The sequence below is a fragment of the Microcella alkaliphila genome (assembly GCF_004216855.1).
In the GTDB taxonomy this organism is placed as follows: domain Bacteria; phylum Actinomycetota; class Actinomycetes; order Actinomycetales; family Microbacteriaceae; genus Microcella; species Microcella alkaliphila.
In genome coordinates this window covers 57,036-114,706 of sequence record NZ_SGXT01000016.1, presented here as the reverse complement: position 1 = coordinate 114,706, position 57,671 = coordinate 57,036, and the positions used below count along the sequence as shown (strand labels likewise).

General features: G+C 68.8%; 52 protein-coding genes, 1 tRNA gene and 1 pseudogene (2 of these 54 cut by a window edge). 37 read left to right on the top strand and 17 right to left on the bottom strand.

Going from position 1 to position 57,671, the window contains the following annotated elements; genetic code table 11:
- From EV140_RS09245 to EV140_RS09220, 6 genes are all read right to left on the bottom strand, one after another.
- Positions 1-527, bottom strand: the 5' portion of a protein-coding gene (locus EV140_RS09245) for an arginase family protein (RefSeq protein WP_130283240.1). 277 nt of this gene lie to the left of the window's left edge; the window shows 527 of its 804 coding nt (coding positions 1-527); it begins with the start codon at positions 525-527; the stop codon falls past the left edge of the window.
- A gap of 4 nt (positions 528-531) precedes the next feature.
- On the bottom strand, positions 532-1,665 hold the full coding sequence (locus EV140_RS09240; protein WP_130283238.1) for a DUF418 domain-containing protein: 1,134 nt from the start codon (positions 1,663-1,665) through the stop codon (positions 532-534).
- On the bottom strand, positions 1,662-2,402 hold the full coding sequence (locus EV140_RS09235) for a PspA/IM30 family protein (protein WP_096422102.1): 741 nt from the start codon (positions 2,400-2,402) through the stop codon (positions 1,662-1,664). Before EV140_RS09235 ends, EV140_RS09240 begins: the two co-directional genes overlap by 4 nt.
- A gap of 104 nt (positions 2,403-2,506) precedes the next feature.
- Entirely contained in the window at positions 2,507-3,322 is an 816-nt protein-coding gene (locus EV140_RS09230) for a hypothetical protein (protein ID WP_130283236.1), read from the bottom strand.
- A complete protein-coding gene (locus tag EV140_RS09225; protein WP_241971402.1) occupies positions 3,315-3,833 on the bottom strand; it encodes a sigma-70 family RNA polymerase sigma factor in 519 nt (172 codons plus the stop codon). Before EV140_RS09225 ends, EV140_RS09230 begins: the two co-directional genes overlap by 8 nt.
- A 133-nt stretch (positions 3,834-3,966) precedes the next feature.
- Complete coding sequence (locus EV140_RS09220) at positions 3,967-5,892, bottom strand: phosphoenolpyruvate carboxykinase (GTP) (RefSeq protein ID WP_130283234.1); 1,926 nt, start codon at positions 5,890-5,892, stop codon at positions 3,967-3,969.
- Positions 5,893-6,028: 136 nt separating this feature from the next.
- Between EV140_RS09220 and EV140_RS09215 the strand changes: the two genes are divergently transcribed.
- Positions 6,029-7,462, top strand: coding sequence for a helix-turn-helix domain-containing protein (locus EV140_RS09215; RefSeq protein ID WP_096422096.1), 1,434 nt, complete (start codon positions 6,029-6,031; stop codon positions 7,460-7,462).
- Positions 7,463-7,487: 25 nt separating this feature from the next.
- Here the strand turns inward: EV140_RS09215 and EV140_RS09210 are convergent, their stop codons facing one another.
- On the bottom strand, positions 7,488-8,675 hold the full coding sequence (locus EV140_RS09210) for a RimK family alpha-L-glutamate ligase (protein WP_130283231.1): 1,188 nt from the start codon (positions 8,673-8,675) through the stop codon (positions 7,488-7,490).
- A gap of 25 nt (positions 8,676-8,700) precedes the next feature.
- Here EV140_RS09210 and EV140_RS09205 point away from each other — a divergent pair, with 25 nt between their 5' ends.
- Positions 8,701-9,180: an ATP-dependent zinc protease family protein gene (locus EV140_RS09205; RefSeq protein ID WP_130283229.1), complete on the top strand. Its 480-nt coding sequence runs from the start codon at positions 8,701-8,703 to the stop codon at positions 9,178-9,180.
- A gap of 7 nt (positions 9,181-9,187) precedes the next feature.
- Here EV140_RS09205 and EV140_RS09200 read toward each other — a convergent pair.
- Both EV140_RS09200 and EV140_RS09195 read right to left on the bottom strand, forming a co-directional pair.
- A tRNA-Arg gene (locus EV140_RS09200) sits at positions 9,188-9,260 on the bottom strand.
- A gap of 41 nt (positions 9,261-9,301) precedes the next feature.
- Positions 9,302-9,976, bottom strand: a complete 675-nt coding sequence (locus EV140_RS09195) for a hypothetical protein (RefSeq protein WP_130283227.1) — start codon at positions 9,974-9,976, stop codon at positions 9,302-9,304.
- Between the two features lie 64 nt (positions 9,977-10,040).
- Here EV140_RS09195 and EV140_RS09190 point away from each other — a divergent pair, with 64 nt between their 5' ends.
- The 9 genes from EV140_RS09190 (at position 10,041) to prmC (ending at position 21,472) form a co-directional block, all read left to right on the top strand.
- Complete coding sequence (locus EV140_RS09190) at positions 10,041-11,705, top strand: arginine--tRNA ligase (protein ID WP_130283225.1); 1,665 nt, start codon at positions 10,041-10,043, stop codon at positions 11,703-11,705.
- Between the two features lie 4 nt (positions 11,706-11,709).
- Entirely contained in the window at positions 11,710-12,474 is a 765-nt protein-coding gene (locus EV140_RS09185; RefSeq protein WP_130283223.1) for an LmeA family phospholipid-binding protein, read from the top strand.
- Positions 12,475-12,576: 102 nt separating this feature from the next.
- Positions 12,577-14,022 (top strand): diaminopimelate decarboxylase, encoded by a 1,446-nt coding sequence (gene lysA, locus EV140_RS09180; protein WP_130283221.1) that lies wholly within the window; start codon positions 12,577-12,579, stop codon positions 14,020-14,022.
- Positions 14,019-15,338, top strand: a complete 1,320-nt coding sequence (locus EV140_RS09175; protein WP_130283219.1) for a homoserine dehydrogenase — start codon at positions 14,019-14,021, stop codon at positions 15,336-15,338. The genes lysA and EV140_RS09175 overlap by 4 nt, the downstream gene beginning before the upstream one ends.
- A 4-nt stretch (positions 15,339-15,342) precedes the next feature.
- The gene (gene thrC, locus EV140_RS09170; RefSeq protein ID WP_096422082.1) at positions 15,343-16,425 is read left to right on the top strand and encodes a threonine synthase; all 1,083 of its coding nucleotides are present in this window, start codon (positions 15,343-15,345) and stop codon (positions 16,423-16,425) included.
- Entirely contained in the window at positions 16,422-17,363 is a 942-nt protein-coding gene (thrB, locus tag EV140_RS09165) for a homoserine kinase (RefSeq protein ID WP_130283217.1), read from the top strand. Before thrC ends, thrB begins: the two co-directional genes overlap by 4 nt.
- A gap of 166 nt (positions 17,364-17,529) precedes the next feature.
- Positions 17,530-19,494, top strand: coding sequence for a transcription termination factor Rho (gene rho, locus EV140_RS09160; protein WP_241971401.1), 1,965 nt, complete (start codon positions 17,530-17,532; stop codon positions 19,492-19,494).
- A 5-nt stretch (positions 19,495-19,499) separates the two neighbouring features.
- On the top strand, positions 19,500-20,579 hold the full coding sequence (gene prfA, locus EV140_RS09155; protein ID WP_130283212.1) for a peptide chain release factor 1: 1,080 nt from the start codon (positions 19,500-19,502) through the stop codon (positions 20,577-20,579).
- 26 nt (positions 20,580-20,605) lie between these two features.
- Positions 20,606-21,472 carry a peptide chain release factor N(5)-glutamine methyltransferase gene (gene prmC / locus EV140_RS09150; RefSeq protein WP_096422077.1) on the top strand — a complete coding sequence of 289 codons (867 nt, stop codon included), beginning with the start codon at positions 20,606-20,608 and terminating at the stop codon, positions 21,470-21,472.
- A gap of 4 nt (positions 21,473-21,476) precedes the next feature.
- Here prmC and EV140_RS09145 read toward each other — a convergent pair whose 3' ends face one another.
- Positions 21,477-22,091: an HAD-IA family hydrolase gene (locus tag EV140_RS09145; protein WP_241971400.1), complete on the bottom strand. Its 615-nt coding sequence runs from the start codon at positions 22,089-22,091 to the stop codon at positions 21,477-21,479.
- 83 nt (positions 22,092-22,174) lie between these two features.
- Here EV140_RS09145 and EV140_RS09140 point away from each other — a divergent pair, with 83 nt between their 5' ends.
- The 13 genes from EV140_RS09140 (at position 22,175) to EV140_RS09080 (ending at position 32,804) form a co-directional block, all read left to right on the top strand.
- On the top strand, positions 22,175-22,852 hold the full coding sequence (locus EV140_RS09140; RefSeq protein ID WP_096422073.1) for an L-threonylcarbamoyladenylate synthase: 678 nt from the start codon (positions 22,175-22,177) through the stop codon (positions 22,850-22,852).
- Positions 22,849-24,093 (top strand): MraY family glycosyltransferase, encoded by a 1,245-nt coding sequence (locus EV140_RS09135; protein WP_096422071.1) that lies wholly within the window; start codon positions 22,849-22,851, stop codon positions 24,091-24,093. Before EV140_RS09140 ends, EV140_RS09135 begins: the two co-directional genes overlap by 4 nt.
- On the top strand, positions 24,090-24,548 hold the full coding sequence (locus EV140_RS09130) for a Cg1360 family ATP-synthase-associated protein (RefSeq protein ID WP_130283210.1): 459 nt from the start codon (positions 24,090-24,092) through the stop codon (positions 24,546-24,548). Before EV140_RS09135 ends, EV140_RS09130 begins: the two co-directional genes overlap by 4 nt.
- Positions 24,549-24,611: 63 nt before the next feature.
- The gene (atpB, locus tag EV140_RS09125; RefSeq protein WP_241971399.1) at positions 24,612-25,451 is read left to right on the top strand and encodes a F0F1 ATP synthase subunit A; all 840 of its coding nucleotides are present in this window, start codon (positions 24,612-24,614) and stop codon (positions 25,449-25,451) included.
- Between the two features lie 54 nt (positions 25,452-25,505).
- A complete protein-coding gene (atpE, locus tag EV140_RS09120; protein WP_130283206.1) occupies positions 25,506-25,736 on the top strand; it encodes an ATP synthase F0 subunit C in 231 nt (76 codons plus the stop codon).
- Positions 25,737-25,746: 10 nt separating this feature from the next.
- Positions 25,747-26,292: a F0F1 ATP synthase subunit B gene (locus tag EV140_RS09115; protein ID WP_130283204.1), complete on the top strand. Its 546-nt coding sequence runs from the start codon at positions 25,747-25,749 to the stop codon at positions 26,290-26,292.
- Positions 26,293-27,078 (top strand): ATP synthase F1 subunit delta, encoded by a 786-nt coding sequence (atpH, locus tag EV140_RS09110; RefSeq protein WP_130283202.1) that lies wholly within the window; start codon positions 26,293-26,295, stop codon positions 27,076-27,078.
- A 56-nt stretch (positions 27,079-27,134) separates the two neighbouring features.
- On the top strand, positions 27,135-28,769 hold the full coding sequence (gene atpA / locus EV140_RS09105) for a F0F1 ATP synthase subunit alpha (RefSeq protein ID WP_130283200.1): 1,635 nt from the start codon (positions 27,135-27,137) through the stop codon (positions 28,767-28,769).
- 44 nt (positions 28,770-28,813) lie between these two features.
- Entirely contained in the window at positions 28,814-29,716 is a 903-nt protein-coding gene (locus EV140_RS09100) for a F0F1 ATP synthase subunit gamma (RefSeq protein WP_130283198.1), read from the top strand.
- A gap of 59 nt (positions 29,717-29,775) precedes the next feature.
- Complete coding sequence (gene atpD / locus EV140_RS09095; protein ID WP_130283196.1) at positions 29,776-31,242, top strand: F0F1 ATP synthase subunit beta; 1,467 nt, start codon at positions 29,776-29,778, stop codon at positions 31,240-31,242.
- A gap of 2 nt (positions 31,243-31,244) precedes the next feature.
- Positions 31,245-31,505 (top strand): F0F1 ATP synthase subunit epsilon, encoded by a 261-nt coding sequence (locus EV140_RS09090; protein ID WP_096422053.1) that lies wholly within the window; start codon positions 31,245-31,247, stop codon positions 31,503-31,505.
- 19 nt (positions 31,506-31,524) lie between these two features.
- A complete protein-coding gene (locus tag EV140_RS09085) occupies positions 31,525-32,034 on the top strand; it encodes a P-loop nucleotide/nucleoside kinase family protein (protein WP_231924086.1) in 510 nt (169 codons plus the stop codon).
- Complete coding sequence (locus EV140_RS09080; RefSeq protein WP_241971398.1) at positions 32,031-32,804, top strand: YaaA family protein; 774 nt, start codon at positions 32,031-32,033, stop codon at positions 32,802-32,804. Before EV140_RS09085 ends, EV140_RS09080 begins: the two co-directional genes overlap by 4 nt.
- Positions 32,805-32,836: 32 nt before the next feature.
- Here the strand turns inward: EV140_RS09080 and EV140_RS09075 are convergent, their stop codons facing one another.
- On the bottom strand, positions 32,837-33,466 hold the full coding sequence (locus tag EV140_RS09075) for a DNA-3-methyladenine glycosylase I (protein ID WP_198674411.1): 630 nt from the start codon (positions 33,464-33,466) through the stop codon (positions 32,837-32,839).
- 96 nt (positions 33,467-33,562) lie between these two features.
- Between EV140_RS09075 and EV140_RS09070 the strand changes: the two genes are divergently transcribed.
- On the top strand, positions 33,563-34,528 hold the full coding sequence (locus EV140_RS09070) for an aldo/keto reductase (protein WP_130283194.1): 966 nt from the start codon (positions 33,563-33,565) through the stop codon (positions 34,526-34,528).
- On the opposite strand, the gene EV140_RS09065 is transcribed toward EV140_RS09070, so the two are convergent.
- The 5 genes from EV140_RS09065 to EV140_RS09045 form a co-directional block, all read right to left on the bottom strand.
- Positions 34,525-35,580 (bottom strand): hypothetical protein, encoded by a 1,056-nt coding sequence (locus tag EV140_RS09065; protein WP_130283192.1) that lies wholly within the window; start codon positions 35,578-35,580, stop codon positions 34,525-34,527. The genes EV140_RS09070 and EV140_RS09065 overlap by 4 nt on opposite strands.
- A gap of 27 nt (positions 35,581-35,607) precedes the next feature.
- Positions 35,608-36,174: a TspO/MBR family protein gene (locus EV140_RS09060; RefSeq protein ID WP_130283190.1), complete on the bottom strand. Its 567-nt coding sequence runs from the start codon at positions 36,172-36,174 to the stop codon at positions 35,608-35,610.
- 105 nt (positions 36,175-36,279) lie between these two features.
- Positions 36,280-36,831 carry a TspO/MBR family protein gene (locus EV140_RS09055; RefSeq protein ID WP_130283188.1) on the bottom strand — a complete coding sequence of 184 codons (552 nt, stop codon included), beginning with the start codon at positions 36,829-36,831 and terminating at the stop codon, positions 36,280-36,282.
- A 96-nt stretch (positions 36,832-36,927) separates the two neighbouring features.
- On the bottom strand, positions 36,928-38,310 hold the full coding sequence (locus EV140_RS09050) for an aspartate aminotransferase family protein (RefSeq protein WP_130283538.1): 1,383 nt from the start codon (positions 38,308-38,310) through the stop codon (positions 36,928-36,930).
- Between the two features lie 95 nt (positions 38,311-38,405).
- Entirely contained in the window at positions 38,406-38,873 is a 468-nt protein-coding gene (locus EV140_RS09045; RefSeq protein WP_096422039.1) for an Lrp/AsnC family transcriptional regulator, read from the bottom strand.
- 123 nt (positions 38,874-38,996) lie between these two features.
- Between EV140_RS09045 and EV140_RS09040 the strand changes: the two genes are divergently transcribed.
- The 12 genes and pseudogenes from EV140_RS09040 to EV140_RS08990 all read left to right on the top strand — a co-directional run bounded on the left by EV140_RS09040 (position 38,997) and on the right by EV140_RS08990 (position 57,250).
- Positions 38,997-40,436: a gamma-aminobutyraldehyde dehydrogenase gene (locus EV140_RS09040; protein ID WP_130283186.1), complete on the top strand. Its 1,440-nt coding sequence runs from the start codon at positions 38,997-38,999 to the stop codon at positions 40,434-40,436.
- Positions 40,437-40,456: 20 nt separating this feature from the next.
- On the top strand, positions 40,457-41,023 hold the full coding sequence (locus EV140_RS09035) for an FHA domain-containing protein (RefSeq protein ID WP_130283184.1): 567 nt from the start codon (positions 40,457-40,459) through the stop codon (positions 41,021-41,023).
- A complete protein-coding gene (locus tag EV140_RS09030) occupies positions 41,020-41,811 on the top strand; it encodes a PP2C family protein-serine/threonine phosphatase (RefSeq protein WP_130283182.1) in 792 nt (263 codons plus the stop codon). Before EV140_RS09035 ends, EV140_RS09030 begins: the two co-directional genes overlap by 4 nt.
- A 45-nt stretch (positions 41,812-41,856) precedes the next feature.
- Positions 41,857-43,266, top strand: a complete 1,410-nt coding sequence (locus EV140_RS09025) for a serine/threonine-protein kinase (RefSeq protein ID WP_130283180.1) — start codon at positions 41,857-41,859, stop codon at positions 43,264-43,266.
- A gap of 3 nt (positions 43,267-43,269) precedes the next feature.
- Entirely contained in the window at positions 43,270-45,495 is a 2,226-nt protein-coding gene (locus EV140_RS09020; protein WP_130283178.1) for an Ig-like domain-containing protein, read from the top strand.
- 4 nt (positions 45,496-45,499) lie between these two features.
- The gene (locus EV140_RS09015) at positions 45,500-49,207 is read left to right on the top strand and encodes an Ig-like domain-containing protein (RefSeq protein WP_130283177.1); all 3,708 of its coding nucleotides are present in this window, start codon (positions 45,500-45,502) and stop codon (positions 49,205-49,207) included.
- Positions 49,208-49,238: 31 nt separating this feature from the next.
- Complete coding sequence (locus EV140_RS09010) at positions 49,239-50,207, top strand: AAA family ATPase (RefSeq protein WP_130283175.1); 969 nt, start codon at positions 49,239-49,241, stop codon at positions 50,205-50,207.
- Positions 50,204-51,583 (top strand): DUF58 domain-containing protein, encoded by a 1,380-nt coding sequence (locus EV140_RS09005; protein WP_130283173.1) that lies wholly within the window; start codon positions 50,204-50,206, stop codon positions 51,581-51,583. Before EV140_RS09010 ends, EV140_RS09005 begins: the two co-directional genes overlap by 4 nt.
- 29 nt (positions 51,584-51,612) lie before the next feature.
- The gene (locus EV140_RS09000; protein ID WP_130283171.1) at positions 51,613-53,907 is read left to right on the top strand and encodes a transglutaminaseTgpA domain-containing protein; all 2,295 of its coding nucleotides are present in this window, start codon (positions 51,613-51,615) and stop codon (positions 53,905-53,907) included.
- Positions 53,904-54,053: pseudogene (locus EV140_RS13640) on the top strand (double zinc ribbon domain-containing protein); the annotation flags it as partial. The gene EV140_RS09000 and the pseudogene EV140_RS13640, both read left to right, overlap by 4 nt.
- Positions 54,054-54,269: 216 nt before the next feature.
- Positions 54,270-54,593: an FHA domain-containing protein gene (locus EV140_RS13520; protein ID WP_241971397.1), complete on the top strand. Its 324-nt coding sequence runs from the start codon at positions 54,270-54,272 to the stop codon at positions 54,591-54,593.
- A 92-nt stretch (positions 54,594-54,685) separates the two neighbouring features.
- Complete coding sequence (locus tag EV140_RS08990; protein ID WP_130283167.1) at positions 54,686-57,250, top strand: FtsK/SpoIIIE domain-containing protein; 2,565 nt, start codon at positions 54,686-54,688, stop codon at positions 57,248-57,250.
- A gap of 9 nt (positions 57,251-57,259) precedes the next feature.
- On the opposite strand, the gene ald is transcribed toward EV140_RS08990, so the two are convergent.
- On the bottom strand, positions 57,260-57,671 hold the end of the coding sequence (gene ald / locus EV140_RS08985; protein WP_130283165.1) for an alanine dehydrogenase. Its footprint extends 704 nt past the window's final position; 412 of the gene's 1,116 nt are visible here — the last part of the coding sequence; its start codon lies off the right edge, out of view; the stop codon is at positions 57,260-57,262.

The following is a 57,671-nucleotide window of genomic DNA, read 5'->3' as shown; positions in this document are numbered from 1 at the left end:
GCGCCGACCGCGTTGGCCGTCGCGGTGTCGACGCCGAGGCGCTCGGCCGCTTCCGCCTCCGCGTCGTCCAGCGCGCGCACGCCGAGCATGACGACGTCCGCGGAAGCGACGAGCCCCGAATCGATCATGTCGCGCAGCACCATGCCGTGGTAGGCGCCGCTCGGGCTCGTCTCGGCGGTGTTCAGGTCGGCGTGGGCGTCAGCCCACAGCAACACGACGCGACCGCGGCGGGCCGCCCGTTCCACCCCGGCGAATTCGACGCCGCAGTCGCCGCCGATCACGATGGCAACCTCGCCGTCTTCGAGCCCTGCGAGGGACTTCTCGGTGCGTTCACGGGTGAGCCGAATCGAACTGAATCGGTGGATGCCCGTTCCCTCCGCGTCTCCGGCTTCGAGTGGCACCTCCACGATGTCGGTCGCGCGACCCGGCAGGTCGGCCGCGATCGCCTCTGCACCCTGCTGCAGGCGCATGGCGCGCGCGGCACCCGACCCCTGCCACTGCGGAACGACCGTGAAGCGACGCATCATCCGCTCAGTCTGGCACTGACGCGCGCCGAGCGGCGGAGCCGGCCACGAGCATCCCGACCTGCGCGAGCGCGTATTCGAGCGGGCCGCGCCGTCCGAGCCGCTCGGCGATAAGCGCGAGAGCGGCGCTTCCGACGAGAAGGACGCCGAGCATCCACCAGCCGGCCGGGCTCTCGTACGCGCCGGCGGGGCCGATGCCGGCCACGCCCACAACGAGCGCGATGACGAGCACGTGCAGGGTGTAGATCGTCAACGGCATGCGCCCGATCGCCGTGAGCGGAGCGAGCGCCACCCGCGCGAGCGCGGCGACGCGGCCGCCGGTGTCGAGCAAAAGCAGGGCCGCGCCGATGATCGCGACGGCGAGTCCGCCCGAGCCGACCAGTTCTGCGGGGGTCACGGAGTGTGCCTCGGCGCTGACCCCGGGGATGAGCAGGCCGGCGCCGTAGCCGGCGAGGGCGGCGGTGAGCCCCGCGGTCACCATGACGAGTCGGGTCAGGGTCGACGACAGGTCGCTGCGCTGGGCGATGAGACCGGCGCAGAGCAGCGGAACCCACAGCAGGGCGGGGTAGTAGCCGGTGAGGAAGGCGTCAGCGAGAACCGACGCGGGGTTCTGGGCGAGGTCGAGCGCCCGGTCGACCGGGCTCGTCGCCGAGTAGAGCACGTACGGCGGCAGCGAGTCGGTCAGGCTCACGAGCAGCGGGCCGATCGCCAACAGCGCCGCGCCCACGATCGCGAGCACCGTGCGGTTCGCGAACAACAGCGGCACCATCAGCAGGAACATCAGCCCGTAGGCGTCCAGGATGATGGCGATGTTCGTCGGCAGTGTCCAGAGCCAGAGGCCAAGCAGCATGAGCAGCAGCGCGCGAACACCGAGCGACGCCCGCGCGCGTCCCCGGATCACCCCGGTTCTCTCGGGGTGCTCGGCCGCGCGGGTGGGGGCGAGCAGGCCGAGAGAGAGGCCGGCCAGCACGGCGAACAGGATCGACGGCCGACCGTCGACCACCAGTTCGGCGTCCGTCGTGCGCGGAATGACGTGCGCCGCGATCATTCCGACGATCGCGAGCCCGCGGGCCGCGTCGACGCCGACGAGCCGCAGCGGTCGAGCGCCCGGGACGCCTGCCGTCGCTCCGCCCGCCGTCACTGACCGTCGGTGAGCTGCGCGGGACCGCCGCCCGCCTTCAGCGCTGCCAGCCGCGCCTCAATCTCGGTCTGGGTGCTGACGTCCTCGAGAGCCTCGAACTGCGCATCGAGCGTCGATGCGGCGAGCTCTTGGCGGCCGAGCACTCGCGCCTCCTCGCGGCGGATTTTCTCTTCGAAACGGCCCAGCTCGCTCGTCGGGTCCATGATGTCGATCGACTGCACGGCGTCCATGACCCGCGACTGCGCTTCGGCGATTTTTGCGCGCGCCACGAGCTCGTCGCGCTTGCCGCGCAGCTGCTCGAGCTTCATCTTCATGCCCTCGAGGCCGCTCTTCAGCTGCTCGACGACGGCCGTCTGCGACTGGATCGTCGGCTGGGCGGCGCGGGCCTGATTCTCGCTCGCCAGCTGCTTGCCGAGCGCAACCTTCGCGAGATTGTCGAACTTGTCGGCGTCGGCCGCGTTACCCGCAGCGCGGAACTCGTCGGCCTTCGCGCTCGCCGCGACCGCCTTACGGCCCCAGTCCTGCGCCGTCGCGACGTCTTCGGCGTAATCCTGCTCGAGCAGTCGCAGGTTGCCGATCGTCTGCGCGATCGCCGCCTCCGCCTCCTGGATGCTCGCGGTGTAGTCCCGCACCATCTGGTCGAGCATCTTTTGCGGGTCTTCGGCCTGGTCGATCAGGGCGTTGATGTTCGCCTTCGCGAGCTGCGCGATGCGACCGAAGATGGACTGCTTCGTCATGGGGGGGCCTTTCGTGAGGGTCCTGGCGCGCGCACCGTCGTCGCGCGGGCGGCGGAAGCGATTCTTCCACCGCGCGCGCCCGCGCGTCGAGGATTCGCCCGTCTCTAGGGAAGAACCAGGGATGCTCGCGGCGAGATCACGACGACCGGATCGCTCATCGGCTCGCCGTCGTCGGTCTGCCGCACGTCGAGCGCGGCCACAACCTCGTACGCGCCCGGGCCTGGGAGCGGGGATCCACCGCGGATGCTCGCCTCCGGGTCGGTGCCACCGCAGTCGACGAGTTCGAGCGCCCCCGTGTACTCGAGCGACTCGCCGGGGTCGAGCGTCGGCACGAGCGCGGCGGCCTCCATCCCGACCGTCGACCAGATCACCTCGCCGTCGCGGGCGAGCCCAACGACGAGGTGCGTGGCGGTCAGAAGCTCGAGGCGTTCGGAGGAGACGTTGGTGAGGGTGCCGGTGACGGTCAGTTCGCCGTCTCTGGCTGAACTCCCGTCGAGCGGAGCGAGCTCGAGACGGAGCCGATCGTCGCCGGAGTGTCCCTCCGGGGGGAGGGGCTCGCCGCAGCGCGCGACGTCCCACACGGTCTCGCCGTCGGCCCCGCCGAGGTCCCGGTCCACCTCGTCTCCGCCGTCGGGGCTGGCAAACGGCTCTGCCGCGCCGTCGGAGGTGTCGTCGTCGCGGACACTCTCGCTCGCCGAGAACTCGCCTGCGCCGCCAACGAGGCCGGGCATCCCGGCGATCGCGACGCCGCCGAACCCGGCGACGAACGCGACCGCGGCCGCGCCCAGCCCCAGCTGGGCGGGCAGTCGGCGGCGACGCGCGCCGCGCGCGATCGCGGCCGCATCGAGCGGGATTCCGGGGCCGGAGGCGTCCTGCGCGTCGGCGCGCAGCATCCGTTCGATTCGTTCGTGGTCAGACATGGGGCAGCTCCCTTCGAGCGTCGTCGAGAGCAGCAGCGAGCTTCGCGAGGCCGTCGCTCAAGTAGCGCTTGACGGCTCCCGAGCTGATGCCGAGGGTGCGGGCGATGTCGTCCACCATGAGATCGCCGTAGTAGCGATGCACGACGCAGGCGCGTTCGCGAGGGCTCAGCCGGTCGAGGTGACCGCGCATGTCGAGCCGCTCGTCGCTCGCGCCGCCGGCCGCGGGAACCGCGTCGTCGGTGACGAGCAGGTGCGCTCGCTGTCGAAAACGGGTCGCCCTGCGTCCCGCATCGACGTACGCGCTCGCGATCGCTTTGCGCACGTAGCTTTCCGCCGTCTCGACGTCGAAGCCATTGCGTAGCCGGCCGAAGGTCTTCTCCAGCGCGGTCTGCACGAGGTCGGCCGCGTCGTCTCGGTTTCCGCACAGCATGACGGCATACCGCGTGAGCGCGTCGCCCCGCAGGGCAACGAGCTCGGTGAGAACGGCCTCCCAGCCCGCCGTGCGCGCCACTCGCCTCCCTCCACCGTGCGTGTCGCGTGAGTGTTGCTCTCACCGTGTCAGACGAACGGGCGATGCGAAACGTTGGGGGCGGCCCGCCGCGAACTTCGCGACGGGCCGCCCCCGTGTGCTGTGTGTGTGCCGGCTACGCGGTGCCCGCCTCCGCCTCGCGCTGGGCACGCACCCGCGAGCGCAGGTGGCTCAGTTGGTGTCGCAGCTCGGCGGGCAACTTGTCGCCGAAAGTCTGGAAGAAGTGCTCCACGTCGTCGGCCTCGGCCTCAAGCTCGTCGGTGTCCATCCGGAACAGCTCAGTGAGGTCCTCTTCGGGAAGGTCGAGCCCCGCAACGTTGAGCTCGCCCTGACGGGGGATGCCGCCGAGCGGGGTCTCGTCGATGCACGCCTCACTCTCGAGGCGGGCGACCATCCACTCGATGACGCGGCCGTTCTCGCCGAATCCGGGCCACAGGAACTTTCCTTCGGGGCTCTTGCGGAACCAGTTCACCTGGAACACGCGCGGCACCCGGGCCGAGCGGCGCAGGCGCTTACCGAAGTCGAGCCAGTGGGCGAAGTAGTCGGCCATGTTGTAACCGGCAAACGGCAGCATCGCGAACGGGTCGCGGCGCAGCTGCCCGACTGTGCCCTCGGCGGCCGCCGTCTGCTCTGACGAGATCGTGGCGCCCATGAAGACACCGTGATCCCAGTCGCGCGCCTCTACCACCAAGGGCGCGAGAGCACGTCGGCGGCCGCCGAAGATGATGGCGTCGATGACGACGCCCTCCGGGTCGTCCCAGGTGTCCGCGATGGACGGCGCCTGGTGAGCGGCCACGGTGAAACGAGAGTTCGGATGCGCGGCGGGGCGACCAGAATCGGGCGTCCACTCTTCTCCGCGCCAGTCGATGAGACGCGCCGGGGGCGTGTCCGTCAGTCCCTCCCACCAGACGTCGCCGTCCTCGCGAAGCGCCACGTTCGTGAAGATCGTGTTGCCCCAGAGGGTGTCGACGGCTGTGCGGTTGGTGGAGATTCCGGTGCCGGGGGCGACGCCGAAGAAGCCGGCCTCGGGGTTGATGGCGCGCAGGCGACCGTCCTTCCCGATGTGCAGCCAGGCGATGTCGTCGCCGATCGTCTCTACCGTCCAGCCCGGAGTGGTCGGGGTGAGCATCGCGAGGTTCGTCTTGCCGCACGCACTCGGGAACGCCGCAGCCATGTGGTATTTCTTCCCCGCGGGCGACGTCACCTTGATGAGCAGCATGTGCTCCGCGAGCCAGCCCTCGTCGCGGGCCATCACCGAGGCAATGCGCAGGGCAAAAGCCTTCTTCGCGAGGATGGCGTTGCCGCCGTAGGCCGAGCCGTACGACCAAATTTCGCGTTCTTTCGGGAAGTGCGCGATGTACTTCGTCTCGTTGCAGGGCCACGGCACGTCCTTCTGGCCGTTGTTGAGCGGGGCGCCGACGGAGTGCACGGCGGGAACCCAGGACTGGCCGCGGGCGATCTGAGCGAGCGCTGCCGAGCCCATGCGGGTCATGGTGCCCATCGAGACCACGACGTAGGGCGAGTCAGTGAGCTGCACGCCGTAGCGTGTCATCGATGACCCGATCGGCCCCATCGCGAACGGCACGACGTAGAGGGTGCGGCCGCGCATGCTGCCCGTAAACAGCGGCTCGAGCTCAGCGCGCATCTGCTCGGGTGCCATCCAGTTGTTGGTGGGGCCGGCATCCTCTTCTCGCTCGGAGCAGATGAAGGTGCGCTCCTCGACCCGTGCGACGTCGCGCTCGTCGGAGCGCGCGAGGAATGAGTAGGGACGGATGTCGGGGTTCAGCTGAGTGAGGGTGCCGGCGGCGACGAGCTGCTGCAGCAGTGCGTGCCGCTCGCGGGTGCTGCCGTCGACCCAGTAGATCTGGTCCGGGGTGGTGAGGCGCGCAATCCGCTCGACGAAGGCGACGACGTCGGCCGGCCGGTCGGCCTCCAGCACGACGGGCGCGCTCGACGGGGAGTTCGCTGCGGTCGTGATCTCTGGGCGAGCGTCGGGCGTGCGGTGCGGGGCCGTCGTGCGCGGGCGGTCGAGCAGCGTCATGGGAGCGTCTCCTTCGGTGCGTTCGTGCCGGATCGGGCGGCCTGTCGTGGCGTGTTTCCACTTTTGCCGATATCCGGGCGCCATTTGAGGCAGATCACGTGGAAAGAATCGCGTTTCTTTCGCTAGAGTGAAGTGCATGGGTGATCTTGTGACGCTGGGGCAGCGCATCCGGCATTTCCGACAGGAAGCCGGCCTCACGCTCGATCAGGTCGGTGAACAGGTGGGCACGGCCGCGAGTCAGCTGTCCCTCATCGAGAACGGGCGACGCGAGCCGCGCGTCACGCTTCTCGGCGAGATCGCGAAGGCCCTCGGTGTCACCGTTCCCGATCTGCTCGACGAGACGCCGCCGTCGCCGCGGGCCGCCCTCGAGATTGAGCTTGACCGGCTGCAGCGCTCGGCGCTGTACGCGCGGCTGGGGCTTCCGCCCGTGCGACCGGGACGCACCCTCGGCGACGACGTGCTCGAAGCTCTCGTCGGGCTGCACCGCGAGCTGGTCGACCGAGAGCGGCGCAGCATCGCCACCCCGGAGGAGGCGCGGCGCGCGAACACCGAGCTGCGTCACCGCATGCGCGAGAAGAACAACTACCTGCCCGACCTCGAAGAGCTCGCCGAAAACCTCGTGCGCTCCTCCGGGCATGTGAGCGGCGCCATCACCCACCGCGAGGTCGGCCTCATGGCGAAGCGGCTCGGCTTCGAGCTGGTGTACGCGAATGACCTGCCGCGCTCGGCGCGCAGCATCACCGACCTCGAAAACGGTCGCATCTACTTGCCCCCGGCCTCGATCCCCGGCGGGCACGGTCTGCGTTCGATGGCGCTGCAGGCGATGGCACACCGGATGCTCGGCCACGAGGTGCCCGAAACATACGCCGACTTCTTGCACCAGCGGCTCGAGATCAACTACTTCGCGGCGGCGTGCCTCATGCCGCTCACCCAGTCGGTCGCCTTCCTGCAGCAGGCCAAGAGCGACCGCAACATCGCGGTCGAAGATTTCCGCGACGCGTTCGGCGTCACCCACGAGGCGGCCGCGCTGCGCTTCACGAACCTCGCCACGAGCCACCTCGACCTACAGCTGCACTTTCTGCGGGTCGGCGATGACGGCGCCGTCTACAAGGCGTACGAGAACGACGGGCTGCGGCTGCCCGTCGACGTCACCGGCTCCACCGAAGGGCAGCCGGTCTGCCGCAAGTGGAGTGCGCGCGTCGCCTTCACCCGCACCAACCGCACGACCGAGTTCTACCAGTACACCGACACCCCCGAAGGCACGTTCTGGGAGTCGACGCAGACCGGCACCGGAACAGGCAGCGAATTCTCGATCACGGTGGGCGTGCCGTTTGCCCAGGCGAAGTGGTTCCGCGGCCGCGAGACGACGCAGCGCCAGGTGTCGACGTGCCCCGACCCCGCGTGCTGCACACTGCCCGACAACGAGTTAACGGGCCGCTGGGGCGGCAAAGTGTGGACGAGCGCCCGCCTGCACGCGCACATCCTCTCGCCGCTGCCGAGCGGAACATTCCCCGGCGTCGATGACCAGGAGGTCTACCGCTTCCTCGAGCAGCACGCCAGCGACGACTGAACGGACGCGACGCGGATGCTCGGGGCTAGTTCTCGAGGCGCGCTTGCTTCGGAAGGCGCCGCACTTTTGCTCTGCGCCGGCGCGTCGGAATCATCGAGCGCATCTCGTCCATCTTGCCGAAACACAGCAGTCGATCTTCGGCCTCGAGCACCTGGCTGCGCTTCGGGTTCGGGATCACGCTGATCCCGCGATTGATCGTGAGCACCGTGATGTCGCGCTCGAGCAGGCCCGAGTCGCCGAGGCTCTTGCCGACGATGTCGGCGCCCGCGTGCACGTGCAGCTCGGCGACGCCGTAGCCCGTCGACACGCTCAGCCGCTGGCGCACGTCGATGTCGGGGAAGGCGACCTCGCCCGAGATGTAGTCGATGATGGCGCCCGCGACATCCAACTTCGTCGCCGCTTCGATTCCCTGGAGTCCAGGCGAGGAATTGACCTCCATCACGAGAGGGCCATCGTTGCCCTCGAGCATGTCGACGCCGGCGACGCGCAGTCCCATGATCTGGGCACTGCGCACGGCGGCGCGCTCATACTCAGGGCTGAGCTCGACGGCCTCGACGCTGCCGCCGCGGTGCACGTTGGAACGGAACTCGTCGCCCGCCGCCGTACGACGCATCGCCGCGACTACGCGGTCGCCGATGACGAGCGCTCGGATGTCGCGGCCCCGACTCTCTGAGATGAAGCTTTGAATCAGCACGTTCTGGTTTGTTGAGTGCAGCGTCTCGATGATCGCCTCGGCGACCTTCACCTGGGGGGCGAGAATCACGCCGATCCCCTGGGTGCCCTCCAGCAGCTTGATGACGACCGGGGCGCCACCCACTCGCTCGATCGCGGGGCGCACGTCCGCGCGGTTGCGCACGAAAGCGGTGGCGGGCATCCCGATGTTGTGTCGAGACAGAATCTGCGTCGCCCGCAGCTTGTCGCGGGCGTTCATGATGCCGTTGGCGGTGTTCGGCGTGTAGACGTCCATCTGCTCGAACTGCCGCACGACGGCCGTGCCGAAGTACGTGATGGAGCTGCCGATGCGGGGGAGCACGGCGTCGTAGCTCGACAAAGGCTTCCCCCGAAACTGCAGGTCGGGTTCATCGCTCGAGAGATCGATCGCGAACTTCAGCGTGTTCAGAACCTTCACCTGGTGCCCGCGGTCGAGCGCGGCGGCGCGCAGACGCTGCGTCGAGTAGGCGTGCGGCGCACGGGAAAGGATGGCGAGTTTCACGGTTCCGTCCTGACATGATGGCGAGGTGGCCAGAGCGACCCATTCAAGCATCCCGGCGGGGTGGCGCGAGTGGGTTTGCTTGCCCGAGGTGCCCGTGCCGTGGATCAAGGCGAAGCTCGACACCGGCGCCCGCACCTCATCACTGCACGTGTTCCGCTGCGAGGAGTTCACCCGCGACGGCGCCGACTGGGTGCGCTTCGACGTGCATCCCTGGCAAGAGTCGCGCGACGACTCCGTGACGGTCGAGCTGCCCGTGCACGACCGGCGGCGCGTGCGCTCGTCGTCGGGGCACGCGGAGGAGCGCATCGTGGTGCTCATGACGATTCGGATGCTCGAGCGCGACATCACCGCGGAGGTCACGCTGACAAATCGCGACGCGATGGGCTTTCGGATGCTGATCGGCCGCCAGACCCTGCGCCAAGGCTTCGTGGTCGACTCGGCGCGCTCGTACCTTGGCGGCAAGGCGCCGAAGCCGGTGCGCCGCGCCAACCGCGGGAAGGGATAATTGCCAGCGCCCCCGACAGGATTCGAACCTGCGGCCCTCAGTACCGGAAACTGATGCTCTATCCCCTGAGCTACGGAGGCGTGGTTCAGCCTAGCGGGTCAGCGCGCGGCCCGGCTGCGCTCTAGGGCAGGTTGCGGCGAATCGCGTCGAGCAGGGGAGCGACGTCGGCGGGTTCGAGGAACGCGGCCGACTCTGCGGTGATCCAGTAGGGCCCGGTGAAGGCTTCGACGACGCCGAGGCCGGCCTCGGTGCGGTAGTAGCCGTCCATGCCGAGCCCGCGGGTTGTGCCCCCGGCTGAGGCAGCGGCGGACCTCACACGCTGCAGGTTCGCGCTGTCGAAGCGGGCGACCCCGATCGAGTACGTCTGCGTGCTGGTCTGGTTGAGCCACCCGCAGGCGGTTCCCGAGAGCTCGACGGCGCGCGCGGGGCCGCTGCCGGCACGCACGCGGTAGCCGGGGTCGGCGCCGACGTTGGGGTTGTAGTCGTAGACGTCTTGCGGGGTCAACAGCTGGTCGCAGGCGATCTGCAGCCGGATTCCCGCGAGCGGGCTGGAGGTCGCCGTCGGCGACGGGCTCGGCGCAGGGCCGCTCGTCGCGGTCGGGCTCGGCGAGGGGATCGCCGTCGCGTCGGGCTCGTCCGCGTCGGGTGTGGCGCTCGGCGCGACGCTCGGGCTCGCCGACGGCGGGATGCTTGCACTCGGTTCCGGCGCATCCCCCGGCTCGCTCGCCGCGCACCCCGCGATAAGCGCGACCGTGATGATGGCCGCAGCCACGTGCATCCCCCTGACCCCCGTCATGCCGCCCATTCTGGCCCCGATCGCGGCGCGGTGGGCCAAGGCGCGCCCGATAGGATCGACCACCGTGGAACCCGCTCAGCTCGCCGAATCCTTGCTCGCCGTCGTCACCTCGGCGCTCGAGCGACGCGGGGTCGACGCGGCGGGCGTTTCGCTCGACGACATTGCCCTCGAGCGGCCGCGCAATCGCGATCACGGCGACTGGGCGACGAGCGTCGCGTTGAAGCTCGCGAAGCGTGTGGGGGTGTCCCCGCGCGAGTTGGCCGCCGATCTGCAGGCGGGCCTCGCGGGTGTCGACGGAATCGCGTCGGTCGAGATCGCCGGCCCCGGCTTCTTGAACATTCGCCTCGACGCCGCCGCGGCGGGTTCGCTTGTCTCGACGATCCTCGAGCAGGGCGAGCGCTACGGGACGAGCGAGACGCTCGCCAGCCAGTCGATCAACCTCGAGTTCGTGTCGGCCAACCCCACCGGGCCGCTGCACATCGGGCACACCCGCTGGGCGGCTCTCGGCGACTCGCTCGCGCGGGTGCTGTCGGCTGCCGGCGCGACAGTCACGAGCGAGTTCTACATCAACGACGCCGGAGCCCAGCTCGACGTGTTCGGCGCTTCCGTGCTGGCAGCGGCCCTCGGCGAGCCGGCGCCCGAGAACGCGTACCCCGGGCAATACATCGCCGACCTGGGCGTGCGGGCGCTCGCAGAGCGTCCCGACCTTGCGACGCTGCCGCGCGACGCGGCGGTTCTCGTCGCGCGCGAGCTCGCCTACGGCTGGCAGCTCGGCGAAATTCAGTCGTCGCTTGCGCAGTTCAACGTGCACTTCGACGTGTGGTTCAGCGAGCGCACCCTGCACGCGGCAGGACCCGGCGGGGAGGCGAGCCCGATCGATTCCGCTGTCGAACGGCTTCGCGCCCAGGGTCACGTTTTTGACGAGGATGGCGCCGTCTGGGTGCGTACGACCGACTTCGGTGACGACAAGGACCGCGTGATTCGCCGCGCTAACGGCGTCTACACGTACTTCGCCGCCGACGCTGCCTACTACCTGTCGAAGAAGGATCGCGGGTTCGGGCTGAGCATCTATCTGCTGGGCGCGGACCACCACGGCTACGTGCATCGTCTCAAGGCGCTCGCTGGAGCCGCGGGCGACAACCCCGACACCGACATCGAGGTGCTGATCGGTCAGCTTGTGTCCATCAACGGTGCACGCCTGTCGAAGCGGGCGGGCAACATCATCGAGCTCGACGATCTGCGCGCATGGCTCGGCACGGATGCCCTGCGGTACTCCCTCGCCCGTTACCCCGCCGACTCGCCGCTGACGCTCGACCCCGAGCTCTTGCAGAAGCGCAGCAACGACAACCCGGTGTTCTACGTGCAGTACGCCCACGCTCGCACCCACCAGGTCGCGCGCAACGCCGCCCAGTCGGGCGTCGAGCGCGTCGACTTCGACGCCGCGACCCTGACCGACGAGACCGAAAGCGTGCTGATCGGGGTGCTCGCGGAGTTCCCGCGCGTCGTCGCACAGTCAGCAGAGCTGCGCGAACCCCACCGGGTTGCCCGCTACCTCGAGCAGCTCGCGGCGGCGTACCACAGGTGGTACGACACCTGCCGGGTCACGCCGCAGGGTGACGACCCGATCGAGTCCGTCCACCGGGCGCGCCTGCACCTGAGCGACGCCACCGGCCAGGTGTTGCGCACGGGTCTTGACCTGATCGGCGTGTCCGCCCCCGAGCGGATGTAGCGCGGTGTCGCGGCGCGCGAAAGCCCTCATCGGCGGCCTGGTCGCCGTCGTCGTCCTCGGTGTGCTGCTCGTTGCTGCCGAACTCGTCGCCCGCTCGATCGTCGCCGACCGCGTCGACGCAGAACTTCGGCAAGCCTTTGCGCTCGACGCCGACGACCCACTCACGGCCTCTGTCGATGGTCCGATCGTTCTCCTGCAGCTCGCTCAGGGGCGCCTCGACCGCGTGCGCGCCGAGATTCCCGGGGTGGAAGCAGGCAGCATCAGGGCCGACGTGGAGCTCATCGCGGAGGGTGTGGCGCTCGACGCCCGCCAGCCGAGCGACCGCGTCGAGGCGACCGTCCGCATCGCCGAGAGCGACGTGTCGCGCCTGCTCGGAGCGCTCGGTCAGGCGGTCGTGCGCGACATCCAGTTGGTCGACGGCGAGGTGGTGCTCGTGACCGGCTTCGACGTCTTCGGTCTCGGCTTCGAGCTGGCAGCCGGCGTCGCGCCGTCGATCGAGCGCGGCATCGTGTCGCTCGCGCCGTCCAGCCTCGCCCTGAACGGTGCCCGTGTCGAACTCGCCGAGCTGCGCGGCCAGTTCGGCGGGTTCATCGACCCCATCGTCGACCCGCTGCTCGCTCCCCGCGACATCTGCATCGCCGAGGCGCTCCCCGTCGGGCTGACCGAGCAGCGCGTCGACGTTCTCGACCGCGAACTCGTCGTGATCGTGTCGGGCGAGAATGTGGCGCTCGGCGGCGACGACCTCGTCGAACGCGGCAGCTGCCCCTGAGGTGCGCCGAGTCGGCATACGAGGCTCGGTAGACTCAGGCGACGGCCCCGGCGATCCCGGTGAGACCGCGCTCACTCCGCATCGACCCCCCTGAGGTTCTTCGTGTCTGCCCACCCGCTCGCCCCCGCCTGGCTCGAGCGCCCCGCCGACGGCAATGCGCTGGCGCCGCAGCTGTGGCCGGCGAGTGCGCGGCGCGGCGGGGAACGCGGAGAACTCGAGATCGGCGGCGTGCGCGCCAGTCGGCTGGCCGCCGACTACGGCACCCCTCTCTACGTGATCGACGAGACGGATGCTCGCGCGCGCGCCCGCCGGATCCGTCGCGCTCTCGAGACGGCCACCGCCCGCGCCGGCACCTCTGGTGTCGTCTACTACGCGGGTAAAGCGTTTCTCTCGACCGCCGTTGCCCAGTGGATGGCCGGTGAAGGCCTCAACATCGATACGGCGAGCGGCGGCGAACTCGCCGTGGCGCTCGCCGGGGGCATCGACCCGGCTCGCATCGGGCTGCACGGCAACAACAAGTCGGACCGCGAGCTCGAGAAGGCGGTCGGCGCCGGCGTCGGGGCGATCGTGATCGACGCTGTCGAGGAGATCGACCGCGTCGCCGAGGTCGCGAGACACCACGGCCGCGTGCAGCCCGTTCGCCTGCGCATCAACTCGGGAGTTCACGCGCACACCCACGAGTACCTGGCGACCGCGCGCGAAGACCAGAAGTTCGGCGTGCCGCTGACGCAGGCAGACAGTGCGGTCGCGCGTATCCGCGAGCACGCGGGTGTTCTCGAGTTTCTCGGGCTGCACTCACACATCGGCTCGCAGATTCTCGTTGCCGACGGTTTCCTCGAGGCGGCTCGGCGACTGCTCAGCATGCACGCTCGGCTGCTCGAGCACGGGCCCGTTCCGCAGGTGAACCTCGGCGGCGGATTCGGCATCGCCTACACGACCGCGGACGAGCCGGCCAACATCGAGGAACTGCTGAGCCGGCTCGTCGACACGATTGCGGAGGTCTGCGCAGAGCTGCGAATACCCGTCCCCGCGATCGCGATTGAGCCAGGACGCAGCATCATCGGGCCAGCGGGCGTGACCCTCTACGAAGTGGGCACCATCAAAGACGTCGAGGTGCTGACCAACGCGGGTGAACTCGCGGTGCGCCGCTACGTCAGCGTCGACGGGGGCATGAGCGACAACGCCCGCCCCGCCCTGTACGGAGCTGACTACGCCGTTCGGCTCGCGTCGCGCGCCTCCGACGTCGACCCCGTACTCGTGCGCATCGCCGGCAAGCACTGCGAGAGCGGAGACATCGTGGTCGATGCCGACTATCTGCCGGGCGACGTGCGCCGCGGTGACCTTGTTGCCGTGCCTGCCACGGGGGCGTACTGCTTTTCGCTGTCCAGCAGCTACAACTACCTCACCCGGCCGGCCGTCGTCGCCGTTGCCCGGGGCGAGGCCCGCCTCATCGTGCGGGCTGAGTCCGTCGCCGAACTGTTGCGTCGTGACGTCGGCGCCACCGAAGCCACCGAAGTTCTCCGATCAGAAGGGTCCCGCTACTCGTGATCTCGTACCGCAACCTTCGCGTCGCCGTCCTCGGAGCCGGCAGCGTCGGCTCCCAGGTCGCCGACCAGCTGCTCACGCACGGCCCCGAACTGTCCTCCCGCATCGGCGCGGGCCTCGAGCTCGTCGGTGTCGCCGTGCGCGACCTCGACGCACTGCGTGACACCGCGATCCCTCGCGAGCTGCTCACCACCGACGCCGAATCGCTCGTGGTCGGCGCTGACGTGGTCATTGAGCTCATGGGTGGGCTGGAGCCCGCGCGCACCCTCATTCTGAAGGCGCTGAATGCCGGCGCCGACGTCATCACCGCGAACAAGGCGCTCTTGGCGACCCACGGCCCCGAGCTGTTCGACGCGGCCGCCCAGGTGGGCGCGCAGCTCTACTACGAGGCGGCCGTCGGCGGCGCCATTCCGATCATTCGGCCGCTGCGTGATTCGCTCGCCGGTGACCGGGTCACGCGCATCCTCGGCATTGTCAACGGCACCACGAACTTCATCCTCGACCGCATGGACACGGTCGGCGAAAGCCTGGAGGAGGCGCTCGCCACCGCCACGGAGCTCGGCTACGCCGAGGCCGACCCGACCGCCGACATCGAGGGCTACGACGCGGCGCAGAAGGCGGCGATCCTCGCGAGCCTCGCCTTCCACACACGCGTGCCGCTCGAATCGGTGCACCGCGAGGGCATCACGAGCATCAGCCACGAGCAGGTCGTCGCCGCCCGTAAGGCTGGCTACGTCGTGAAGTTGCTCGCAATCTGCGACCGCGTGGACGGCGAGAACGGGGGAGTCTCGGCGCGCGTGCATCCCGCCCTCGTCCCCGTTGACCACCCGCTCGCGGCCGTCCACGGCGCCAACAACGCCGTCTTCGTCGAGGCCGAGGCCGCCGGGCCGTTGATGTTCTACGGAGCCGGAGCGGGCGGAATTCAGACCGCATCCGCCGTACTCGGTGATGTCGTCTCCGCCGCCCGCCGCCACGTCGTCGGGGGCCCCGGCGTAGCCGAGTCCCAGCACGCGAACCTCCCCGTGCTGCCGATCAGCGCCGTGACCACCCGCTACCAGATCACCCTCGAGGTGGCCGACCGCGCCGGCGTTCTCGCCGCGATCGCGGGCATCTTCCAAGAACACGGCGTGTCTGTCGAGACCCTTGAGCAGACCGTCATCCCCGCCGGAGCCGGGTACGCGGGCGACCAGCCCGCCGCTACCCTGGTGATCGGCACCCATGAGGCGTCCGAGGCCGACCTGGCCGCGACCGTGGCGTCACTGACCGGCAACGACGTCGTCCACTCTGTGACGAGCGTGCTGCGAGTAGAAGGACTGTAATTTAGTGGCCCACCAGTGGAAGGGCGTGCTGCACGAGTACGCCGACCGACTCGACGTTTCCGACGCGACGCCCGTCATCACGCTCGGCGAGGGCGGCACGCCCCTCATCCCGGCGCGCTACCTCTCCGAGCGCACCGGCACGCGCGTGTACGTGAAGTACGAGGGGATGAATCCGACGGGGTCCTTCAAAGACCGCGGCATGACGATGGCGATTTCGAAGGCCGTCGAACACGGCGCCAAGGCCGTCATCTGTGCCTCGACGGGCAACACCTCGGCGTCGGCTGCGGCCTACGCCACGCACGCGGGGATTGCGGCCGCGGTGCTCGTGCCCGAGGGCAAGATCGCGATGGGCAAGCTCAGCCAGGCCGTCGCGCACAAAGCCCAGATCATCCAGATCGAAGGCAACTTCGACGACTGCCTCGACATCGCGCGCGATCTGGCGAAGAACTACCCCGTGCACCTCGTCAACTCGGTCAACCCCGATCGCATTGAAGGGCAGAAGACCGCGGCATTCGAGGTCGTCGAGGTGCTCGGCGATGCGCCCGACTTCCACATCTTGCCGGTCGGCAACGCCGGCAACTACACCGCCTACCACCGCGGTTACAGCGAGGAGTTGGCGCGGGGCGTCACGACGAAGCTGCCGAGGATGTTCGGCTTCCAGGCCGCGGGCAGTGCCCCGATCGTGCTCGGCGAGCCGGTGACGAAGCCCGAGACGATCGCCAGCGCGATCCGGATCGGTAACCCGGCCTCGTGGGAGCTTGCGCTCACCGCCCGCGACAACAGCGACGGCTACTTCGGCGCCATCGACGACGCCGGAATTCTCGCCGCGCACCGCATGCTGAGCCAAGAGGTCGGCATCTTCGTCGAGCCCGCCAGCGCCATTTCGGTGGCCGGCCTGCTCGAGCGCGCGGAGGCCGGCCACATTCCGGCGGGCTCCACAGTGGTGCTCACCGTCACGGGTCACGGACTGAAGGACCCCCAATGGGCCCTGCGCGGGCCTGACGGCGTCGACGTGCAGCCGACGGTCGTTCCCGTCGACACGGTCGAGGTTGCCTCGGTGCTCGGCCTCGAGAAAGCACCGGTGTGACCCTCGACCCGCGGCTCGTCGGCCGGCGGGTCAGCGTTCGCGTGCCCGCCACCACGGCAAACCTCGGGCCGGGCTTCGACACGCTCGGGCTGGCGCTCAGCGTGTACGACGAGCTCGAGGTGACCGCCGTCGCCGAGCCGGGCGCTCACGTTGAGGTGCACGGCGTGGGGGAGGGCACGGTCGAAACCGACGAATCGAACCTCGTCGTCCGATCGATCGCCCACGTGTTCGACCGCGCCGGCATCACGATGCCGGGGCTTCGGCTTGTCGCGCACAATGCGATCCCGCACGGCCGCGGCATGGGGTCGTCCGGCGCCGCGATCGTGGGCGGCGTGATGGCCGCCAAGGGCCTCCTCGACGGAATCGTCGAGCTCGACGAGGAGGATCTGCTCGCTCGCGCCACCGAACTTGAAGGTCACCCCGACAACGTGGCCCCCGCGCTCTTCGGCGGCCTCACAATCGCGTGGATGGGCGAGCGCGGACCGCAGCACAAGCGCCTGACCGTGCACCGAGGCGTGTCACCACTCGTGTGCGTTCCGGAAGCGTCCACCATGTCCACGGCGATGGCGCGCACGCTGCAGCCGGCCCAGGTGCCGCACTCCGACGCGATCTTCAACGTGTCACGATCGGCGCTCCTGATCGCCGCGTTGATACAGAGCCCCGAACTGCTGCACACGGCGACCGAAGACCGCCTCCACCAGTCGTATCGCGCGGCCGCGATGCCCGAGACCGACGCGCTCATCCAGGTGCTGCGTCAGGCCGGTTTCGCGGCGGTGGTGTCGGGCGCCGGCCCCTCCATTCTCGTCGTGTGTGCCGACCCCGGCGAGCGGCTGCGAGCGGCCGAACTCGTCGAGAAGCACCGCGCCACGCCCTGGCAATCGCACATGCTGGCCGTGGATGTGCTCGGTGCTACAGTGGTGACGCACCCCGCGCAGTAAGTGGCGTCGCCACCGTTGCGCATCTTCCGAGCACTCGCTCACCCGCACCTCCCGCACGCACCCCGCGTCATGTGACGACCGTCGTCTATGCCGGTGGCTCGCCGGGAGGCGGACCCGTGCATCCCGGGCCATTTCTCGTGCCCGAGTCGAAAGGACCGACACCCCCGTGACCGAAACATCCAACGATCTGTCCGGCCTCAAACTGCCGCAGCTGCAGGAGCTCGCCTCCTCACTCGGCGTCGCCGGAATCTCGAAGCTCCGCAAGGGCGAGCTCGTCGCCGCCATCGAGGCGGCCCGCGGCGGCGCGGCTGCGCCCGCCCCGAATGACGCCCCCGCAGCGGATGCGGCACCCGCCGAGGCGCCCGCTTCTGAAGCCGCTCCTGGTGAGGCTGAGCCCGCCGCGGACGGCACCACCGCGGCCGACGCCCCTCCCGCCGCCGACGCTGCTCCCGCGGCCGAGCGTTCGGGACGCCGCGGCTCGCGGCGCGCCACCACGGGAACGGTGACCGCCGCGGGCGACACCCGCCGATCGGCCGCCGACCACGTCGCCGGCGGTGACGCCGGCGTCGCCGTCGCCCCCGACGCTGCGGCAGCCGGCGAGGCCGCGAACGCCGACCAGAAGTCGGACGGTCAGAGGGCCGACGAGCAGACGCCCGCCGAGCAGCAGGCCGATGGCCAGCAGGGTGACCAGTCGCAGAACGAGCGCGGCGGGCGCGGTCGAGGCCGCGGTCGCGGTCGCGGTCGCGGCGGCGACAAGAACGACCAGGGCCAGAACGGCCAGAACGGCGACGCCAAGAAGGACGAGCAGCCGTCTCAGGGTGGCCAGCAGCAGGGCGGTCGTGGCCAGAACGCCGGCCAGAACGGCCCCCGCGACGACGACCGAGACGACGAGTCGGGTCGCGGCCGTGGACGCGCTCGCGACCGCAAGCGCGGTCGCGGCCAGAACGACGACGTTGACCCGGAAATCAGCGACGACGACGTCCTCATTCCCATTGCGGGCATCCTTGACGTTCTCGACAACTACGCCTTCGTCCGCACCACCGGCTACCTTCCCGGCCCGAGCGACGTCTACGTCTCCCTCGGCCAGGTGAAGAATTACCAGCTGCGCAAGGGCGACGCCGTCGTCGGCGCCATCCGGCAGCCGCGAGAGGGCGAGAATCAGGGCCGCCAGAAATACAACGCGCTGGTGCGCGTCGACTCGATCAACGGCCAAAGCATCGACGAGGCGCGTTCGCGCGTCGAGTTCAGCGCGCTCACGCCGCTCTACCCGCAGGAACGTCTGCGTCTCGAGACGGCCCCGACGAAGCTCGCGACCCGCATCATCGACCTCGTCGCTCCCATCGGCAAGGGCCAGCGCGGTCTCATCGTCTCGCCGCCGAAGGCAGGCAAGACCCTCGCGCTGCAGGCCATCGCCGGAGCCATCGCCGAGAACAACCCTGAGGTGCACCTCATGGTCGTACTGGTCGACGAGCGCCCTGAAGAGGTCACCGACATGCAGCGCTCGGTTAAGGGCGAAGTCATCGCCTCGACCTTCGACCGTCCCGCCGACGACCACACGACGGTTGCCGAGCTGGCGATCGAGCGCGCGAAGCGCCTCGTCGAGCTCGGTCACGATGTGGTGGTGCTGCTCGACTCGATCACTCGACTCGGCCGCGCGTACAACGTGACCGCGCCGACGAGCGGCCGCGTGCTGTCCGGCGGCGTCGACTCGGCCGCGCTGTACCCGCCGAAGAAGTTCTTCGGTGCCGCCCGCAACATCGAAGACGGCGGCTCGCTAACGATCCTCGCCACGGCACTCGTGGAGACCGGGTCGAAGATGGACGAGGTGATCTTCGAAGAGTTCAAGGGCACCGGCAACATGGAGTTGCGTCTGTCTCGCCAGCTCGCCGACAAGCGCATCTTCCCCGCCGTCGACATCTCCGCCTCGGGCACCCGTCGTGAAGAGATGCTGCTCGGCAACGATGAGGTCGCGGTTACCTGGCGTCTGCGTCGCGCGCTCGCGGGTCACGACCCGCAGCAGTCGCTCGAGATCGTGCTGGGCAAGCTGAAGGAGACGCAGTCGAACGTCGAGTTCCTCGTGCAGATCCAGAAGGCGCTGCCCCAGAACGGCGCGGCCCACAAGGGCGAGTGACACACGTGTTCGATAGCGTCGAGGCGCTCATCGCCGAGCACGCCGAACTGCAAGAGCAGCTCGCCGACCCGGCGGTGCACGCCGACCCCGCGCGCTCGAAGAAGCTCAACCGGCGATATGCCGAGCTGAACCAGATCGTGCACGCGCACGACGTGTGGCAGCAGGCGGGCGATGACCTAGCGGCCGCGCGTGAGCTTGCGAAAGACGACGAGGCGTTCGCCGACGAGGTCCCCGCGCTGGAGGAGGCTCTCGCTGAGGCGCAGGAGAAGCTGCGCCGCCTGCTGATTCCTCGTGACCCCGACGACGGCCGCGACGTGATCATGGAGATCAAGGGCGGCGAGGGTGGCGAAGAGTCGGCACTGTTCGCCGCCGACCTCTTGCGCATGTACTCGTACTATGCCGAGTCGCGCGGCTGGAAGGTGGAGCTTCTTGACTCGACCACGAGCGACCTGGGCGGCTACAAGAACGTGCAGGTCGCCATCAAGTCGACGTCGTCCGATCCCGCCGACGGCGTGTGGGCGAGCCTCAAGTACGAGGGGGGCGTGCACCGCGTGCAGCGCGTTCCGGCGACCGAGTCGCAGGGCCGCATCCACACGTCAACGACCGGTGTGCTCGTGTTCCCCGAGGTGGACGAGCCCGAGGAGGTCGACATCAACCAGAACGACCTGAAGATCGACGTCTACCGGTCGTCCGGCCCGGGCGGCCAGAGCGTCAACACAACCGACTCGGCCGTGCGCATCACGCACCTCCCGACCGGAATCGTCGTGGCGATGCAGAACGAGAAGAGCCAGCTGCAGAACCGCGAAGCGGCCATGCGCGTCCTCCGCGCCCGCATCCTCGCCAAGCAGCAGGAAGAGATCGCGGCTGCGCAGTCGGATGCGCGCAAGAGTCAGATCCGCGGGATGGACCGCTCCGAGCGCATCCGCACCTACAACTTCCCCGAAAACCGCATCGCCGACCACCGCACCGGGTACAAGGCCTACAACCTGGATGCCGTGATGAACGGGGCCCTCGGCCCCGTCGTCGAGTCGTGCATCCAAGCGGACGAGGAGGCGCGGCTCGCCGCTCTCGGCGACGAAACGTGAGCGGCGCGAGACGTGGCGTCAGCGCGATGAGCGAGGCGGCCACGATCGATGCCCTGCTCGCCTGGGCGAGCGACGAACTCGCGGCGGCGGGCGTGGCATCGGCCCGCGGCGACGCGGCCCATCTCATCGGTCACGTTCTCGAGCTCGGTCGCGGCGAGGTCGAGGCGAAGGCGATCACCGCGATGAGGGTGCCGGCCGACCGGGTCGCCGAGGTGGTGACGCTCGTCGATCGTCGTGCGCGCCGGGAACCGCTCCAGCACATCCTGGGCGTCGCGGCCTTTCGCGGGCTCACCCTCGCGGTCGGCCCAGGCGTATTCGTTCCGCGGCCCGAAACCGAAATCGTGGCGCAGTACGCCATCGACGCGCTGCGGGCGCGCCCCACCGTCGAGCCGCTCGCCGTCGACCTCGGCAGCGGCAGCGGCGCCCTGGCGCTCGCGCTGGCCACGGAGGTGCCGAACGCTCGAGTCGTCGCGGTCGAGAAGACGCCCGAGGCGGTGCCGTGGACGCGCCGCAATGTCGAGCGGCTCGGGGCCGGTCGCGTGAGCGTGGTCGTTGCCGACCTCGCCGACGCGCTCCCCGAGCTCGCCGGAAGCGTTGACGTCGTGGTGTCGAACCCGCCGTACGTGCCCGAGCGCGCGCTGCCCCGCGACCCCGAGGTTCGGCTGTTCGACCCCCCAGAAGCTCTCTACTCGGGCACGGACGGATTGGACGCGATGCGAGCCGTCGCTGCCACGGCCCATCGGCTGCTCGTGCCGGGCGGCACCCTCGTCGTCGAGCACGGTGAGGAGCAGGGATCTGCGGTCCGGCGCATCCTGGCCGAGGCTGGCCTGCGGGCGTCGGCGACGCATCCCGACCTGCTCGGACGCGACCGGGCGACCACGGCCGCCCGCTGATTCGTCAGGCGGCGGCGCGTTCAGCGAACGCGTCGATCGCGGCCCGCAGGCCGGCCGCGTGTACGTACACGTGACCGGTGATGCCGAGGGATTCGGCGCCGGCGACGTTGTCGGGCCGGTCGTCGGTGAAGAACGTCTGTGCCGCGGTCGCCCCGTAGTGCTCCATGGCGCGGGCGTAGACGGCGGGGTCGGGCTTCCGGGCCCCGAACCGGGCGCTCGCGTGCAGATGCTCGCGTCCCATCACCTCGGCGAGCTCGGACGCGACCTCGTGCAGATGCTCCTGGATCAGGATCGAATTGTTCGTCAGCAACGCGACGCGACCGAATTCGGCGGCCCGCCGCACGGCATCCACCGCCTCTGGCCGCGCGACCGTTGATTCCGCCCGGATGCGCACCCATTCCTCTCGAGGAATGTCCGCCCCGATCGCTGCCGTCACGACGGCCAGGTACTCGTCGGCGTCGGCCGGATCGCCCGCCTCGGCCGCGAATTCGAGGCCGTTCAGCCACCAGCGCCGCCGCAACTCGGTGAGATCGTGCCCCGTTCGGGCCGTCAGGGCCGCCATCCGCGTGCGCCAGTCGTAGTCGCACAGCACGTCGTCCATGTCGAACAAAAACAGCACGGCGGATCGGGGTCCTCTCGGCGGGGTCGGGCGCCGCTCGACCGGGCGGCACCTCCAGTCTGCCCGACTATGATGGGAGCATCATGGTGAGCGTTTTTGACTGCAGCGTGGAGGCCGAACTCCTCGCCGGATTGCGGGCCGCGCGAGGCGCCATCGGCCGCGGCGAGCTCGTCGTCATGCCGACGGACACGGTCTACGGCGTCGCCGCCGACGCCTTCCGCCCTGAAGCGGTTCAGCGCCTGCTCGACGCCAAGGAACGCGGCCGCGACGCGCCCCCGCCGGTGCTGATTCCGGGTATCCCGACGCTCACCGCTCTCGCCGAGGTCGTGCCCGACGAGATCACGGCGCTCGTGCGCGAGTTCTGGCCGGGGGGCTTGACCGTCGTCGTCGAAGCACGCGAGTCGCTCACCTGGGACCTCGGTGAGACGGGAGGGACTGTCGCCTTGCGCATGCCCGATGACACCGTCGCCCTGAACCTCTTGGCCGACACCGGGCCGCTCGCGGTCTCCAGCGCGAACCTCAGCGGCCGCCCGGCCGCCCGTAGCTGCCAGGAGGCCGTCGACATGCTCGGCGATCGCGTCGCCGTGTACCTCGACGCGGGTCCGCGGGGCGTCGCGCCCGTCAACGGCCGCGACAACGGCTCGACGATCGTCGATGCCACGAGCCTGGCGCTTCCCGAGGGGCGACTGCGGATCCTTCGCCACGGCGTCATCCCCGACGACGACATCGCCCGCATCGTCGGTGCGGAGCGCATCGCGTGAGATTCCTGCTGCTGATTGCCCTCATCGCCGCGGTCATCAGCCTCGTCGGTGCCTGGGCGATCGTGCGGCTCAGTCATCGCTTCAAGCTCTATCCCGGCATTCGTGAGCGTGACGTGCACACCCGTCCGACGCCGCGACTCGGGGGTATCGCCATCGTGGTGGGGGTTCTCACGGGCCTCGCCGTGGCCTCTCAGATCAGCTGGTTCCGGCCCGTGTTTGCCGACCCGTGGCCCGTTCTTGCGATCGCGGCCGCGGCGCTCATCATGCTCGCAATCGGCGTGGTCGACGACATCCTCGACCTCGACTGGGTGACGAAGCTCGCCGGCCAGCTGCTGGTCGGCGGGTTTCTCGCCTGGGCGGGCGTGCAGATCGTGTCCCTCCCGGTCGGGCCGGGGGAGGGCATCACGGTGCTGTCTCCGACGCTCTCGCTGATCATCACGATCCTGGCGGTCGTCCTCGTGATGAATGCCGTCAACTTCATCGACGGTCTCGACGGACTCGTCGCCGGGGTCACGTTGATCGCGGGCGGCGTGTTCTTCGCTTACAGCTACATCCTGTCGACCTCGACCGGTCAGTCGGCGTTCAACCTCGCCTCCATGGTGATGGCGGTTCTGCTCGGCGCCACCCTCGGATTCCTGCCCTTCAACTGGCACCCCGCGAAGATTTTCATGGGCGACGGGGGAGCGCTCGTGATCGGGATGCTCATGGCCGTCTCCACGGTCACGGTGACGGGACAAATCGACCCGGCGTCGATCGGCTCGGAGCAGCTGCTTCCGGCGTTCATCCCGCTCATGCTTCCCTTCGCGGTGTTGATCGTTCCCCTGATGGACTTCGGGCTTGCGGTGCTGAGACGTCTGCGGGCCGGGAAGAGCCCGTTCAGCGCCGACCGTCTGCACCTGCACCACCGCCTGCTCGACATGGGGCACAGCCACTTTCACGCCGTGCTGATCTTCTACGGCTGGACGGCGGTCGTTGCGGTCGGCACGCTCGCCTTCATGTTTGTCGACTGGCGTATCGCCCTCGGCGGCGTGAGCGCGGGCCTCGTGCTCTGCGCCATTGTCACGCTTGCCCCGCTCAGCCGACGCAAGCGCGTCGAGTCTGCCGCGCAGCGCGCCCCGCACCCCGATGCCCAGCTCGCGCAGTACGACCCGCTCGACGCGGCCGCGCCGCCGATCGACCACGAACCCGACCCCCGCGACGCGCCCGTCGCTGACACCACCGAGGAGAACCGCCGGTCATGAACGTCGAAAAGACTCTGAAGCTGTCACTGCTCTACGGAGCCGCGGTGAGCATCCTGATTGCCATCGTCGGCAGCGTCGTCGGGGCTCTTGTCGCCGGTCTCGCCGGACTGCTGTCGGCGCTCATCGGCGCGGCCGTCGGCTTCCTGTTCGTCGGCATCACCGCGCTCAGCGTGCTGATCGCCGTGCGCACGTCGAAAGACGACCCCTCCAGCCCCGTGTTCTTCGTCATCATCATGGGCGCATGGCTGGTGAAGCTGGTGGGCTTCATCGGGTTCGTCGCCGTATTCCGCGGGGTGGATGCACTGGATCCGGTCGCTCTGTTCGTCGCGCTCGTCGCGGCCGCAGTCGGCAGCGTGGGGGCCGACGTTGTCGCCGTTCTGCGCTCGCGTATTCCGTATGCCGACCCTCCACTGCCGGGGGACGCCGCCGATTCGTCCGACCGGGCCTCGAGTTGATAGGGTTGACCCCGGTCACCCACGCCGATCACCTCGCTTTCTGATCTGACCGACGCCCTGATCTTGGAGACTGCGCTGTCTACTTCTGCCCTCGTCACTGCCTCTCTCCTGCGACCCTTCGCCGGCGAAGACGGCCAGTTCAAAGCCCCCGGCATCGACGAGTTCGTCGGCCTTCCCGCTCTGTTCTTCGAAGGCACGCCCTTCGAGATCAACCGCATCATCATGGTGCGCCTCATCGCGCTGGCCATCATGGTGCTCTTGATGTACTTGGCTCTTCGCAAGTCGCGCCTCGTGCCGACCCGCGGCCAGGGAGCCGCCGAGATGGCCCTCGACTTCGTGCGCGTGCAGATCGCCGAGCAGATCCTCGGTGAACGCCTCGGGCGCCGCTTCCTGCCGCTTCTGGCATCGCTGTTTTTCGCGATTCTCGCGATGAACATCACGGGCATCGTCCCATTCGCCAACATCGCCGGAACATCTCTCGTCGGAATGCCACTCACGATGGCGCTCGTGTCCTACGTCGCGTTCATCTACGCCGGCATCCGCGAGGTGGGCGGGTGGCCGTTCATTCGCAACGCGCTCTTCCCGCCCGGCGTTCCTCCGGTGCTCTACTTGCTCCTGGCGCCCGTCGAGCTGATCAACATCTTCATCATGCGGCCCGTCTCGCTCGCGCTGCGTCTTCTTCTGAACATGATGGTCGGCCACCTTCTGTTGGTGCTCGCCTTCGCCGCGACGAACTTCCTCGTCGTCAACGTGGGCGGGGCTGCTGCCGCGTTTGGTGCCCTGACTCTCTTCGGCGGCATCGTCATCACGCTGTTCGAACTGCTCATCGCGGTTCTGCAGGCGTACGTCTTCACCCTGCTTACCGCGGTCTACATCCAGCAGGCCGCGTCCGATCACCACTAACCTCCGCACCGCTTCGTCATTCGACGACGCGATCACCACCGAAAGGAAACACACGTGGACTCCACAATCCTCGCGCAGATCACGGGCAACATCGCGACTGTCGGTTACGGCCTTGCGACGCTCGGCCCGGGCCTCGCCGTGGGTATCGTCGCCGGCAAGACCGTCGAAGCGATGGCCCGTCAGCCCGAGATGGCCGGCCGCCTGCAGGTGACGATGTTCTTGGGCATCGCCTTTGCCGAGCTGCTCGCCTTCATCGGCGTCGCCACCTTCTTCATCTTCCAGTAAGGCTTCCCTGATGCTGTCGAGCCCGACGATTGCGGCTAACGCAGGAATCGCGCTGTTCCTGCCCCCGGTGTACGACATCGTGTGGTCAGCGGTGCCCTTCGCGCTGATTCTCGCGTTCTTCTTCTTCTTCGTGATGCCGCGCTTCCGAAAGATCCTTGACGAGCGCGCGGAACTGATCGAGGGGGGCATTGCCAAGGCCGAGGCCGCCCAGGCGGAAGCGTCTGCGCAGCTGGAGGAGTACAACGAACTCCTCGCAGAGGCCCGTGCCGAAGCGGGGCGCATTCGCGAGCAGGCCCGCACCGACGGGCAGGCGATCCTCGCGGACCTGAAGCAGCAGGCGCAGTCTGAAGCCGCGCGCATCACCGCCACGGCGCAACAGCAGATCGAGGCAGAACGCCAGGCCGCTGTTGTCTCGCTGCGGACCGAAGTCGGCACCCTGGCCATTCAGCTGGCGGGGGGCGTGATCGGCGAGACGCTTACCGACGACGCCAAGGCAACGGCAATCGTGGATCGGTTCCTGGCCGACCTCGACGCCGACGAGAAGGCGACGACGTAAATGGGCTCAGCGACTCGGACGGCTCTGGCCGGCGCGCGCCAGGTGCTCGCGTCGACGCCCGGGCTCGACCGCGCCGCAGGGGGGCAGCTACTCGCTGCCGCTCGGCTCATCGGATCGTCCCACGGTCTCCAGTCGGCGCTGTTCGCGGCCGACGGAACAGCGGCGACGGCGATGCGCGACCGCGTTTTCGCAGAACTGAGCGCGCCCGCGCGGTCGGTCCTCGAATCGGCGCTGTCCGCATCCTGGTCATCGTCCGGCGAACTGATCGCCGGCATTGAAGAACTCGGAATCCGCGCGCTCGCGCTGACGGCCGACGACGCAGACGCGGTCGCTCGCGAGCTCGATGCGGTCGGCCAACTGGTAGCGACCTCGGCGGAACTCGAGCTGGCCCTCAGCGGCACGCGGGGCACTCCGGAGTCACGAGGCGCCCTCGTCGACCGGCTGCTCGACGGCCGCACGAGCCCCGAGGCCCGCACCATCATGAGCCACCTCGTTCGCCAGCCGCGCGGCCGGCGAATCGGTGAACTTGTGCGCACCGGGGCCGAACTCGTGGCAGACGCGGTTGGCAAGGGCTTTGCGACAGTCACGGTCGCCAAGTCACTGACGGACACGCAGTTGGCGGAGGTCGCTCAGACCGTCCGCGAGCGATACGGCCGAGACCACCTGCTGGTGCAGGTCGTCGACCCGTCGGTTCTGGGCGGCGCCCGCATCCAGGTCGGGCACGAGGTCATCGACGGCAGCATCGCCGCGCGACTGACCGATCTCACGCTTCAGCTGGCGCGGTAGCGCCGGTAACACCATCCAGCGGCCCGGCTTCGGGACGCAACGACGAAGGAAAAGACATGGCAGAACTTTCGATCAGCCCGGACGAGATCCGCGATGCGCTGAAGGACTTCGCGAACTCGTACGAGCCCGGCGCCGTCGCGGCGACCGAGGTCGGCCGGGTGGTGGATGCCGCGGACGGCATCGCCCACGTCGCGGGCCTCCCGAGCGTGATGGCGAACGAGCTGATCCGTTTCTCGGACGGCACGCTCGGCTTGGCGCAGAACCTCGACGAGAACGAGATCGGTGTCGTCGTGCTCGGCGAGTTCACCGGCATCGTCGAGGGCATGGAGGTCACCCGCACGGGCGAGGTGCTCTCTGTCCCCGTCGGTGACGGCTACCTCGGTCGCGTCGTCGACCCGCTCGGCTCGCCGATCGATGGCCTCGGAGACATCGCAGGCGAAGGCCGTCGCGCTCTCGAGCTGCAGGCCCCCGGCGTTATGCAGCGCAAGAGTGTGCACGAGCCCATGCAGACCGGCATCAAGGCGATCGACGCCATGATCCCGATCGGACGCGGCCAGCGTCAGCTCATCATCGGCGACCGTCAGACCGGTAAGACGGCGATCGCGATCGACACGATCATCAACCAGAAGGCCAACTGGGAGTCGGGGGACGTCTCGAAGCAGGTTCGCTGCATCTACGTCGCCGTCGGCCAGAAGGGCTCGACGATCGCGGCCGTCAAGGGCGCGCTCGAGGACGCCGGAGCCATGGAGTACACGACGATCGTCGCCGCTCCCGCCTCGGACCCCGCGGGCTTCAAGTACCTCGCTCCGTACACCGGTTCGGCCATCGGCCAGCACTGGATGTACGGCGGCAAGCACGTCCTCATCATCTTCGATGACCTGTCCAAGCAGGCCGAGGCCTACCGCGCCGTGTCGCTTCTGCTGCGCCGCCCGCCGGGGCGCGAGGCCTACCCGGGTGACGTCTTCTACCTGCACTCCCGTCTGCTCGAGCGTTGCGCGAAGCTCTCGGACGAGCTGGGCGCAGGGTCGATGACCGGACTGCCGATCATCGAGACGAAGGCGAACGACGTTTCCGCGTACATCCCGACCAACGTGATCTCGATCACCGACGGCCAGATCTTCCTCCAGTCGGACCTGTTCAACGCGAACCAGCGTCCCGCGGTCGACGTGGGTATCTCGGTGTCGCGAGTCGGCGGTGACGCGCAGGTCAAGAGCATCAAGAAGGTCTCCGGAACCTTGAAGCTGGAGCTCGCGCAGTACCGCTCGCTGGAAGCCTTCGCGATGTTCGCCTCCGACCTCGACGCGGCCAGCCGTCGCCAGCTCGCCCGCGGTGCCCGCCTGACGGAGCTGCTGAAGCAGCCACAGTACTCGCCGTACCCCGTCGAAGAGCAGGTCGTGTCGATCTGGGCCGGAACGAAGGGCAAGCTCGACAGCATCGCCGTCGACGACATCCTGTCATTCGAGCGCGAAATGCTGGACCACCTTCGTCGCAACACGTCGATCCTCACGACTCTTGCCGAGAAGAACGTTCTCGACGATGCGACCGAGGCCGAGCTCGAGAAGGCCGTCGACAGCTTTGTCGCTGAGTTCGTCGGGGGAGGCTCCGGCGGTGTGCAGGCCGGCCACGAAGAGTTCGACGAGACCGAGGCCGAGGACATCAACCAGGAGAAGATCGTCCGCCGCAAGCGCTGACGACACCCTCACCCGACGTCCACACCGAAGGAAAGACGACACTCATGGGAGCGCAACTTCGGGTCTACCGGCAGAAAATTCGTTCTGCCCAGACGACCAAGAAGATCACGCGCGCGATGGAGCTCATCTCCGCCTCGCGAATTCAGAAGGCGCAGGCCCGCATGGCTGCGTCGACGCCCTACGCTCGCGCGGTGACGCGCGCGGTTTCGGCGGTCGCCACCTACTCCGACGTCGATCACGTGTTGACGACGGAGCGCGAGACGCCCACCCGCGCCGCCGTGCTGATCTTTACGTCCGATCGCGGACTCGCCGGAGCGTTCAGCTCGCAGGTGATCCGCGAGGCCTCCGAGCTGCGGACGCGGCTCGAGGGGGAGGGCAAAGAGGTTGTGCACTACCTCGTGGGTCGAAAGGCGGTGCAGTACTTCGCCTTCCGTCGGCGCGCGAGCGCGCAACAGTGGACGGGCAACACCGACCAGCCCGAGTTCGGCACCGCCAAAGAAATCGCCGACACCCTTGTCGAGGCATTCATCGCCGGTGGCGAGAGTGAGGGCGGCGTTGATGAGATTCACGTCGTCTACAACCGCTTCGTGAACCTGGTCTCCCAGGTTCCGGAGATCGTGCGGGTGCTTCCGCTCGAGATCGTCGACGGTGTGGATGACCCGGGTGACACCGAGCTGTTGCCGCTCTACGCGTTCGAACCGGACGCTGATGAGGTGCTCGACTCTCTGCTGCCGGTCTACATCGAGAGTCGCATTTTCAATGCGATGCTGCAGTCCGCCGCATCCGAACACGCGGCCCGTCAGAAGGCGATGAAGTCGGCGAGTGACAATGCCGACACGCTCATCCTCGACTACACCCGACTCGCGAACAACGCGCGTCAGGCCGAGATCACCCAGCAGATTTCCGAGATCGTGGGCGGCGCAGACGCCCTGGCCTCGTCAACATAGACGCCGCACGGACGCGTCCCCACTCAGACACAGCGCGCTGTTAGACAGGAAGAGAAACCATGGCTACCGCAACAACGAAGAAGAAGCCCGCGACGGAATCGGTGCCAGCCGGAGGTGGGCGGGTCGCCCGCGTCACCGGTCCGGTGGTCGACATCGAGTTCCCGCATGACGCGATCCCCGGAATCTACAACGCGCTGCAGACCGAGGTCACGATCGGTGAGACGACCACCACGCTTACGCTGGAGGTCGCCCAGCACCTCGGCGACGACCTGATCCGCGCGATCGCCCTCAAGCCCACGGATGGCCTCGTTCGCGGCCAGGTCGTGCGCGACACCGGCGCACCGATCTCGGTCCCGGTCGGCGACGTCACCAAGGGCAAGGTGTTCAACGTCATCGGCGAGGTGCTGAACGCAGCCCCGGGCGAGAAGATCGAGATCACCGAGCGCTGGCCCATCCACCGCAAGCCCCCGGCCTTTGACCAGCTCGAGTCGAAGACGCAGCTGTTCGAGACCGGCATCAAGGTCATCGACCTGCTCACTCCGTACGTGCTCGGCGGAAAGATTGGCCTCTTCGGCGGCGCCGGTGTGGGCAAGACGGTTCTGATCCAGGAAATGATCCAGCGCGTTGCGCAGGACCACGGCGGTGTGTCGGTGTTCGCGGGCGTCGGCGAGCGCACCCGTGAGGGCAACGACCTCATCGCGGAAATGGATGAGGCCGGCGTCTTCGACAAGACGGCACTCGTCTTCGGCCAGATGGACGAGCCGCCGGGAACGCGACTGCGCGTCGCCCTGTCGGCGCTCACGATGGCCGAGTACTTCCGCGACGTGCAGAAGCAGGACGTTCTGCTGTTCGTCGACAACATCTTCCGCTTCACCCAGGCCGGTTCCGAGGTCTCCACCCTGCTCGGCCGCATGCCGTCCGCGGTGGGCTACCAGCCGAACCTCGCGGACGAGATGGGCATCCTGCAGGAGCGCATCACCTCGACGCGCGGTCACTCGATCACCTCGCTGCAGGCGATTTACGTTCCTGCCGACGACTACACCGACCCGGCCCCGGCAACGACGTTCGCGCACCTTGACGCGACCACCGAGCTGAGCCGTGAGATCGCGTCGAAGGGTCTCTACCCCGCGGTCGACCCCCTCACCTCGACGAGTCGTATCCTCGACCCGCTCTACATCGGCGAGGACCACTACCGGGTGGCAACGACCGTCAAGCAGATTCTGCAGAAGAACAAGGAACTGCAGGAGATCATCGCGATCCTCGGCGTCGACGAGCTCAGTGAAGAGGACAAGATCACGGTGTCGCGTGCCCGTCGCATCCAGCAGTTCCTCTCGCAGAACACCTACATGGCGAAGAAGTTCACCGGTGTTGAGGGCTCGACTGTCCCGCTGAAGGACACCATCGAGTCGTTCGACGCGATTGCCAAGGGCGAGTTCGACCACGTGGCCGAGCAGGCCTTCTTCAACGTCGGCTCGATCAGCGACGTCGAAGAGAAGTGGGCGCAGATCCAGGCGGAGAACGAGTAATCGTGGCCGAGCTGTCCGTCAGCGTCGTCGCCGCCGACCGCGAAGTGTGGTCGGGCGCGGCGAAGCAGATCGTCGCGCGCACGACCGAGGGCGAAATCGGAATCCTGCCGGGACACGAACCCGTGCTGGGCATTCTGGGCGCCGGCGAGGTGCGCATCACCCCCGTATCGGGGTCGCCGATCATCGCGCGCGCCGAAGACGGCTTCCTCTCCGTTGAGAACGACACCGTGACGGTCGTCGCGGGTTTCGCCGAAATCCAGTAGCCCTTTCGTGCTCGTCGCCATGGCCGGCCTCCCCGGCTCGGGGAAGTCGGCCGTGGCCGAGCAGATCGCCGCACGGTTGTCGATACCGGTTGTCTCCGTCGACCCGCTTGAGTCAGCGATTCTCAGCGCCGGCATCGACGCGGGGCAGCCCACGGGCCTCGCCGCCTACCTTGTTGCCGAGCGTATTGCGGAAGCGGTTCTGCGCTCACGGCAGAGCCTGATCGTCGACGCGGTCAACGCGGTCCAGCCCGCCAGGGAACAGTGGGTGACGCTGGCCGATCGCTATGGCGTGGAAGTGCGCTTCATCGAGGTGGTGTGCAGCGACCGCGACGTGCATCGCGCGCGCCTGGAGCAGCGCAGACGCGACCTCGCGCACATCGCCGAGCCGTCGTGGTACGCGGTGGAACAGTCGCTCGACGAGTACGCGCCGTGGTCGCATCTCGCCGAGCAGCGTCCGCGGCTCCAGCTCGACACGGTCGAACCGCTGCCCGATCTCGTTGATCGGGCCGTCGCCTTCCTCCGCTCGTGACGATCATCCTCCTGCCCCCGTCGGAGACGAAGCGTGACGGGGGAGAGCCCGCGCGCGACGATCTGGCGCCGAGATTTCCGACACTCGTCGACCCGCGACGAACGGTGCGCCGTGCGCTCGACGAGCTGGTCGCCGGAAGTGATGACGAGGTCATCGCGCGGGCGCTCAAGGTGGGTCATCGAGCGGCCGCCGCGGAGCTTGCGCGTGACCGAGCCCTCGACGAGGCACCCATGATGCCAGCGATCGACCGCTACACGGGTGTGTTGTACGACGCGCTCGACGCCGGCTCCCTGGGCGCCGCAGAGCGGCAGGTGCTGGGTACATCGGTGCTCGTTCAGTCGGCACTGTTCGGACTCCTTAGCGCGCTCGAGCACATTCCGGCGTACCGGTTGTCGGCCGACTCGCGACTGCCGGGGGTGTCGCTGAAGCGGGTCTGGGCACACGCGTGCACCGAGGCCCTCGCCCGCACGGGCGAGACGCTCGTCGACCTTCGCTCGGCGAGCTACGCAGCGCTCGGGCCGTTACCGAACGCCTCGCCTGTTCAGGAGGTCGCCACGGTGTCCGTGGTGGCGAGGGATGCTGACGGTACCACGCGCGCGCTGAACCACTTCAACAAGCGCGGCAAGGGCTTGTTCGTGCGCGATCTGGTGTCTGCTGGCCATCTACCCGCAACGCTCGATGACCTGTGCGCCCGCGCCGCGGGCCTCGGGTGGGAGCTTCGCCGTGCGGGGAAGGACTCGCTGGAACTCGTCGTGCCGCAGGATCGCTGACCCGGGCACGCCGTGTCGACGCCTGACACGCGCTAGTCGTCGGCGCGCCAGCAGCCAGCGACGTGATCGTCAACGACGCCCGTTGCCTGCATCAGGGCGTACATCGTCGTCGGGCCGACGAAGCGAAAACCGCGCGACTTGAGCGTCGCGGCGAGTGCTCGCGACGCCTCCGTGTGCGTCGGAACATCGGCGAGGGTGCGTGGTCGCTGACGTTCGGACGGCTCGGGGGCGAACGACCACACGAGCGCGTCGAGCGCGTGCGTCTGCTCCGCCTGCCACGCCACCAATGCTCGGGCGTTCGCCACGGTCGCCTCGATCTTTCGCCGATTGCGGATGATCGCGTCGTCGTCGAGGAGCCGGGAGACGTCAGCATCGCCGAATTGTGCGACCGCCGCGGGATCGAAGCCCGCGAACGCCGAGCGGAAACCGTCGCGGCGGCGCAGAATCGCCAGCCACGACAGCCCCGACTGAAACCCTTCGAGCGCAATGCGTTCGAACAGCGCCCGGTCGCCGCGCACCGGAACACCCCACTCGTCGTCGTGGTAGTGCTGCACGTCGGCGGTGTCGCCGACCCAGGCGCAGCGCGCGCGCCCATCGGGGCCGATCACGGTGGCGGGGGAGATGGTGGCGGCGTCAGCAGTGTTGATCGAGGTCTCGGGCATGCGGGGAACGCTACCGGGCGCACCCGACGCCGTGCGAGCATCCCGAGCCTCACGGGGAGACGGGACGTCGATCCCGGATTTGGGAGGATAGGAGGCATGACAGAGATGACGTACCGCACCCTCGGCGCCTCGGGACTTCGGGTCTCGAGCGTCGGGCTCGGCTGCAACAACTTCGGGCGACCCGGCACCGCGACGGAGGAGCAGGAGGGCGCGGCGCGCGTCATGCACGCCGCCATCGACCACGGCATCACGCTCTTCGACACGGCCGACATCTACGGCTACGCCTACGGTCGCAGTGAAGAAATGATGGGCGAGGCGCTCATCGGCAAGCGTGACCAGATCGTGCTCGCGACGAAGTTCGGTCACACCGACTACGAGAGCCCGATTCCGCACTGGGGGGCGCGCGGATCCCGCCGTTACGTGCGACTCGCCGTCGAGCAGAGCCTCACGCGATTGAAGACCGACTGGATCGATCTCTACCAGCTCCACACACCCGACCCGCTCACGCCGATCGAGGAGACCCTCGCCGCCCTCGACGAGCTCATCGACGAGGGCAAGATCCGCTACATCGGGCACTCCAACTTCGCCGCCTGGCAACTCGTCGAGGCCGACCTCGTCGCGCAGCTGCACGGCCACGAGCGCTTCATCTCGGCGCAGAACGAGTTCAACCTCCTCACGCGCGACGCGGAGCGAGAGTTGCTGCCTGTCGCGGAGAGCTACGGTGTCGGCTTCCTGCCCTGGTTCCCGCTCTACAACGGCCTGTTTACTGGCAAGTTCAGCCGCACCGGAGGCCCGACCGATTCCCGCATCATGCGTCAGCGACCTCACCTTCTGGAGGGCGCGCCCTGGGACGCGATCGACGCATACGAACGCTTTTGCCACGACCGCGGCATCGGGATGCTCGAGGCAACGATCGGATGGCTTTTGTCGCGTCCCGCCATGGCGTCCATCATCGCGGGGGCAACAACCGTCGAGCAGGTTGCGCAAAACGCCGCCGCAGTCTCCGCATGGACCCCGGCCGCGGAGGACCTGGATGCGATCGATCAGCTCTTCCCGATCTAGTCGTCGGGCTCGGCCTCCTGCGGGGTGACCGAGATGTTGATCGCTCGGTTCAGCTCCGCGGCTTCAGCGTTCAGGGCCTCGAGATCGGCAACGAGGGCGTTGTAGCGATCAACGGCGGCGTTCAGGGCATCGCGCGACGCTTCAAGCGCCTCCTGGCGGGCAATGATGTCGGCCCGCTCGGCGGCGAATTGCTCCTCGCTGTCGAAGGCGCCCGGCGTATCGGCGCGCTCGTTGAAGTCGGCGATGTCGGCGGCGAGTTCGTCGGATTCGCGGATGAATTCGGCACGGTCGGCGTCGATCACGGCGGAGAGTTCCGTGAGGTCGTCTTGCAGTGCCTCGAGCCGCCGGTCAAGGTCGCGGAACACGGCGTTCGCCTCGGCGTACAGCCCCGTCACGCGATCACGGTCGTCAAACCATCCCGAATAGTGCTCGACCAGGACCGGGGAAAGGTCGGCAACCTCGGTTCCGAGGATCGCGTAGAGCTCGGGGATTCGTGAGCTCGGGTCCACCTCCTCGTATAGCGCGATGCGCTCCACCAGCTCGTGATCGGGGCCGAGCGCGGCAAATGCCTCCTCGAGGGGGCCAGCGAGCGCTTCCTGTTCTTCCCTCCCCATCCGGTCCCACACGGCGTGCAGCATCTCGTGAGCGGCAACGACGACCTGCAGGCCCTCGAGCTCGGGTGAGCTGATCGGGAAGAGGAAGATGCGACCGTCTGCGAGGGTGTAGCACCCGAGTACGCCGATTCCCGGTTCGCGGAAGGTGCACACATCGTCGAACTCGGTCGTCGGCACGATCTCGGGGCGGCTGGCATAGAAGTAGAACCGACCACGATCACTGAGCCCAGCACGGTCGGCGAGCGCGGAGATCTCGGCCGGCGGCGTGTAGCGGGCGACGGTCCACTGATCGGCGACAACCCGCGGATTCTGAACGCCCCAGGCAACGCCTCCGAGAATTGCGAACTGCACGGCGACCATGAGGACGGCGAGACTCAACGCGATCGCGCGCCCGACCCGCGCGGCAGGCGACAGGGGGCGGGGGTGGTGGGCGGTCACACGACCACGGTAACGCGCGAGTCGACACTAGAGCGCCAGCACGGCAACGGCCGCGTTTAATGTCATGGCGTACAGCACCCAACCAAATGCGGGGATCAGAAGCAGGGCCCCACCGCGGCTCAGTTCCCAGAAGCGGAACAGGGTGGCCAAGAGGACGATCGCGGTCAGCACGATCACGATGAGCGCGGCCCACGGCCCTGCAGCGCCGACAACACCGCCGAGTCCGAAGAATGCGGGAGCCCAGATGGCGCCCAGCGCAAGCTGAAGGACGTAAACCGTCAATGCTGCCGATCGCTCCTCGGATTCGGGAGTCAGCCAGACAAGCCACGCTCCGACTGCCATCAGGCCGTGGCTGAGGCCGAGCACCGGGGCGAACGCGTCATCGGCGGGGGTCCACATCGGTTTGTCGGCCGATGCGTACCAGCCGGCCACCGCATGGCCCGCGACGAGGGCGCCGGTCAGCGCGACCGTTGCGCCGATGATGAGGAACGTGAGCAGCGTCGCGATGGAACGCGCCCGCGTCGGACGCGACTCCCCGCGCACGGCGGTCGCGTTCGTCGCGCGCGTCGCGCCGCGGGGTCCCTGCTCAATCACGCGTTGAGCGTAGAAGTCGAGCCTCCACGTCTTCTGCGCGTCAACTCACGACGAGCCGAATCCCCCCTCAGGGACGGCGGGCGATCACGATCGTTGACACGCTCTCTAGGGCAGGATCACCGCGTAGGCCACGGTGATGGAGGCGGCGTAAATCACCCAGAGTGCGTACGGTGCCGTGAGGATGCTTGCTGTGCGTCGGACTTGCCAGAACTCGCTGGTCATCACGACGAGAGACAACAGCAACGCCATGTGAATACCGAGGGCAAGCCAGGTGGCGAGCGATCCGATGGCCGGATACAGGGCGAAGAACACGGGTGACCACAGGCAGTTGAGCACCATCTGAATGACGTAGGCCGTCAGCGCGATCGTCACCCGCCGCCGTCGACGCTCACGCCACACCAGCCACGCAGCGATGGAGATGCTCAGATACAGCGCCGACCACACGACACCGAAAACCCAGTTGGGGGGCACCCATATCGGGGGCGCGACCTCGGCATACCAGCCGTTGATGTGCGGGCGCGACACGGCGGAGCCGAACATGGCGATCAGGGCGTTCACCGCGATGAGGCTGGCGAGAACGAGAACGTCGGCGGGGTTGAGCGCGCGGGCCCGTCGCCGGGTCGCCGGGGGAGGCGGGGGCGCAACCGTCGTCGTCATGTGCCGAGTATGGCGGATTCCCAGGCGCGCCGCGCGGGGTAGACAGGGGGTCGGGTCGCCGCTATCGTCGCGCGCGACCCGACCGAACGGTGTCGATTACAGGCGGTTGGATGCCTCGGTCAGAACCGCACGCAGAATCGCCTCGATCTCGTCGAACTCCTTCGGGCCGATGGTGAGCGGCGGCGCGAGCTGAATCACGGGGTCTCCGCGATCATCCGCACGGCAGTAGAGTCCGGCGTCGAACAGCGCTTTCGAGAGGAAACCGCGCAGCAGTCGCTCCGACTCGTCCTCGTTGAAGGTTTCGCGCGTCTCCTTGTTCTTGACGAGCTCGATACCGAAGAAGTAGCCCTCACCGCGGACGTCACCGACGATCGGCAGGTCCTTCAGGCGCTCGAGCGCGGCTCGGAACTTCGGGGAGTTCTCGCGCACGTTCTCGAGGATGTTCTCTTCCTCCATGATCGCGATGTTCTCGAGAGCGACGGCCGCCGAGACCGGGTGACCGGCGAAGGTGTAGCCGTGGTAGAACGCGGTTTGGCCGTGCTTGAACGGCTCGTACAGGCGATCGCTGACGATCATCGCGCCGAGCGGTGAGTAGCCACTCGTGAGGCCCTTCGCGCTCGTGATGATGTCGGGAACGTAGCCGAGGGCGGTGCAGGCGAACATTTCGCCGATGCGACCGTACGCACAGATGACCTCATCGCTGACGAGCAGCACGTCGTACTTGTCGCAGATCTCGCGGACGCGCTGGAAGTAGCCGGGGGGCGGCGGGAAGCAGCCGCCCGAGTTCTGCACCGGCTCAAGGAACACAGCGGCCACGGTGTCAGGGCCCTCAAAGAGGATCGCCTCTTCGATACGGTTCGCAGCCCACTGCCCAAACTCTTCCAGCGAGCCGTGGAACCCCATTTCTTCGGCGCGGTAGTAGTTCGTGTTGGGAACGCGGAATCCGCCGGGCGTCAGCGGCTCGAACATCTCCTTCATGCCGGGGATGCCGGTGATCGCGAGGGCGCCCTGCGGCGTGCCGTGGTAAGCGACCGCCCGCGAGATGACCTTGTGCTTCATGGGCTTGCCGGTCAGCTTGAAGTACTGCTTGGCGAGCTTCCAGGCCGACTCGACGGCTTCGCCGCCGCCGGTGGTGAAGAACACGCGGTTCAGGTCACCGGGCGCGTAGTCGGCCAGCTTGTCGGCGAGCTCAATCGCGGCCGGGTGGGCGTATGACCACAGGGGGAAGAACGCGAGCTCTTCCGCCTGCTTGCGTGCGGCCTCGGCGAGACGCTCACGGCCGTGACCGACCTGCACGACGAACAGTCCAGAGAGGCCATCGATGTACTTCTTGCCCTCCGCGTCGAAGACGTGGTGACCCTCGCCGCGCACGATGATGGGGACGCCGTTGCCGGCCTCCATTCCCGACTGGCGCGCGAAGTGCATCCACAAATGGTCCTTCGCCTTACGCTGCAACTCAGCGTGCTCGCTCGCGGCCATGGCACCGTCGAGGGCCCCGTCGGCAACCACGCTGTGCTCGTCGTGGCGCGTGGTCTCGACCTTGTGGGCCTTCTTCTTACTGCGCGTGAAAATGCTCATCTCGTTCCCCAGTTGTAGAACTGCTTCTGCAGTCGTAGATACACAAATGTCTCGGTACTCGCCACGCCCTCGATGCCGCGGATGCGCGTGTTGAGCAGGCTGATCAGGTCATCGTCGTTCTCGCACACCACTTCGGCGAGGATGTCGAAGCTGCCGGCGGTTAGCACGACGTAGTCGACGGCCGGGATGCTCGCGAGAGTTTCTGCGACCGCCGTCGTGTCGCCGGTCACCCGGATGCCGATCATGGCCTGTCGATAGAAGCCCAGCTGCATTGGGTCAGTCACGGCGACGACCTGCATGACGCCGGCGTCGGTGAGTTTCTGCACGCGTTGGCGGACGGCTGCCTCACTGAGGCCAACGGCCTTGCCGATCTCGGCGTATGAGCGTCGACCGTCGGTCTGCAGCTGTTCGACGATGGCTTTCGACACCTCGTCGAGCTGTACCGGTTTCGGGCGTGCGGACATGCTCCTGATTCTGACAGCGCAAGCAGGCTTTGGCAAGCGATTCCGCATCACCATGGGGATAATTGCGACGGAATCCGTTGTCAGACTCTGGATTCGTGCCGTGAGCGCCGCTATCGTGGCCCCATGAGTGAGACGATTCTGCGCCCCATCATCGACGGAACCGAGGTCGAGAGCGCCGCCAGCGACGCCATCGCCCTCATCGACCCGGCGACCGAGGAGGTGTACGCGCACGCTCCCATCACGACAGCAGAGGAGATCGATCGCGCCTATGCCGCCGCGGATCGCGCCTTCGCCTCGTGGGGCCGCACCACTCCCGCCGAACGTCAGCTCGCACTGTTCCGCCTCGCCGATGCCATGGAGGCTCACGCCGACGAGTTCGCCGACCTGGAGTCGCAAGACACCGGAAAGCCGCGCGCCTCTCTGGTGGCCGACGAGATCGATCAGTCCGTTGATCAGCTGCGCTTTTTCGCCGGCGCCGCGCGCGATCTCGATGGGCGTTCCGCCGGAGAGTATCTCGCCGGGCACACGTCATTCATTAGGAGGGAGCCCGTCGGCGTCATCGGGCAGGTCACGCCCTGGAACTACCCGCTCAACATGGCGGTGTGGAAGATCGCTCCGGCGATCGCGGCAGGGAACACCGTCGTCCTGAAGCCGTCCGACACGACGCCGCAGTCGACGTTGCTGCTCGGCCGACTCGCCGCCGAGCACCTTCCGGCAGGGGTTCTCAACGTCGTCACCGGCGACCGCTCGACGGGCGCAGAGCTCCTGCAGCACGCGACGCCGCAGATGGTCGCCATAACCGGCTCCGTCCGCGCGGGCATGCAGGTTGCTCGTGCCGCCGCCGACGACCTGAAGCGCGTGCATCTCGAGCTCGGCGGGAAGGCGCCGGCCATCGTGTTCCCCGACGCCGACCCCGAGAAGGTCGCGGAGGGTCTCGTCCTCGCCGCCTACTTCAATGCGGGACAGGACTGCACGGCCGCGACGCGGGTCATCGTGCACGAGTCGGTCCACGACGACGTCGTGGCGGCGCTCGTCTCTCGGGCGCGCTCGCATGCCCGAACTGGCGCGCCGCACGAGGACGGAATCCTGTACGGCGCCCTCAACAACGTCGACCAGCTTGCCCGCGTTTCGGGCGTGATCGAGCGCCTACCCGCTCACGCGGAGATCGTGACCGGCGGTGCACGTCAGGGCGACCGCGGCTACTTCTTCGAGGCGACGATCGTGACCGGCATGCGACAAGACGACGAAGCGGTGCAGGAGGAGATTTTCGGACCCGTCCTCACGGTTCAGACCTTCCGCACCGAGGAGGAGGCACTCGCGCTGGCGAACGGTGTGCGGTACGCCCTCGCCGCGTCCGTCTGGACCGACCATCACGCGAGGGCGATGCGTTTCAGCCGCGATCTCGACTTCGGATGTGTGTGGATCAACACCCACATCCCCTTCGTGAGCGACATGCCGCACGGCGGCTTCAAGCACTCCGGCTACGGCAAGGACCTCTCGCACTACGGCTTCGAGGACTACACGCGCATCAAGCACGTCATGAGTTATCTCGGCGAGGAATGATCTCGGGGTAGCGTGGCGGGGTGCGCGCCGACGACTCTGACAACCGCGAGAGGCGCGATATCGACGACACGATCATCCGCCTTGTCGAACCGTCCGAGGCCACGGCCGAGCGTCCGATCAGCGTGGCGGTCGACGATGTGCTGCGGTCGCTGCCGGGCGTCCGGGCAGTGCGCCACGTCGAGGACGACGACGCCAGCGACGAGGCTCCCGCTTCCGATACCCCTCGATGGATGCTCGCGGTGCGCGGCACGACCACGGTCGTGCCCCTTGACCGCCCGGTCATCATCGGGCGCGCTCCCGGCGGGTCTCGTGTGCCCACCGGGGCCGACCCCCGCCGACTGGTGGTGCCCGCCGACCGCGCCGGCATTTCGTCGACGCACGCGCGTATCGAGCAGCTCGGCCAGACCCTCGTGGTGACCGACCTCGGGTCGACCAACGGCCTGCACGTACACTGGGCGACTGGGCCTGCCCGAAGGCTCCGGCCGGGCGAGGCGTGTGCCGTCCTGCCCGACACTGCCGTCGACCTCGGCGACGGCATTGTGCTCGAGTTCCGCCCCTACCCGCCCGCCCACGAGGAGTCGTCGTGACCGCCATCGGCCGCAGCACCGTGCGCCACATCGTGGGGCTTCCCCAGCGTTCGGGCGCCATTGAGCTTGCCTGGCACGGCGTCACACACGTGGGCTACCGGCGCGCCCACAATGAAGACAGCTACCTCGCCGACGTGCCGCTCTTCGCCGTCGCCGACGGGATGGGCGGCCACCTGCACGGCGACCGTGCGAGCGACGCGGTGGTTCGGCGTCTGCAGGCAGCGGGGACGGGCGACTTTGTGGGCCGCGACGAGATCGCGGATGCCCTCCACCGGGCCACCTGGGACATCCACGATCTCGACGAAGAAGAGCGCGGAATCGGCACGACCGTGACGGGCGTGGCTCTGACGGCCGACGAGGCGGGCGCTCGTCTCACCGTGTTCAATGTCGGCGACTCGCGGGTGTACGCGTTCACGGGCAATGAGCTCCGTCAGGTGACGGTCGACCACTCGCTGGTGCAAGAGCTCGTGGCTGCCGGCGACATCGCCGCGGAGGACGCCGAGGCGCACCCCGAGGCGAACGTCATCACGCGCGCCGTGGGCTTCTCGCTGGAGCCCGACATCGACTTCGTCGACCTCTCCCTGGAAACCGGGATGCGCCTGCTGCTGTGCTCCGACGGTCTGACCAAGGAAGTCCCGCACGAGCGGTTGCGTCTGCATTTGGCCGCCCGCCTGAGCGCTCGCGAGACGGCCAACGCACTGCTGGATGCGGCTCTCGCGCAGGGCGGTCGCGACAACATCACGTTAATCGTGATCGACGTGGTACGCGCCCCTGCCGCCGCGAACTGAGCGGACCTCCTACACTTATCGCAATCACACCGGGAGGGGGGTCTCGTGGTGCTCCGTCGGCCATCAGTGCCTCCGATCCTGCCCGGGTTCACGCACGTGCGCCTGCTCGGTACCGGTGGCTTTGCCGACGTCTTTCTCTACGAGCAGAACATGCCGAGGCGCCAGGTGGCCGTGAAGGTCATGCTTGCCGACGTCGTCACCGAGAGCGTGCGCCGCATGTTCCAGGTCGAGGCGAATCTGATGGCCCAGCTGTCGTCGCACCCGGGGATCCTCACGGTGTACCAGGCGAGCATCTCGGCGGATGGGCGGCCCTATCTCGTCATGGAGCTGTGCAGCGCGCAGTTGGCTGACCGGTTCCGCACGGAGCGCATCCCGGTCGCCGAGGCGGTGCGGATCGGCGTGCAGATCGGCAGCGCCATCGAGACCGCCCATCAAAGCGGTGTGCTGCACCGAGACATCAAGCCGTCCAACATCTTGACGACGCTGTTCGGGCACCCCGTTCTCAGCGACTTCGGAATCGCCGCGAGTCTCGGGGCCGCGCCGGATGTGGGGGAGACCGTCGGGATGTCTGTGCCCTGGTCCGCGCCGGAGGTCCTGCTGGATGAGACCACCGGAACGATCGCCAGCGAGATCTGGTCGCTGTCCGCAACCCTCTATTCGCTCATCGCCGGCCGATCCCCGTTCGAGGAACCCGGTGGCGCGAACGAGACGCGGGACCTCATCGCCCGCATCACCCGCGCCCGCCTGCCCGCCATCGGGCGCGATGACGTTCCGGCGTCTCTCGAGGCGGTGCTGCGCCGCGGCATGAGCAAAGACCCCGCCAAACGTCAGCAGAGTGCGCTCGAGCTCGTCCGCGACCTGCAGCGCATCGAGGCCGAACTCGGACTGGCGCCGACCCATGCCGACATCGCGGTCGACGACTGGGCCCGCGCCATCAGCGGCGACACGGGAGAGCAGACGGTCGTGCGGGCGGCGTCTTTCCGCACGCCGACATCGGGGAAGTCTCGCCGTCGCCGTCGGCGCCCGATCGAGCCCGATCAGACGGTGGCCTCGGCCGAAGCCGGCACCGATACCCGCCGTCGCAGCACGAGCTCGCGGCGATCGAACCTCATCGCGACAGCACTCATCGTGATCGCCCTGGTCGTGGTGGGACTGGGCGCGACAGCGACGTGGCTCGCCGTGCAGAACGAAGACGGTTCCCTCCCGCGCGTGACCGATGTTCGTGCAGAGGCCGACGGCTCCGAAGTGACCTTCATGTGGGATGACCCGGGCCTCACCGCGGGTGACAGTTACCACGTGCGCGTCGACGACGGCACGCCCGCTCTGCAGCGCACTCCCGAGTTCGCGGTCGTGGCGGAACCCGGCCAGCGCGTCTGCATCATCGTCCGAGTCGCGCGCGAGGGTCGCATCGGTCCCGCGAGTGCCGAGCAGTGCATCCAGACCGAGGGGGCATAAGCGATGGTTCTGGCCGCTGCGACTCGGCGTGCGTCACGCCGACGGTCCGCGTGGCTGAGCGCCGTCAGCGGAACCCTGATCGCCGCCGTCGTGTCGACCGTCGCCATTCTGTACGACGGTTTTGAAGCGCAGCGTGCCGACCTGAACGACGGCGCTCTCTGGGTGACGAGCGGCGAGCGGCAAGCGGTCGCGCGCGCCAACGTGCAGATCGGCGCACTCGACGCTCTCGTGGAAACGGAGGGCGCCGACCTCCGCGTGCGCCACTACGGCGCCGACGTTGTCGTGATCGACCAGCAGAACGCCTCCGCCGACGTGCTCGATGTTGCCCGCGCGCAGATCGACTACTCGGTTCCGTTGCCGCCGACCGACGCCGACGTGCAGTTCGTCGGGGAGACCGTCGTCGTCCACACGAGCGTGACGGGCGAGCTGTGGACGGTCCCGTGGGTGCTGTTCGACGACTTCGACACGACACGGGCCGCGCCGCTGTCGTTCGGCCCAGGGTCACGGGTGGCCGCGACCGAGATGTTCGGTGTGCTCGTCGCCGCGCCCTCCACGGGCGAAATTCACCGCTTGGCGCCCGACCGGCTCGACCGGGTGGCGGAGACCTGGGAGGTCCCGGCGACCGACGCGAGCGACCTTGAGCTCACGATTGCGGCGGGCACGTGGTGGGCCTACGAGCCGGAAACCCGCACGCTGTGGCGAGACGGCGAACCCATCGATCTCTCCGCGGTCGTCGGCGAGGGTGATGTCGCGCTCGCGCAACCGAGCGACACCGCGACCGAGTTGGTCGTGGCGACGAGCTCCGGCGCCGTCGCCGTGTCGGCGACCGGCGAGCTGCGCACGATCGTAAGCGACCGGGCCGGTGCTCCCGTCGCGCCGGTCGTGATCGACGGATGCACGATCATCGCCTGGGCGGATGCCTCCGCGTGGCGCTCCTGCGCGAACCCGCCCTCCGTGTCGCTCACAGGTCTCGTGCCCACGGACACGCTGGAGTTCGTCGTCCGCGACACGCGGGTCGTACTGAACGATCGTGCCTCAGGGGCGGTCTGGGACGTGCTCGGTACCGGAGCTCTCATCGACAATTGGGACGACCTGCTCGCGCAGGAGCAGGACGAGCGCGACGAAGTGGTGGACGCGCTGGACGTGCCACCCGAGACCGAGCGCGTGCAGCAACCGCCCGTCGCGGTCGATGACGAATTCGGTGCCCGGCCCGGGCGCTCGACGGTCCTTCCCGTGCTGCTCAACGACAGCGATCCGAACGGCGACGTCCTCGTGATCAGCGAGGTCACCGAATTGGATGCGTCGCTTGGGCGCCTCGACATCGTCGACAGCGCGCAGAAAGTGCAGCTGACGCTGCCGCCCGATGCGTCGGGCGTCCTCAGTTTCGGGTACACGATCACCGATGGGCGTGGAGGCTCGGACTCCGCGACCGTCGTCGTCACGGTGCGGCAGCCGTTCGAAAACGGTGCCCCCTTCCAGGTTCGGCCCGCCCGCACGACGGTCGCCGAGGGGGGACGCGTGTCGGCGAACGTCCTCGGCGAGTGGGTCGACCCCGACGGTGACCCGATCTTCCTCGAGGAGGTGAGCGTCGCATCCCCCGATCAGGTCGCATCGCGACCCGACGGACGCGTGACGTTTGCCGAGCGTGGGGGCGTGGGTGAATTGCGCTCCGTCCAGTTGCGGGTGTCCGACGGCGCCCTCGCCGGCGACGGCGAACTGGCGGTGACGGTCCGACCCGCCGGCCAGGTTCCGATCATCGCCGAGCCGTTCGCGGTGCAGGCGTTCGCCGGCCAGGAGGTGCGCATCGAGCCGCTGCGCTCGGTCCGCGGCGGCAGCGGCGTCATTCGACTTGTGTCGGTGCCCGAGCGCGCCGGTGCCGTGATCACGCCGCGGCTCGAACGCGGATTCTTCCGCTTCTCATCAGACGAAGTGCGCACCCACTACGTCGAATACGTCGTCAGCGACGGTGACCAGACGGCGACAGGGCTCGTTCGGGTGGACGTCTCGGCACCGCCCGAACTCGCTGTGCCGATCACGGTGCCGAAAACCGCCTACGTGCGATCGCTCAGCAGTGCCACCGTCGCGGTCGCCACGACCGACATCGACCCGGCTGGCGGGGTGCTCGTCGTCACCGGGGTCACCGACGTGCCGAGCGGCAGCGGCATCCGCGCCGAGGTGATCGACCAACGCGACGTGCGCATCTCACTCACTCACTCGCCCGCTCGGTAGCCCCGTGGACGTCTCCTACCGGGTCTCCAACGGCTTTGCGGACGCGGTCGGCACGATCACGGTCATGGAGATTCCGCGCCCCGAGACGCTGCAGCCCCCGATCGCCAACGACGACTCCGTGACGGTTCGAGTGGGAGACGCCGTAACGATCCCCGTGCTCGACAACGACGAACACCCCGATGACGAGCCGATCACCCTGAACCCCGAACTCGTTCGCGGGCTCGAGGGCGACGACGGATTGCTGTTCGTGAGCGGCGACCGACTGCGGTACCTCGCGCCCGACCGCCCGGGCGACTTCACCGCCGTGTACGAGGTGCTCGGTCCGCTCGGAATCGAGCGCGCGCAGGCGACCGTGCGCATCAGCGTGCGCGAGGTCGATGAGGCGACGAACGCCCCGCCGGTGCCGCGAACGATCACGGCGAGAGTCATCGCCGGCGAGACCGTTCGGATCCGCGTGCCGGTTGGTGACATGGACCCGGATGGCGACTCGGTGCAAGTGGTCGGCCAGGAGACCGCGCCCTCGCGCGGCCTCGTCGTCGACTCCGGCATCGACTTCTTCGATTACCAGGCCGGTGAATACGCGGCCGGCACGGATGAGTTCCGCTACACCGTCGTCGACTCCCTGGGCGCGCGGGCATCCGGCACCATCCGGGTGGGCATCAGCCCGCGACTGGAGGGTGCACGCAACCCCGTTGCCAACGACGATCAGGTCACGGTTCGTCCGGGCGGCAGCGTACTCGTGCCGGTGCTCGAGAACGATTCCGACCCAGACGGCAGTGTGCTGCGCGTCGTGTCCGCTGACGTGACCGATCCCCGCACGACGGCCGAGATCGTCGACGGTCGCTACGTGCGGCTCGTCCCCCCCTCGGCGGTCGGATCGTACGGCGCGATCTACACCATCGAAAACGAGTTCGGGGGAGCGTCGCAGGCGTTCGTCACCGTCAATGTCGTTGCCGACGCGCCGTTGCTGGCTCCGACAGCCCGCGACGTGGTGCTGTCGCTCTCGGACATCCTCGATCGCGAGACCGTGGACGTCGACGTGCTGGCGCGCGCGTTCTTCGCCGAGGGCGACGTGGGCGCGCTCGGCGTGCGCATGGTCCCGGGCTTCGAACAGGCGGGCACGGTGCTGCCCGACCGGCGTATTCGCGTCGCCGTGGGGGAGCGGCGCCAGATCATCCCGTTCTCCCTCGTACACCCGGCGGACCCCTCCGTGACCGGGACCGCGTTCATCTGGGTGCCAGGAACGGCCGACGCGCTGCCGCAGCTCGATCGTCGCGCGCCGCGCATCCGCGTGGTGAGTGAGCAGGCCATCACGATTCCGATCAACGATTACGTGATCGCGGTTGGCGGGCGACAGGTGCAGCTGACCGACATCGCAACGGTGCGCGCATCGAACTCCGACGGCTCGTCGCTGGTCGTCGATTCGCAGACGCTGCGATTCCGCTCGAGCGACCTGTACTTCGGTCCGGCGTCCCTGTCGTTCGAGGTCACAGACGGCGTGTCGCCGACCGATCCCGACGGGCGCGTCGCGACGATCGTCTTGCCCATCGAGGTGGCGCCCCGCGAGAACCAGCCGCCGGTGCTGGTCGGCGCGACGATCGAGCTGGAGCCGGGCGGTAGCCGTGAACTCGATCTCGTTCGCGTCACCTCGTACCCGTACCCCGACGATCTCGACGAACTCGAGTACCGGCTGACGCAGTCGCTGCCCGAGGGCCTCACCATCGACATCGCCGGGCAGCGCGCGATCGTCAGCGTCGCACCGGGTGTGCCCCGCGGAACGCGGCTCGGCGCGGCGGTGGGGGTCCGGGACGCCGCGGCCGACGGTACCCCCGGGCGGATCGATGTGCTCGTCGTTCCGTCGACCCGACCGCTCGCCAGGCCCGCTGACGACTCTGCCATTGCCCCGCGCGGCCAGACGACCACGGTTGACGTGCTCGCCAACGATGCGGCGACGAATCCGTTCCCGTCCGTGCCGCTGCGGGTTGTCGACATTCGCGGGCTCGACAACGCGCGCATACCCGCGGGAGTCACCATCCAGCCGAGCGCTGATGGTCAGCGCTTGCAGGTGACGGTCGCATCGACGGCATCACCCGGCGACACCGTGCTCGAATACCAGGTCGCCGACGCCACCGATGACCCCGAGCGGTACGTCTGGGGGAGTGTGCGAATCTCCGTGCAAGACGTGCCCGACCCGGTGACGGGGCTCCGGGTGCAGGAGTTCGCCGACCGCTCCCTCGTGCTCGCCTGGCAACCCGGCGGCTCTAACAACGCGCCGATCCAACGCTTCGACGCCGTCGTCACTCGCGTCGCGGACGGCGCGGTGACGGCCACCGTGCCCTGTTCGGCCTCGCCCTGCACCGTGCCGACGCCGGGCAACGGGCCGGACAACCGCGTCCGCATCGCGGTGTCCGCCGTCAACGCGCAGGGCCCGAGTGCGCCAACCTCCCTTCCCGATCCCGTGTGGTCGGACCTCGTGCCGCCTGCCCCCGACACCCTGACGCGGTCGCCGCTGGACCGCGGGATGCGGGTGGGATGGACGAAACCCGATCAGCCCGCCTCGGCGTCTCCTATTCGCCGTTACATCGTGACGGTGGGGCCGGTGACGCGCGAGGTCACGGTGTCGGCGGGGGACCCGGTCGGTACGCCGTACTGGCTGAACGTGGTGGACACCGGAGCTCTGCAGAACGGCACGAGCTACACGATCACGGTGAGCGCGCGAAACGAGGCGTTCGGACCGCTGACCAACTGGAACAGCGCGGAGACCTCCGGCACGCCGGCGGGCGCGCCACTCAGTCTGGCCACGCCGAGCGCCGAGCAGTCAGGCAACCCCGCGAGCCCCGCTGATGGTCAGACAGTGCGCGTCGACTGGGCTGGCGCCTTCGGGTCGAACGGTCGTCCCATCGACCGCTTCTACGTGTGGCACACGGACGGCGGCGAGGCGCCTCCCAATTGCGAGGTGACGGGGGTCGAGGAGGGGTCGCCGACGTTGTCGCCGCCGGCAGGCACGACCCGCGTCGCCGGTGATGTCACGCAGCACACGATCTCGGGACTCGCGGGCGATCGCACATACCGTGTGGTTGTCTACGCGCACAACGGCCAGGGATGCACCTGGAGTCCGGAGACGACCGCGAGGACCGTCGCCCAGCCCGGTCGCGTGACGGCGATCACGACGGCGGGCGGGGTAGAACTCGCCCCGGGCCGGTGGGAGACGAGGATCACGGCGGTGACGACAAACGCTCCGGGGGAGCCGATTCCGTTCGTGCAGTACCGCTACGTCGGTGACGGCGTGAGCACGGCACCATCGACGCCAGCAACGTTGCCCGTTACGCCACAGGATGGCACGCGCCACTACGGCCGCCAGCTCGGCGTGGATGTTCGCGTGTGCCGAGACGTAGGCGCCCTCAACTGTGGCCCATGGTCGAGCACCTTCTCCATTCCGGTCGCCGTTCTGATCGACGTTCAGCCGACGTTCGTCATCACGGACGGCCCTGCGCCCGAGCGCACCGCAACGATCACCTGGACTCCGATCGATGAGGCGAACCGTCCCGCGTACACGGGCGTCGAGTATCTCTGTCGGGCTCAGCCCGACGATGAGCCGCTGTCGATCGAATCGGGATCGTGTGAGATCGCCGCGCCCCCGTCCTCCGACCCTCGGCTCGAGGTCACCGTTAGCGTGGGGGGCACGAGCTTCGTCCGGATCTACCGACCGTGACCGAGCACCGACACCGACGAAGGACTTCGCCATGACGATGACCCCCGAGCAGGCGCAGTGGTTTTCCGGCCTCGCCGAGCGGATCGTAACGAACGTCGAATCGGTGCTCCTCGGCAAGTCATACGTCGTGCGCCTCGGACTCACCGCGATGTTGAGCGAGGGGCACCTGCTGCTCGAAGACGTGCCGGGGACGGGGAAGACCTCCCTCGCGCGGGCGCTGGCTGAGAGCATTCGAGGCACGACGCAGCGTGTGCAGTTCACTCCCGACCTGCTGCCGGGCGACATCACGGGCATCACGGTCTACGACCAACGCAGTGGCGAGTTCTCCTTTCACCCCGGCCCGGTGTTCGCGACCGTCGTCCTGGCCGATGAGATCAACCGGGCTAGCCCGAAAACACAGTCGGCGTTGCTTGAGGTAATGGAGGAGGGGCACGTCACGATCGACGGAACGACTCACCCGGTCGACGCGCCCTTCCTGGTCATTGCCACCCAGAACCCGATCGAACAGGCCGGCACCTACCGTCTGCCGGAAGCGCAGCTCGACCGCTTCCTCATCCGCACGGCGATCGGCTACCCCGATCACGCGTCGACCGTAAGGATCCTCGCGGGAGCGTCGGGGCCGCGCGCCACGGTGCTCGAGCCGGTCATCGACCTCGACACCGTGCGCACCATGATCGATGCGGCGCGCACGGTTCATGTCGATCCGGTGATCGGTGACTACGTGGCGCGTCTCGTGGAGGCGACCCGCGCGCATGCCGATGTCCGGCTCGGGGCGAGCGTCCGCGGTGCCCTGGCGCTCGTGCGGTGCGCGAAGACGTTCGCGGCCCTCGACGGACGCCACTACGTCATTCCCGACGACGTGAAGTCGCTCGCCGAACCGGTGCTTGCGCACCGACTCGTTCTCGACCCCGAGGCCGAATTCGATGGCGTCACGCAGGCGTCCGTTATCGCTCAGGTCGTCGTGGAGACCGCCCCGCCGAGCGACCGGGTCGCCGTGTGACAGACGGGTCATCACCGCGGTCGACCGTCACGCGGGAGGTCACCGGCTCCTCCGGGGGGTCAACGGTTACCACCGCGCGCACCCGGCTCGTCGGCGAGCGGACGGGGTGGTCGGCGGATGCTCTGGTCACTGTCGTGCGCGCCGGTCGCGTAATCGGCCGTGTCGCCTCGCGTTTAGGCCGCGCCGCCTCCTCCGTGGTGACCCCCCTCGGCTGGGTCGTCATCGCCGTCGCGCCTCTGTCGCTCGGGGCGGGGTATCTCTGGGGCTGGACGGAACTCGTCCTCGCCGGTGCCGTCGGCGTGGCGCTCACGCTCGTCGCCGTCGCCTACCTGGTGGGCAGGATCCGACTGCACTTCCAGCTCGTTCCGCCGCCGGTTCGGGTCGCCGTCGGTGACCAGGCGCACGCCCGGCTGGTCGTGACGAACCCCACCTCGCGGCGCTCGTTCGGGACGGTCGTCGACCTGCCCGTCGGCGAGCGCATCGTCCCCATCGCGGTTCCCGGCATTGGCCCGGGCGATCGGGTCGAGCTGTCCGTCGCCCTCCCGACCGATCGTCGTGGCCGCCTGACGGTGGGGCCGGTGAAGACCGTTCGGGCTGATCCCGTGGGGCTCGTGCGTCGCGAGTACCACTGGGCCGATGCGGCCGAGTTCATCATCCACCCGCGCACCATCGACGTGCCGTCGACGTCGAGTGGTCTCGTGCGCGATCTCGAGGGCCAGCCGACCCGAGACCTGACCGTGAGCGATCTGGCGTTTCATGCGCTGCGCGAATACGTTCCCGGAGACGATCGCCGCCACATCCACTGGAAGTCGTCGGCGAAAACCGGCACCTTCATGGTGCGGCAGTTCGAGGAAACCCGTCGCAGTCGGATGCTGCTCGCACTGAGCATTGCGAGTGTCGACTTCGGTTCCGATGCTGAGTTCGAGCTCGGCGTGAGTGCGGCGGCGAGCCTGGGCGCGCGCGCCATTCGCGACGCCCGCGATGTCGACGTTCTCGTCAGCGAGATCACTCCCGAATTCGCGAAGCGGGCCGTCGTCGCCGTGCGGCCGCTGCCGACGCTCACCCCCAACCGCCTGCTGGATGAGCTCGCCGTCGTCGAACACGGGCCCGCGGCTCTCGGCGTCGTCGACGTCGCGCGTCTCGCCTGCGATGCGGTGCCGGGCGTATCGGTCGCGTTCCTCGTGGTCGGCTCCACGGTCGCACCGCGTCGCCTGCGCACGGCCGCCGCAGCGTTTCCTGCCTCCGTCGAGGTCATTGCGGTGCAGTGTGACCCCGACACAGTGCCGGGCCGGCGCAGTCTCGGTTCCTTGACCGTTCTGACGGTGGGGTCGCTCACCGATCTTCGACGCGCCATCCGGGGAGGGGAGACCGAGTGAGTCCTTCGCCGAGCCGCTCGACAGCGTCTGTGCTCCCGCGGCCCGCCATCCTTGCGAGTGTCCTGCTGTTCACGATGGCGGCGTGGGCCGCGATCGCGTTCGCCTGGTGGCCCGTGTACCGCGACCTCGGCTTCGTGGTGGTGGCCGCCGTCGCCATCCCGCTCGGCTGCGCGCTCGCGGTGGTCGCGACGGCGCTCCGCTGGCCGGCCTGGGGGCTGATGCTCGCGGTCACGGCCGCACTGGTCGTGGTGGGTGTTCCGCTCGCGGTTCCCTCCCGGGCGCTTTACGGCGTCCTCCCCGAGCCCGAGGGACTGCTGGAGTTGATCTCTGCCGTCGCGCTCGGCTGGACGAGACTCGTCACCATCGACCTTCCCGTCGGCACCTATCAGTCGCTCCTCGTGCCAGCGCTCGTCAGCCTGCTCGTCGGGAGTGCGGCGACCGTCGCCGTGGCGTTGCGCGCCCGCCGTCCGGCAACGGCCGTGGCCATTCCCGCCATCGGCTATCCCCTCGTTCTCGCCTTCGGGCCGGAAAGCGTCGTGTGGCCGATCAGCACCACCCTGGCCTTACTGCTGGTCCTCCTGCTCTGGCTCGCGGTGTGGCGTCGGCACCGCCGCACCGACGCGCTCATTGGCAGCGTCGACCGGGGGCGCGGGGGCGCGGTACGCCAGTTCGCCTCGGCCGTGATGGTGGTGCTGGTCGCGGGAGGAGCGGGCGCAGGCCTTATTGCTCTCATCCCGCCGCCGGATGAGCGGACAGTCATCCGCACCGTCGTCGATCAACCGTTCGACCCTTTCGCGACTCCCAGCCCGCTGGCCGCGTATCGCGCGTCGTTTCAGCCGGAGCGAGCCGACGGCATCGCGCTTACCGCTGAGGGGCTGCCCGACGGGGAGCGGGTGCGCGTCGCCGTCCTGGACAGTTACGACGGGGTCGTCTTCGCGGTGGGCAGCGACAGCGTCGACAGCGCCTCCGGCCGATTCGTGCGGGTGCCCGCCCGGCGAGACGTTCCGGAGGGGGCCAGTGTCGCCGCCGTCGAGCTCTCCCTCGGTAGGGCGTTCGGGCCGTGGCTGCCGTCCACTGGCCAGCTCGTCGACGTGACGATCCGTGGTGAGGATGCGCCGGCGGTGCGCGACCGCGTGGTCTACAACGCGGTGACCGACAGCGCAGTCCTCGTGGGCGGCGCTCCCGCGGGTTTGCGCTATCGGCTCGACGTCATCCCGGCGCCTGTCGAGGAGGTGGACCTGTCGACCGTGTCGCCGGGCGCCGCCGCGGTTCCCGCGATCGTGAGCGTGCCCGACGAGCTGCGTGACTGGCTGAGCCCCACCATCCAGGCGATCGAGGGGGAGGGAGCGAGGCTCGCGGCCGTCGTTGAGCGGCTGCAAACGGACGGTTTCTTGTCACACGGAACCGACGACGACGAGGCGCCGAGCAGGCCGGGGCACTCCATCGATCGCCTTGACGAGCTGGTCACGGCGACCCCGATGGTCGGAGACGCGGAACAGTATGCAGCCCTCGCCGCGCTGGCCGCTCGGGAGATCGGATTCCCCTCGCGCGTCGTACTCGGCTTCATCGAAGGTGTGCGCGATGACCGCGGTGAACCGCCGGTGGACCCCGCGGCGTTCCGCGAGCGAGACCTGACCGCGTGGATCGAGGTGTCGACGGTCGAACGCGGTTGGGTGGCCGTCGACGTGGTGCCGCCGCGCCGCGAGGTGCCGCCGCCCGATTCTGACGAGACGACGCCGATCACACGGCCACAGCCCGCCGTGCAACCTCCCCTCGAAGACGCGCCCCCGCCCGACGAACAGGCGCCGCCCGACGTTGACCTCGATGAGCGCGATGATGCCACGGGGCTCGACCCTCTGCTCCTTCTCGCCCTGCAGATCGGCGGCGCGGTCCTCGGGCTGATCCTGCTCGGTCTCACACCGGTCCTCGCGATTCTGGCGATGAAGGCGCGTCGCCGTCGCCGGCGCCGTCACGCGCGCGACCCCGCCACGCGCATCCTGGCCGGGTGGATGCAGGTGGTCGACGACGCGACCGATCGCGGCATCGCCGTGCCCCCGACGGGGACGCGGCGTGAGCGCGCCGCGGCCATCGGGGCGCCCTCCGTGCTCGTGCTCGCACGAGTCGCCGATCGCGCGGTCTACGCCCCCGACGAACCCAACCCGGACGAGGCAGCCAGAGTGTGGAGCGCCGTCGATGCGGTGCGCCGGACCTTCCGCGACTCGGCCACCCGTCGGGAGCGCCTGCGCGCCGCCGTATCCACGCGTTCGCTGCGCCGCTATTCTGACCGAGGCGGCAGGCAACGGCGACGGAAGGAACGCGGATGACGTGCGAGCACTGCGGGGCGGCGCTGCCCCCGGTCGCGCAATTCTGCGGTCGCTGCGGACGCTCCGTGGGCGTGAGCGCGCCGCCCGCCTCTCCGGCACCGTGTCCCGTATGCGCCACGGTCCCCTTCCCGGGCGACCGCTACTGTGGCGAGTGTGGGACGCGGCTGGGCGCACCGATCGATGCCCCTCCGCCGGCGATCGTTGGTGAGCCGGTGCCGGAGCCGGAGCCGGAGCCTGAGCCTGACCCTGACCCTGACCCTGAGCCTGAGCCTGAGCCTGAGCCTGACCCTGAGCCTGACCCTGAGCCTGAACCAGAGCCGGAGCCGGAGCCGGAACCCGAGCCCATGGTACGGGCTGAGCCGGTGCGCTTCGTTTTGCAGTTCAGCACGGGCGAGAGCGTGTCGGTGATCGGAACGGGGCTTCTCGGCCGCAACCCGCGGCCCGAGCCGGGGGAGGCGATCGATCACATCGTGATCGTGAGCGATCCCACCCGTTCGATGTCGAAGACGCACCTCGAATTCGGGCACGACGATGGCGTGTTCTGGGTGAGCGACCGACACTCCGGCAACGGCACGGTGTTGCGCGAACCCGGCCAGTTGCCGCGCTACTGCGAGCCCGGCAGGCGGTATCACATCGCGCGCGGCACCCGCGTGGACATGGGCGACCAGTTCATGATCCTCGGCTGATCGCTCCTCCCCACCCCCGCGGTCGCGACAGCTGTGCCCTCGTCGTGAGGTCGCCGGCGGCGGCCGCGGCGACGCCGTGGTGCAGTGTGCCGGTGACGATCACGTATCCCGAGCCGCCCCGAGCGTCCCCGCGCGCCCCGTTTCCGGTGATCGCGGTGATCGCGCCCCTGATCGCGGCGGTCGTCATCGGGGCCATCATTCGATCGCCGTATGTGCTTGTTTTCGCCGCACTTAGCCCCATCATCGCGGTCGCGAGCGCTCTCGAGTCCCGCCGGGCAGCGCGTCGACACGCGCGTGAGGAGGACCAGCGCTTCGCGTTCGAATGCGCGGCAACGGAACACGCGATCGAGCGTGCGCACCGCGACGAGACGGAACGCGCGTTCGCGACACCGCCGGGTGACGGCGGCTCCGTCGTCGGAGCGGCGCCGGGCGCAAGCACGATCGCCGGGAGCGCCCCGACAGTGGATGCCCATCCCGAGCAATCCGTGCGGGAGCGCTTGCGCGCCCTGCACGCCCGTGCCGCGCGCAACCCGCGCCTTCCCGTCCGCGTCCCGCCGGGCCCGGTCGAGGTGCACGGGTCCGGCTTCATCGCCGAGCGCCTCCGCGCACGACTCGGTGACCACGCGGTGCCGGACGGGTCGCCGTCCGACGGGCGCGCTCGGACGACCATCTCGGTGTCCGGGCTCGCGCGCCTCGACATCGTGCTTCCGGGCGGCGAGCGCGTCGCAGCCGACGCGGTCGTGTCGTACCTCGCCGACGAAGAGGCGAGGAACGCCCGCGCTCGAGCTGCCGCGCTGCCCGAGCGCTGTGAGTGGGCAGCGGCCCGCGATGGCCAGTCGACCCCGGGTCTCGCCGTCGGACTCGGAGCGGCCGGCACCGTCACACTCGACCTCATCACCGACGGCCCGCACGTGCTCGTCGGGGGCGCCACCGGAAGCGGCAAGAGCGAATTCCTCCGCGCACTCGCCCTGTCGGCGGCAGCGGACCCGGGTGCGTGGTCGGTGCTGTACGTCGACTTCAAGGGCGGGGCCACCTTCCAGGACCTCGCCGAGCTGCCCTCGACGGTCGGCGTCATCACGGATCTGGACGCGGTGCTCGCGACGCGTGCGCTCACGAGTCTTCAGGCGGAGATCGAGCGTCGAGAGCGTGTGCTGGCACGCGAGCGCGTCCGCGACATCGCTCAGCTCGCCTCGGGGCTGTCCCGCCTGTTGATCGTCGTCGACGAGTACGCCGCGCTCGTGGCGACACATCCCGCCTTGCAGGCGGTGTTCTCCGACCTGTCGGCGCGAGGCCGCTCGCTCGGCATCCACCTCGTGTTGTGTACGCAGCGTCCGAGCGGGGTGGTGCACGACACCGTGGCGGTCAACTGCGCCATCCGCGTCCTGTTCCGCACCACGGATGCCGCCGATGCTCGCGCACTGCTGGGCGGCGACGCCCCGTCCGTCGCCGCCGCGCCACGCGGTCGTGCGGTGATTCGCACGAGTGAGCAGTTGCTCGCCGCCCAGATCGGTCTCGTCACACCCGCGGACATCGCCGCGGTGGCGAGTGCGGCCTCGTCGGCACGCGCAGATCCGCCCTGGGCGCCGGTATTGCCGTCGGAGCTGTCTCCGACGCAGCCGGAAGTGGTCGATGGGTGGCGCCACTCCCGGGCCGAGGGGGGCCTGCTCGTCGGCCTGATCGATGACGTCGCCGCCCAGCGGTGGAGCGCGGCGAGCTGGCATCCGCGCCGCGACGGCGCGCTGGCGATCCTCGGGTGTTCGGGGAGCGGTCGAACGACCGCGCTGGCGCAGCTCGCCGCGGAAGCCAGGCAGGTCGGCTGGAAGGCAACGCTCTTGCCGCACAGCCTCGCCGATGCGCATCAGGTCCTCACGGACATCGCCACCGGTTCGGCGGCGTCGAGCCAGCCGCAGCTGCTGCTGGTGGACGGGCTGGCCGACCTGATCGACGCCGAGTCGCCCGAGCACGCGACGCAGCTTCTCACCCAATTGGACGCCGCCCTGCGTGCCCTCCACCGGCGGGGCGGCGGCGCCGCCGTCGCCGTGGGCACCGCCTCAAGCGCCGGCCGTCTCCTTGCCGGACGCTTCGGCGCGCGCCTGCAGCTGCGCGCCCTTGATCATGACGACCACCACGCCTCCGGCGCCCCGCGCGGTGAGCACAATGACCGTGCTCCCGCCGGGCGCGGGTGGTGGCGCGGGCAGCCCGTTCAGGTCGTCCAGCCGACGCAGTCGCTCCCGCCGGCGCTCGTGCCCCGCATCCGGACTGTGGGGTCCGAGCCCGTCATCGCGGTGGTCTCGGCGAACCCGGACCGCTCCCTCGAGGCGTTACGAGCATCCTGCCCCCGTCCGGTGCGAGGGGTGCCGCTTGCGGCGTTCGTCGACGCCGCCAGCCGGCACGATGTCCGGGATGGCACCCTCGCCTGCGTCGGTCATCCTGATGACTGGCAACGCGACTGGGCGGCACTCTCGCACGCGCGTCGCGAGGCCGTCATCGCGTTCGACGGCTGCGACATGAGCGACCTGCGGGCACTGGTCAGCGCGCGCATTCAGCCGCCGCCGATCGACCAGCGTGACCTGTGGGTGATCGAGCCGGGAGGCGGCTCGACCCCCGAGGTTCTGCGGGCACGCTGGTCACCGCCCTCGAGCGATGTTGCGCACTGACGTCGGGTGCTAGGCGAGGACGCTCGCGAGAGCCACAGACTCGAGCCCGTGCGCCTCACCCACCGCGGCGTTGGTCGCGCGCCCCTCATGCGTGTTTAGTCCGAGCGCGAGTGCAGGATCGGCCGCCAGGGCCGCCCGCCAGCCATTGTTGGCGATCGCCCGCACATACGGCAGAGTCGCGTTCGTCAGTGCGTAGGTTGACGTCGCCGGAACGGCGCCCGGCATGTTGGCAACGCAGTAGAAGATGCTCTCGTGCACCGTGAACGTCGGTTCGGCGTGCGTCGTGGGTCGGGTGTCGGCGAAACATCCGCCCTGGTCGACAGCGATGTCGACGAGCACGCTTCCGGGCTTCATACGGGAGACGAGCTCGTTGCTCACGAGCTTCGGAGCCTTGGCTCCCGGCACGAGCACCGATCCGATC

Coding starts and splice junctions, on each gene's coding strand:
- EV140_RS09235 (WP_096422102.1), bottom strand. CDS start 2,402: ATGACGAAGCAGTCCATCTTCGGTCGCATCGCGCAGCTCGCGAAGGCG.
- EV140_RS09230 (WP_130283236.1), bottom strand. CDS start 3,322: ATGTCTGACCACGAACGAATCGAACGGATGCTGCGCGCCGACGCGCAG.
- EV140_RS09220 (WP_130283234.1), bottom strand. CDS start 5,892: ATGACGCTGCTCGACCGCCCGCGCACGACGGCCCCGCACCGCACGCCC.
- EV140_RS09215 (WP_096422096.1), top strand. CDS start 6,029: ATGGGTGATCTTGTGACGCTGGGGCAGCGCATCCGGCATTTCCGACAG.
- EV140_RS09195 (WP_130283227.1), bottom strand. CDS start 9,976: ATGACGGGGGTCAGGGGGATGCACGTGGCTGCGGCCATCATCACGGTC.
- prmC (WP_096422077.1), top strand. CDS start 20,606: ATGAGCGAGGCGGCCACGATCGATGCCCTGCTCGCCTGGGCGAGCGAC.
- EV140_RS09140 (WP_096422073.1), top strand. CDS start 22,175: ATGGTGAGCGTTTTTGACTGCAGCGTGGAGGCCGAACTCCTCGCCGGA.
- EV140_RS09130 (WP_130283210.1), top strand. CDS start 24,090: ATGAACGTCGAAAAGACTCTGAAGCTGTCACTGCTCTACGGAGCCGCG.
- EV140_RS09115 (WP_130283204.1), top strand. CDS start 25,747: ATGCTGTCGAGCCCGACGATTGCGGCTAACGCAGGAATCGCGCTGTTC.
- atpH (WP_130283202.1), top strand. CDS start 26,293: ATGGGCTCAGCGACTCGGACGGCTCTGGCCGGCGCGCGCCAGGTGCTC.
- atpA (WP_130283200.1), top strand. CDS start 27,135: ATGGCAGAACTTTCGATCAGCCCGGACGAGATCCGCGATGCGCTGAAG.
- EV140_RS09100 (WP_130283198.1), top strand. CDS start 28,814: ATGGGAGCGCAACTTCGGGTCTACCGGCAGAAAATTCGTTCTGCCCAG.
- atpD (WP_130283196.1), top strand. CDS start 29,776: ATGGCTACCGCAACAACGAAGAAGAAGCCCGCGACGGAATCGGTGCCA.
- EV140_RS09085 (WP_231924086.1), top strand. CDS start 31,525: ATGGCCGGCCTCCCCGGCTCGGGGAAGTCGGCCGTGGCCGAGCAGATC.
- EV140_RS09075 (WP_198674411.1), bottom strand. CDS start 33,466: ATGCCCGAGACCTCGATCAACACTGCTGACGCCGCCACCATCTCCCCC.
- EV140_RS09070 (WP_130283194.1), top strand. CDS start 33,563: ATGACAGAGATGACGTACCGCACCCTCGGCGCCTCGGGACTTCGGGTC.
- EV140_RS09055 (WP_130283188.1), bottom strand. CDS start 36,831: ATGACGACGACGGTTGCGCCCCCGCCTCCCCCGGCGACCCGGCGACGG.
- EV140_RS09050 (WP_130283538.1), bottom strand. CDS start 38,310: ATGGCCGCGAGCGAGCACGCTGAGTTGCAGCGTAAGGCGAAGGACCAT.
- EV140_RS09045 (WP_096422039.1), bottom strand. CDS start 38,873: ATGTCCGCACGCCCGAAACCGGTACAGCTCGACGAGGTGTCGAAAGCC.
- EV140_RS09040 (WP_130283186.1), top strand. CDS start 38,997: ATGAGTGAGACGATTCTGCGCCCCATCATCGACGGAACCGAGGTCGAG.
- EV140_RS09020 (WP_130283178.1), top strand. CDS start 43,270: ATGGTTCTGGCCGCTGCGACTCGGCGTGCGTCACGCCGACGGTCCGCG.
- EV140_RS09010 (WP_130283175.1), top strand. CDS start 49,239: ATGACGATGACCCCCGAGCAGGCGCAGTGGTTTTCCGGCCTCGCCGAG.